The sequence below is a fragment of the Sorangium sp. So ce185 genome (assembly GCF_051526825.1).
GTDB lineage: Bacteria > Myxococcota_A > Polyangia > Polyangiales > Polyangiaceae > Sorangium > Sorangium cellulosum_D.
Genome location: NZ_CP150316.1, coordinates 7,351,478 through 7,407,209, shown reverse-complemented (window position 1 = coordinate 7,407,209; position 55,732 = coordinate 7,351,478). Strand labels below are relative to the sequence as shown.

At 72.5% G+C, this 55,732-nt stretch carries 52 protein-coding genes (2 of these 52 cut by a window edge); 28 read left to right on the top strand and 24 right to left on the bottom strand.

What is annotated here, in order from left to right:
- The 5 genes from WMF26_RS26930 to WMF26_RS26910 form a co-directional block, all read left to right on the top strand.
- Positions 1–373, top strand: the 3' portion of a protein-coding gene (locus WMF26_RS26930) for an RNA methyltransferase (RefSeq protein ID WP_437995011.1). 203 nt of this gene lie to the left of the window's left edge; the window shows 373 of its 576 coding nt (coding positions 204–576); its start codon lies off the left edge, out of view; the stop codon is at positions 371–373.
- Between the two features lie 70 nt (positions 374–443).
- Positions 444–1,625, top strand: coding sequence for a tRNA epoxyqueuosine(34) reductase QueG (gene queG, locus WMF26_RS26925; protein WP_437995010.1), 1,182 nt, complete (start codon positions 444–446; stop codon positions 1,623–1,625).
- A 136-nt stretch (positions 1,626–1,761) separates the two neighbouring features.
- Positions 1,762–2,658, top strand: coding sequence for a lysophospholipid acyltransferase family protein (locus WMF26_RS26920; RefSeq protein ID WP_061621384.1), 897 nt, complete (start codon positions 1,762–1,764; stop codon positions 2,656–2,658).
- A gap of 89 nt (positions 2,659–2,747) precedes the next feature.
- Positions 2,748–3,473 (top strand): DUF72 domain-containing protein, encoded by a 726-nt coding sequence (locus WMF26_RS26915; protein WP_437331304.1) that lies wholly within the window; start codon positions 2,748–2,750, stop codon positions 3,471–3,473.
- On the top strand, positions 3,470–4,519 hold the full coding sequence (locus WMF26_RS26910; protein WP_437995009.1) for a hypothetical protein: 1,050 nt from the start codon (positions 3,470–3,472) through the stop codon (positions 4,517–4,519). Before WMF26_RS26915 ends, WMF26_RS26910 begins: the two co-directional genes overlap by 4 nt.
- Before the next feature lie 296 nt (positions 4,520–4,815).
- Here WMF26_RS26910 and rpmB read toward each other — a convergent pair whose 3' ends face one another.
- The 3 genes from rpmB to WMF26_RS26895 all read right to left on the bottom strand — a co-directional run bounded on the left by rpmB (position 4,816) and on the right by WMF26_RS26895 (position 7,229).
- The gene (rpmB, locus tag WMF26_RS26905) at positions 4,816–5,040 is read right to left on the bottom strand and encodes a 50S ribosomal protein L28 (RefSeq protein ID WP_061623235.1); all 225 of its coding nucleotides are present in this window, start codon (positions 5,038–5,040) and stop codon (positions 4,816–4,818) included.
- A 214-nt stretch (positions 5,041–5,254) separates the two neighbouring features.
- Entirely contained in the window at positions 5,255–6,358 is a 1,104-nt protein-coding gene (locus tag WMF26_RS26900) for a hypothetical protein (protein ID WP_437995008.1), read from the bottom strand.
- A gap of 13 nt (positions 6,359–6,371) precedes the next feature.
- On the bottom strand, positions 6,372–7,229 hold the full coding sequence (locus tag WMF26_RS26895; protein ID WP_438002449.1) for an N-formylglutamate amidohydrolase: 858 nt from the start codon (positions 7,227–7,229) through the stop codon (positions 6,372–6,374).
- A gap of 183 nt (positions 7,230–7,412) precedes the next feature.
- On the opposite strand from WMF26_RS26895, the gene xerD reads away from it, so the two are divergent.
- A complete protein-coding gene (gene xerD / locus WMF26_RS26890) occupies positions 7,413–8,303 on the top strand; it encodes a site-specific tyrosine recombinase XerD (RefSeq protein ID WP_063823690.1) in 891 nt (296 codons plus the stop codon).
- A 15-nt stretch (positions 8,304–8,318) separates the two neighbouring features.
- Here the strand turns inward: xerD and WMF26_RS26885 are convergent, their stop codons facing one another.
- The 7 genes from WMF26_RS26885 to WMF26_RS26855 form a co-directional block, all read right to left on the bottom strand.
- Positions 8,319–10,121 (bottom strand): serine/threonine-protein kinase, encoded by a 1,803-nt coding sequence (locus tag WMF26_RS26885; protein ID WP_437995007.1) that lies wholly within the window; start codon positions 10,119–10,121, stop codon positions 8,319–8,321.
- Positions 10,122–10,125: 4 nt separating this feature from the next.
- Positions 10,126–10,770: a hypothetical protein gene (locus WMF26_RS26880; protein ID WP_437995006.1), complete on the bottom strand. Its 645-nt coding sequence runs from the start codon at positions 10,768–10,770 to the stop codon at positions 10,126–10,128.
- Positions 10,771–10,916: 146 nt separating this feature from the next.
- Positions 10,917–11,960, bottom strand: coding sequence for a DUF4340 domain-containing protein (locus WMF26_RS26875; protein ID WP_437995005.1), 1,044 nt, complete (start codon positions 11,958–11,960; stop codon positions 10,917–10,919).
- Entirely contained in the window at positions 11,957–13,924 is a 1,968-nt protein-coding gene (locus tag WMF26_RS26870; RefSeq protein WP_437995004.1) for a Gldg family protein, read from the bottom strand. The genes WMF26_RS26875 and WMF26_RS26870 overlap by 4 nt, the downstream gene beginning before the upstream one ends.
- Entirely contained in the window at positions 13,921–14,646 is a 726-nt protein-coding gene (locus tag WMF26_RS26865) for an ABC transporter permease (RefSeq protein WP_020737327.1), read from the bottom strand. The genes WMF26_RS26870 and WMF26_RS26865 overlap by 4 nt, the downstream gene beginning before the upstream one ends.
- Positions 14,643–15,731 (bottom strand): ABC transporter ATP-binding protein, encoded by a 1,089-nt coding sequence (locus WMF26_RS26860; protein WP_437995003.1) that lies wholly within the window; start codon positions 15,729–15,731, stop codon positions 14,643–14,645. The genes WMF26_RS26865 and WMF26_RS26860 overlap by 4 nt, the downstream gene beginning before the upstream one ends.
- Positions 15,732–16,037: 306 nt before the next feature.
- Positions 16,038–16,928 carry a hypothetical protein gene (locus WMF26_RS26855; RefSeq protein WP_437331296.1) on the bottom strand — a complete coding sequence of 297 codons (891 nt, stop codon included), beginning with the start codon at positions 16,926–16,928 and terminating at the stop codon, positions 16,038–16,040.
- A gap of 346 nt (positions 16,929–17,274) precedes the next feature.
- Between WMF26_RS26855 and WMF26_RS26850 the strand changes: the two genes are divergently transcribed.
- Positions 17,275–19,158: a type VI secretion system Vgr family protein gene (locus WMF26_RS26850; RefSeq protein ID WP_437995002.1), complete on the top strand. Its 1,884-nt coding sequence runs from the start codon at positions 17,275–17,277 to the stop codon at positions 19,156–19,158.
- Positions 19,159–19,167: 9 nt separating this feature from the next.
- On the opposite strand, the gene WMF26_RS26845 is transcribed toward WMF26_RS26850, so the two are convergent.
- Positions 19,168–21,024 carry a DUF2169 family type VI secretion system accessory protein gene (locus WMF26_RS26845; protein ID WP_437995001.1) on the bottom strand — a complete coding sequence of 619 codons (1,857 nt, stop codon included), beginning with the start codon at positions 21,022–21,024 and terminating at the stop codon, positions 19,168–19,170.
- Positions 21,025–21,266: 242 nt separating this feature from the next.
- Here WMF26_RS26845 and WMF26_RS26840 point away from each other — a divergent pair, with 242 nt between their 5' ends.
- The 4 genes from WMF26_RS26840 to WMF26_RS26825 are packed head-to-tail and all read left to right on the top strand — an operon-like array spanning position 21,267 to position 25,139.
- Complete coding sequence (locus tag WMF26_RS26840; protein ID WP_437995000.1) at positions 21,267–22,505, top strand: DUF2169 family type VI secretion system accessory protein; 1,239 nt, start codon at positions 21,267–21,269, stop codon at positions 22,503–22,505.
- Positions 22,498–23,727, top strand: coding sequence for a DUF4150 domain-containing protein (locus WMF26_RS26835; RefSeq protein ID WP_437994999.1), 1,230 nt, complete (start codon positions 22,498–22,500; stop codon positions 23,725–23,727). The genes WMF26_RS26840 and WMF26_RS26835 overlap by 8 nt, the downstream gene beginning before the upstream one ends.
- On the top strand, positions 23,721–24,488 hold the full coding sequence (locus WMF26_RS26830) for an ankyrin repeat domain-containing protein (RefSeq protein ID WP_437994998.1): 768 nt from the start codon (positions 23,721–23,723) through the stop codon (positions 24,486–24,488). The genes WMF26_RS26835 and WMF26_RS26830 overlap by 7 nt, the downstream gene beginning before the upstream one ends.
- Positions 24,489–24,497: 9 nt before the next feature.
- Positions 24,498–25,139, top strand: coding sequence for a hypothetical protein (locus WMF26_RS26825; RefSeq protein ID WP_437994997.1), 642 nt, complete (start codon positions 24,498–24,500; stop codon positions 25,137–25,139).
- 161 nt (positions 25,140–25,300) lie between these two features.
- Here the strand turns inward: WMF26_RS26825 and WMF26_RS26820 are convergent, their stop codons facing one another.
- A complete protein-coding gene (locus tag WMF26_RS26820; RefSeq protein ID WP_437331289.1) occupies positions 25,301–25,690 on the bottom strand; it encodes a cupin domain-containing protein in 390 nt (129 codons plus the stop codon).
- 103 nt (positions 25,691–25,793) lie between these two features.
- On the opposite strand from WMF26_RS26820, the gene WMF26_RS26815 reads away from it, so the two are divergent.
- On the top strand, positions 25,794–26,987 hold the full coding sequence (locus WMF26_RS26815; protein WP_437994996.1) for a BMP family ABC transporter substrate-binding protein: 1,194 nt from the start codon (positions 25,794–25,796) through the stop codon (positions 26,985–26,987).
- Positions 26,988–27,008: 21 nt separating this feature from the next.
- On the opposite strand, the gene WMF26_RS26810 is transcribed toward WMF26_RS26815, so the two are convergent.
- The 5 genes from WMF26_RS26810 to WMF26_RS26790 all read right to left on the bottom strand — a co-directional run bounded on the left by WMF26_RS26810 (position 27,009) and on the right by WMF26_RS26790 (position 32,090).
- The gene (locus WMF26_RS26810; protein WP_437994995.1) at positions 27,009–27,683 is read right to left on the bottom strand and encodes a cysteine hydrolase family protein; all 675 of its coding nucleotides are present in this window, start codon (positions 27,681–27,683) and stop codon (positions 27,009–27,011) included.
- Positions 27,680–29,281, bottom strand: coding sequence for an ABC transporter ATP-binding protein (locus tag WMF26_RS26805; protein WP_438002448.1), 1,602 nt, complete (start codon positions 29,279–29,281; stop codon positions 27,680–27,682). The genes WMF26_RS26810 and WMF26_RS26805 overlap by 4 nt, the downstream gene beginning before the upstream one ends.
- Positions 29,281–29,979: a biuret amidohydrolase gene (gene biuH, locus WMF26_RS26800; RefSeq protein ID WP_437994994.1), complete on the bottom strand. Its 699-nt coding sequence runs from the start codon at positions 29,977–29,979 to the stop codon at positions 29,281–29,283. Before biuH ends, WMF26_RS26805 begins: the two co-directional genes overlap by 1 nt.
- 81 nt (positions 29,980–30,060) lie before the next feature.
- Positions 30,061–30,990: an ABC transporter permease gene (locus tag WMF26_RS26795; RefSeq protein WP_437994993.1), complete on the bottom strand. Its 930-nt coding sequence runs from the start codon at positions 30,988–30,990 to the stop codon at positions 30,061–30,063.
- Positions 30,990–32,090: an ABC transporter permease gene (locus WMF26_RS26790; protein WP_437994992.1), complete on the bottom strand. Its 1,101-nt coding sequence runs from the start codon at positions 32,088–32,090 to the stop codon at positions 30,990–30,992. Before WMF26_RS26790 ends, WMF26_RS26795 begins: the two co-directional genes overlap by 1 nt.
- Before the next feature lie 467 nt (positions 32,091–32,557).
- On the opposite strand from WMF26_RS26790, the gene WMF26_RS26785 reads away from it, so the two are divergent.
- The 3 genes from WMF26_RS26785 to WMF26_RS26775 all read left to right on the top strand — a co-directional run bounded on the left by WMF26_RS26785 (position 32,558) and on the right by WMF26_RS26775 (position 35,767).
- Positions 32,558–33,544 carry a hypothetical protein gene (locus tag WMF26_RS26785; RefSeq protein ID WP_437994991.1) on the top strand — a complete coding sequence of 329 codons (987 nt, stop codon included), beginning with the start codon at positions 32,558–32,560 and terminating at the stop codon, positions 33,542–33,544.
- Positions 33,545–33,808: 264 nt separating this feature from the next.
- Positions 33,809–35,104 (top strand): Kelch repeat-containing protein, encoded by a 1,296-nt coding sequence (locus tag WMF26_RS26780; protein ID WP_437994990.1) that lies wholly within the window; start codon positions 33,809–33,811, stop codon positions 35,102–35,104.
- A 348-nt stretch (positions 35,105–35,452) separates the two neighbouring features.
- Positions 35,453–35,767, top strand: a complete 315-nt coding sequence (locus tag WMF26_RS26775; RefSeq protein ID WP_437994989.1) for a hypothetical protein — start codon at positions 35,453–35,455, stop codon at positions 35,765–35,767.
- A 413-nt stretch (positions 35,768–36,180) separates the two neighbouring features.
- Here WMF26_RS26775 and WMF26_RS26770 read toward each other — a convergent pair whose 3' ends face one another.
- From WMF26_RS26770 to WMF26_RS26740, 7 genes are all read right to left on the bottom strand, one after another.
- Positions 36,181–37,602, bottom strand: a complete 1,422-nt coding sequence (locus WMF26_RS26770) for a PEGA domain-containing protein (protein ID WP_437994988.1) — start codon at positions 37,600–37,602, stop codon at positions 36,181–36,183.
- An 11-nt stretch (positions 37,603–37,613) separates the two neighbouring features.
- On the bottom strand, positions 37,614–38,363 hold the full coding sequence (locus WMF26_RS26765; RefSeq protein ID WP_437994987.1) for a hypothetical protein: 750 nt from the start codon (positions 38,361–38,363) through the stop codon (positions 37,614–37,616).
- Positions 38,360–41,908, bottom strand: a complete 3,549-nt coding sequence (locus WMF26_RS26760) for an nSTAND1 domain-containing NTPase (protein ID WP_437994986.1) — start codon at positions 41,906–41,908, stop codon at positions 38,360–38,362. Before WMF26_RS26760 ends, WMF26_RS26765 begins: the two co-directional genes overlap by 4 nt.
- 76 nt (positions 41,909–41,984) lie before the next feature.
- Positions 41,985–43,004 carry a hypothetical protein gene (locus tag WMF26_RS26755; RefSeq protein WP_437994985.1) on the bottom strand — a complete coding sequence of 340 codons (1,020 nt, stop codon included), beginning with the start codon at positions 43,002–43,004 and terminating at the stop codon, positions 41,985–41,987.
- A gap of 33 nt (positions 43,005–43,037) precedes the next feature.
- Positions 43,038–43,466, bottom strand: a complete 429-nt coding sequence (locus WMF26_RS26750) for a hypothetical protein (RefSeq protein WP_437994984.1) — start codon at positions 43,464–43,466, stop codon at positions 43,038–43,040.
- A 175-nt stretch (positions 43,467–43,641) separates the two neighbouring features.
- On the bottom strand, positions 43,642–44,364 hold the full coding sequence (locus tag WMF26_RS26745) for a tectonin domain-containing protein (protein ID WP_437994983.1): 723 nt from the start codon (positions 44,362–44,364) through the stop codon (positions 43,642–43,644).
- Positions 44,365–44,578: 214 nt separating this feature from the next.
- Positions 44,579–45,937 carry an ATP-binding protein gene (locus WMF26_RS26740; RefSeq protein WP_437994982.1) on the bottom strand — a complete coding sequence of 453 codons (1,359 nt, stop codon included), beginning with the start codon at positions 45,935–45,937 and terminating at the stop codon, positions 44,579–44,581.
- Positions 45,938–46,258: 321 nt separating this feature from the next.
- Between WMF26_RS26740 and WMF26_RS26735 the strand changes: the two genes are divergently transcribed.
- From WMF26_RS26735 to WMF26_RS26675, 13 genes are all read left to right on the top strand, one after another.
- On the top strand, positions 46,259–46,837 hold the full coding sequence (locus WMF26_RS26735) for a DUF4255 domain-containing protein (protein WP_437994981.1): 579 nt from the start codon (positions 46,259–46,261) through the stop codon (positions 46,835–46,837).
- On the top strand, positions 46,834–47,646 hold the full coding sequence (locus WMF26_RS26730) for a hypothetical protein (RefSeq protein WP_437994980.1): 813 nt from the start codon (positions 46,834–46,836) through the stop codon (positions 47,644–47,646). Before WMF26_RS26735 ends, WMF26_RS26730 begins: the two co-directional genes overlap by 4 nt.
- 24 nt (positions 47,647–47,670) lie before the next feature.
- Positions 47,671–48,987 carry a phage tail sheath family protein gene (locus tag WMF26_RS26725; RefSeq protein ID WP_437994979.1) on the top strand — a complete coding sequence of 439 codons (1,317 nt, stop codon included), beginning with the start codon at positions 47,671–47,673 and terminating at the stop codon, positions 48,985–48,987.
- Between the two features lie 3 nt (positions 48,988–48,990).
- The gene (locus WMF26_RS26720) at positions 48,991–49,464 is read left to right on the top strand and encodes a phage tail protein (RefSeq protein WP_437994978.1); all 474 of its coding nucleotides are present in this window, start codon (positions 48,991–48,993) and stop codon (positions 49,462–49,464) included.
- A 9-nt stretch (positions 49,465–49,473) separates the two neighbouring features.
- Positions 49,474–49,923 (top strand): phage tail protein, encoded by a 450-nt coding sequence (locus WMF26_RS26715; protein WP_020737294.1) that lies wholly within the window; start codon positions 49,474–49,476, stop codon positions 49,921–49,923.
- A gap of 102 nt (positions 49,924–50,025) precedes the next feature.
- Complete coding sequence (locus tag WMF26_RS26710; protein ID WP_437994977.1) at positions 50,026–50,502, top strand: phage tail protein; 477 nt, start codon at positions 50,026–50,028, stop codon at positions 50,500–50,502.
- Between the two features lie 2 nt (positions 50,503–50,504).
- On the top strand, positions 50,505–50,669 hold the full coding sequence (locus tag WMF26_RS26705; RefSeq protein ID WP_437994976.1) for a DUF5908 family protein: 165 nt from the start codon (positions 50,505–50,507) through the stop codon (positions 50,667–50,669).
- Positions 50,666–51,388 (top strand): CIS tube protein, encoded by a 723-nt coding sequence (locus tag WMF26_RS26700; RefSeq protein WP_437994975.1) that lies wholly within the window; start codon positions 50,666–50,668, stop codon positions 51,386–51,388. Before WMF26_RS26705 ends, WMF26_RS26700 begins: the two co-directional genes overlap by 4 nt.
- 5 nt (positions 51,389–51,393) lie before the next feature.
- Positions 51,394–53,019: a type VI secretion system tip protein VgrG gene (vgrG, locus tag WMF26_RS26695; RefSeq protein WP_437994974.1), complete on the top strand. Its 1,626-nt coding sequence runs from the start codon at positions 51,394–51,396 to the stop codon at positions 53,017–53,019.
- Positions 53,016–53,204 carry a hypothetical protein gene (locus WMF26_RS26690; protein ID WP_437994973.1) on the top strand — a complete coding sequence of 63 codons (189 nt, stop codon included), beginning with the start codon at positions 53,016–53,018 and terminating at the stop codon, positions 53,202–53,204. The genes vgrG and WMF26_RS26690 overlap by 4 nt, the downstream gene beginning before the upstream one ends.
- Positions 53,194–53,610 (top strand): GPW/gp25 family protein, encoded by a 417-nt coding sequence (locus WMF26_RS26685; protein WP_437949010.1) that lies wholly within the window; start codon positions 53,194–53,196, stop codon positions 53,608–53,610. The genes WMF26_RS26690 and WMF26_RS26685 overlap by 11 nt, the downstream gene beginning before the upstream one ends.
- A 7-nt stretch (positions 53,611–53,617) precedes the next feature.
- On the top strand, positions 53,618–54,052 hold the full coding sequence (locus WMF26_RS26680) for a hypothetical protein (RefSeq protein WP_437994972.1): 435 nt from the start codon (positions 53,618–53,620) through the stop codon (positions 54,050–54,052).
- Positions 54,053–54,067: 15 nt separating this feature from the next.
- Positions 54,068–55,732 carry the beginning of a baseplate J/gp47 family protein gene (locus WMF26_RS26675; RefSeq protein WP_437994971.1) on the top strand. Its footprint extends 2,550 nt past the window's final position, so the window shows 1,665 of its 4,215 coding nt (coding positions 1–1,665); the start codon lies at positions 54,068–54,070; its stop codon lies off the right edge, out of view.

Genomic DNA, 55,732 nt, shown 5'->3' with positions numbered 1-55,732 from the left:
CGGCAAGCGTCGGATCCCGGATCGCGCCGTCGCCCTCGACGTGCTGGCCGTGGTCCCCAGCCTGGAGGACGTGTACGGCGCGCTGAGCGGCGAAGGGCGCGCGGGCGTCGAGGTCTGGACGACCGCGGCGGCGTCGCGAGGGCTCCCGGTGACGAGCTACGCGGAGACCCGCGCGCGCCTCGCGCAGGCGAGCCGCCCCGTGCTGATCCTGTTCGGTACGGGCTGGGGCCTCACGCCCGAGATCATCGCCGACGCCGACGTCCGGATCGAGCCCATCCGGGCGGCCGCGAGCACCGGCTACAACCACCTGAGCGTGCGCGCGGCGTGCGCGATCACGCTCGACCGGCTGCTCGGCGACCGGCACGCCGGGTGAGCGCTCGCGGCGCGCGCGCGGCGAGCGCGATGCCAGCGCCGCCGCCGGCGCCGCGGTCCATGCTACGGCCATGAGCGAGCGCGAGGCCCATCGCCCCGAGGGAGAGGCGAGCTCGGAACGACGGACGCACGATCGGCTGGTGCGCGAGCAGGCGTTCGCGCTCGGGTTCGACGTCGTCGGCGTCGCGCGCGCGGACGAGCCGCTCGGGGTGGAGCACGCGCGGTACCTCAATTTCATCGAGCGCGGCATGCACGGCGAGATGCGCTACCTCGCGGAGTACGCGGAGCAGCGGCGCCGGCTGGACACCGACGCGATCCTCGAGGGGGCGCGCTCGGTCGTGTGCGTCGGCCGCAGGTACGCCCGGCCCAAGGACAGCGAGGGGCGCGACCCTCCGCTCGCGCAGGCGGTCGCGCGGTACGCGCGCGGGCAGGACTACCACAACCACCTGAAGCGCCGGCTGCGGCGGCTCGCGGCGTTCATCCGATCGCTCGCGCCGTCCGTCCTCGCGCGGCCGCTCTGCGACGTCGAGCCGGTGATGGAGCGCGTCTGGGCCGCGCGCGCCGGCATCGGCTTCGTCGGCAAGAACGGGCTGCTCATCACGCCGGGGCAGGGGAGCTACCAGCTGCTCGGCGAGGTGGTGACCACGCTGCCGCTCGTCCCCGACGTGCCCATCGCGGAGCGCTGCGGCTCGTGCACGCGCTGCCTCGACGCGTGCCCGACGCAGGCCTTCGACGCGCCCTTCGTGCTCGATCCGCGGCGCTGCGTCGCGTATCTGACCATCGAGCAGCGGAGCGCGCCCGCCGAGGAGCTGCGGCCGGGCATGGGCGAGCACGTCTTCGGCTGCGACGTTTGCCAGGAGGTCTGCCCGTTCAACAGGACCGCGCCGCCGCCCCTCGAGCGCACCGCGCCGTTCCATCCGCTGTCGCGATGGGAGGGGCGGGACGTCGACGACCTCGCGTCGCTGGACGAGCGAGGGTTCGAGGCGCTGACCGTCGGGACGCCGGTGAAGCGCGCGCGGCGCGGCGGGCTCGCCAGGAACGCGGCCATCGTCGCCGCGAACCGGCTCGCGCAGGGCGCGGAAGGCGAGGTCGCGGAGCGCGCGACGCGCGCGCTCGCCGCGGCGCTCGCCCACGACGACCCCGAGGTGCGCGCCGTCGCCGCGTGGGGCATGCGCCGCGCGGGCCGCGGCGAGCCGGCGAGCCCGGCCGCGCCGGAGCCTGCCGGTTCGCTCGACGAGCCCGGCGCCGGTTGAAGCGCAGCGGGCGCCGGGCTCGGCTTCGATCGCGGCGCGCGGCGTTTGGGCGCGGCGGTGCTCGGGCGCTCTTCGCGGGCGGCCGAGGATCCGCTACGGTGTCCGCCGGCAAGACGCCGCGCGCACGAGCACGAACGTGGATCTCCCTCCCAGGCTCCGAGCGCTCCTCGACGATCTGCGCCAGCACGATTCCGTGCTCTGGCGGCGTGCGGTGGACGCCGGGGTGACCTACGGCCCAGACCTCCTCGTCCGCCACAGCCCTGCGCTGTTCGGGCTCGTCTTCGGGGCCGTGCTGCCGGAGCAGCGGAGGGCCGTGCGCAGGAACCTGCGGCTGGCGCTCGGCGAGCGCGGGGCGCTCGACGAGTACCGGGACGTCGCGCGGGTGTTCATCAACTTCGCCAGCTGCCTCACCGACGCGTTCATCGCGGGCAGCAACCGGCCCGACCGGCTCACCGGCCTGTGCGTGAACGACGAGCACTTCACGAACGCGTACCGGCGCGGCCTCGGCGTGATCGTCGTCACGGCGCACACCGGCGGGTGGCAAGCCGCCGCGCCGCTCCTCCGCTCCGTGCACGCGGCCGACGTGCTCGTCGTGATGCAACGCGAGCGCGACAGCCGGGCGCAGGCCATCCAGGACGGCACGCGCGATCGGGTCGGCGTGCGGATGCAGCACGTCGACGACGATCCGCTCGCGGTGCTCCCGCTGCTCGCGCACCTGCGGCGGCAGGGCGTCGTGGCCATCCAGATCGATCGGCTCCCGTCCGGGATGCGCGGGCGCGACGTCGAGCTCTTCGGGATGCCCTGGCGCGTCCCGGAGGGGCCGCTCCAGCTCGCCGCGGCGAGCGGCGCGCCGATCGTGCCGGTGTTCACCCGGCGGACCGGCTTCATGGAGTACGAGATCTGCATCGCGCCCCCCGTCTCGCTGCCCAGGCGGCCAGGACCGTCCGAGCTCGACGTCGCGGCGCGGCAGATCACGGCGGAGATGGAGCGCTTCCTGCGGGAGAACCCGACGCAGTGGTTCCACTTCGAATAAATCAAGGATTTTGAGCCTTAAATGAGAAATCGCGCCGCGGTCGGCCATGCGCTGCATCGGCGCGCAAGCTGGGTTAAGAGTGCGCGCTGATGGCCCGCCTCCTCGTCGGACTGCCCTCGCTCAAGGGGGATATCCAGAAGTACAAAGATCGCTTCGATCTGGTCGAGCTCCGTCCGGTCGATACGTCGTTGCCCCGCGCGACCACGCTGCGCAAATGGCGCAAGGCGGTGCCGCCGGGCTTCGTCTTCAGCGTCGTGCTGCCGCGCGTGGTCGGCGAGCTCGCGGCCGGGAAAGAGCTCGACGAAGCGCTGTCGACCTCGCTCGAGGTGGCGGCCGTGCTGGAGGCCCGCTGCGTCGTGCTCCAGACGCCGGCGTCGCTCCGCCCGACGGCGAGCAACCGCAAGAAGCTCGCGGCGCTCTTCGAGCGCCTGCCCGCCGAAGGGGTCGTGCGCTGCTGGGAGCCCGCGGGGATCTGGGAGCGCGACGACATCGTCGCGACCGCGCGCGCCGCGAAGGTGATCCCGGTGCTCGACGTCGCCCGCGACGCCGCGCCGCCCGGGCCCATCGTCTACACACGGCTGCGCGCGCTCGGAAAGTCCTCGTCGATCGGGGCGGCCGCGCTCGAGCGCGTCGCCGATCGCCTGCGCGGGCGGCGTGAGGTGTTCCTGGTCGTCGAGGGGGACCGCGCGTCCCAGATCAAGTCCCAGCTCGCGGCGTCGCTCGCGCGCAAGCCCGATCGCTCGACGGCTTCGGCCGTGGTAAGGCCTACCATGCCTATGCCGAACACCCTCGTCGCCGAGGACGAGGAGCAGTGATCCGCGGCGCGGCGGCCACGGCGAGCGACGCCTCCGCGGCTTCGGCCGCGCGGGCCGCGCTCGAGTCGTCCGGCAGCGCGATCGACGCGATCGTCGCCGGCTTCTTCGCGGCGGCTGGCGCGCAGCCCGACGTGCTGCTCGCGCCCGCCGTGGCGCTCGCGGCCGGCGTCGGCGTGGGCGCGCGGGCCTTCGATGGCCGGGCGATCCAGCCCGGGCGCGGCGCGCCGCGGCCGCGCGGGTTCGTCGACGGGCAGAGCGTGCCGGAGGCCGCGCGCGTCGCGGTTCCGCGCTCGCTCGGGATGCTGGTGCTGCTGCACGGCTACCTCGGCCGCGCGCGGCTCCGCGAGCTGGTCCGCACGGGCGTCGCCGCGGCCGAGCGCGCGGGCGCGAGCGGGCGCGCCGCGCTGCTCCGCGAGGTCGGCTCGCTGGGCGCGCTGGCGCTGCGTGCGCGCGACGTGGAGCGGGCGCTGCTCGCCGTGGGCGGGCCGGTCGCCGGCGGGACGCTGACCGCCGAGGACCTCGCCGAGGCGGTCCCGGCCGAGGTGGAGGCCGCGTCGACCACGATCGCGGAGGGCGCGACGGCGCTCCAGGCGCCGTGGCCGGTCGGGGAGGAGGCGCGGCCCGCCGACGCCATCGTCGCCTGCGACGGCTGGGGCACGGTCGCAGCGCTGGCCTACGCGCGCACCGACGACGGGATCGCCGTGCCCGAGCTCGACATCGTGCTCGGCCGCGACGCCGTCCCGGTGCGCCGCGGGATCACGCGCCTCGCGCCCGGCACGCCCCTGCCGGCGGCGGCGCCGATCGCGATCCTCCAGCGCAGCGCCTTCGCGGCCGCGGTCGCGCTGACCGGCAGGCCCAAGCTCGAGGTGAGCGCCCTCGGCGCGCTCCTCCGTGGCACCGCGCTCGAGGCGGCCCTCCACGACGTCCGCACGCAGCTGAGCGCCGACGGCGCCCTCGCCGTCCTGCGCGACGACCGCGACGCGCGCGCTGTCCACCTCGCGCCCGGATTCTCGGCAGGAGCAGGGACGCCGCCGGCAGAGGGCTGAGGCGGCGTCGTCGCCGGCAGAAGGCGGAGGCGCCGTCGTCGCCGGCAGAACGCTGACGCGGCGTCGTCGCCGGGGGGCGCGGCTCGTCCAGGGCTAGCGCCCGGTGGGCCGACGGAGCCGAGCGTGTCGACGCGGGGCCGTGCGGCGTCGGCGAGGACAAAGGAAAAACCGCCAGAGCGCCAAGGACGCCAAGAGGAGAACGCTCGGCTCTCCTGGCGTGCTTGGCGTCCCGGCGGTTTCCGGCTCAGGTCGCTGTCGTCGGCGTGCTGCCCAGACGCGACCGGGCTCCGCGTGAGCTAGAGCGTGACGCCGTGGCGCTTCGCGTAGGCGACGACGCCGATCTTGTCGATCGTGCGGATGTCGCGCGTCGTGAGGTTGAGCTTCACGAAGCGGTTGAGCTCGGGGACCCAGATGCGCCGGGTCTGGATGTTCACGAGCTGCCAGCGCTTCGTCTTGATGTTGGAGTGGGAGACATTCTGCGCCAGAAGCTTCCGCTTCCCAGTGATGTCGCTCTTCGCCATGACGTCCTCGGTTGGAAGGGGACCGACCTCGGTGCCCCGACCCTAGTTCGATCAAGCTGGCCGAGCGCACGACCTGCGCGGGGGAGCAGGGGGGCTCGGGAGCGCGGCAAAGTGAAGGAAGCCGGGGGACATGTCAAGCGTCCACCGGCGGGTATCTCGCCGCAGCGCACCGGAGATCGCCCGCGGAGGGGTCGAGAGATCGCTGGCGGCAGGCCTAGGTGAGCCACTCGCCGCCCGAGGGAGGCCGGCGATCCGGGCCGTCCTTGTCGTTCTCGGGGCGGTGCAGGTCGATGCGCCGGGCGTCGGCGGCGAGGCGCCAGGCCAGGATCTGGAAGAGGCCGAGGCTCGTGATCGCGGACGTCGCGGCGAACGCCAGGCCCGCGGAGAGCACGCCGACGAGGTCGCGCGGCGTGAAGGCGCTGAGCTGGGCGAGCCTGCCGACGACCAGGTCGGCCGTGAAGGCGAGCACCACCGCGACCGCGAGCGACGAGCCGGCGCCCGTCGTCTCCGCCCCCATGAAGCCGGTGAGGCTGGACAGCACCGCCAGGATCACCATCAGAGCGCCGAGCTGGGCCAGGTGAGGATCGAGCAAGGTGAGCTGCGCGGCGGCGTGCCCGAACGCGGGGAGCGCGACGAGGAACGCGGCGACGAGCAGCCAGCGCGCGCCGGCGTACGCCCGGTAGCGAGACCGGAAGACGAGCGCCGCCGGGAGCGCTATCGCCGCCACGGCCCGGGCGGCGCCCCAGCCGACCGCAGGGCCAGAGCTTTGAAGGCCGATGACGGTCGCGATCGTCCCCAGCACCACCATCGCGAGGGCGCGCTGCCGGTAGCTCACCGACGTGAGCGCGGTGAACAGCGTGACGATGCCCAGCACGAACGCAGGCGGCCCCGCGACGACGCCGTCCGGGCGGAGCCCCGCGACCGACAGGCCGCCGAACAGGAGGAAGCCCACGCCCACCACGGCGCACCAGACCCGGGCCGCGTCCTGCGCCGGACGCATCGGCGCCAGGTCCTCCATGAGCGCCTCGGACGCGAGCAGCGGCTTGGTGACATGCTCGCGGGCGCTCGGGGGCGGCTCCTCGATCGTGATGGCCGGGCTCGACCCCGAGAGCCGCTCGACCTGCGCGACGCCGATCGACGCCTCGGAGGGCCGCTCGACCTGAGCGGCGCCGAGCGGCGCCGCGGAGGGCCGCTCGGCCGGGCTGTCGCCGGCCGCGGCGCCCTCCGGCTGGGCTGGTGCTGCCTTGTCCCGTTCGGCGATCGCGCGACGGCTCGCTGGCGGGCGGTCGCGGTTCGCCTCTCCGTAAGGCTTTTCCATTGATGGAGCTGGATCAGATCTCACGGGCGTCGAAGGGGTTCTGGCGGAGCTGCCCGAGCAGCTCCGCCGAGGTGAGCCGCGCGACCAGGGTGCGCCCGAAGTCTCGCACGGCAGTGAATCCTTGCCCATCCATGGCGAGGGATTGCTCGTCCATGTACAGCCGGCGCGCAATCTCGATCTGCACCGCGTGGACGGCACGGTGCGGTTGGCCGTAGTGCGAGGTGCTGAACCCGCCCTTGTAGGGGTCGTCGTGGCGCACCGAGAAGCGGCAGGCGCGCGCGTGCTGATCGACCGCGTCGATCACCGCGCTCGCGGCGGTCGTCCGCCCGCGCGTGCCGGGGACGATGTCGGCCCGGCCGACCGCGCCCTCGGCGTGGCCGCGGCGGCTCTGGCTCGGCATCGAGTGCGCGCAGAGCAGGATCGCGAAGCCGAAGCGCTCGCGCTTGCGGGCGAGGATCGCGCTGAGGGTGCGGTGGTACGGCCGGTAGAAGCGGTCGAGCCGGCGCTCCACCTCGCGCCGCGGGAGCCGGGCGACCAGGACCGGCTCGCCGTCCGTGGTCACGCGCCAGATGAGCCCCCGCGGGAACGGCGCGCGGCCGCCGCCCTCGACCGCCTCGCCGTCGCAGTCGGCCTCGCTGCGGTTGAGATCGACGACCAGCCGGCTCATCCGCGCGAACAGGAGCGTCGCCCCCTCGGCCGGGGCGTCCTGGAACAGCGCGTCGACGTACAGATCGGCGTCGCGCCCGATGCTGCGCGCAGGCGCGACGGTCCAGGACAGCGACTCGGGATCCATGTGGACACCCGCGTGCGGTACTTCGACGAGGACCGGGCTTTCCGCTCCGCGGGGCTCGACGACCTCGAAGGGTGACACCACGGGGCTCACTGTGACGCATTCCGCGTCCGGCTGGAATCAGGACGGGGTAGGACGGGGCAAGACGGGGAGGTTCCAAGCCGGAAGGAAGGAAGAAGTGTTGCCGTCCAGGGTGCATCTGCTCCGCCCCGGCTTTCTGGCGGCTTTCTGGCGCACTTGGCCGCTTTCGCTGTAGCGTTGGCCGTGGATCTCGCGACCTGGGTGGACGCCTACCTGGACCACCTCCGCGTCGAGCGGGCTCTGGCGCCCCTGACGCTCGAGGCGTACGGCCACGATCTGGCCAAGCTGGTCGCCCATGCGGAGGCGGCGGGGGTCACGTCCGTCGACGGGCTCGACCAGGCGCTGATCGGCACCTACCTGGTCGCGCTCGGCCAGGCGGGCATCAGCGCGAGCTCGGCGGCTCGCCACCTCTCCGCGGTCCGCGGGTTCATCCGCTTCCTGCTCCGCGAGCGGCGGATCGAGCGGGATCCGTGCGCGCTGATCGAGCGACCCAGGGTCGGGCGGCGGCTGCCCAAGGTGCTCTCGTTCGACGAGATCGCGCTCCTCATCGAGGCGCCCGAGCAGGGGACGTTCAAGGGGCTGCGCGATCGCGCGATGCTCCACGTGATGTACGCGGCCGGCCTGCGCGTCAGCGAGGTGGTGCGCCTCAAGCTGTCCGACATCGAGCGGCGCAAGGGGATCGTGACGGCGCTCGGCAAGGGCGGGAAGCGGCGCCTCGTGCCGCTCGGCGAGCCGGCGCTCGCGGCCATCGACGCCTACCTGGAGGTGCGCGCCACGCACCCGCGCAGCGCGGCGACGCAGGTGCTGTTCCTGTCGCCGCGCGGCGGGCCGCTCACCCGGCAGGCGGTGTGGAAGCTCCTCGGCGGCTACGCGCGCGCCGTGGGCATCGCCAAGCCGAGCTCGCCGCACAAGCTCCGCCACTCCTTCGCGACGCACCTGCTCGAAGGGGGCGCGGATCTCCGGAGCGTCCAGGCGCTCCTCGGCCACGCGAACGTGGTGACGACCGAGATCTACACGCACCTCGCCGACGACCACGTGCGCGCCGCCTACCGGCGGGCGCACCCTCGCGCGTGAGCGGGCCGATCGCGGCTACTTGCAGCGCTTGAGGAACTTACCGCACGGCTTGTTCGTGGCCTGCCCCGCTGGCTGCGCCGGCGCCGGGGGGATCTCGGTGAGCTGGAACTCCTGCACGAGCGGCGTGCCGGCCTTGACGACGAGGCTCGTGCTGCGCGCGATGTAGCCGGTGCGCCTGACGCTCACCTTGTGCACGCCCGGCTTGAGCCCGAGCTCGACCTCCGGGGCCAGGGTCGTCTTGCCGTCGATGGTGATCTCCTCGCACGCGACGGGCTTGCAGGAGATCTTCACGAGCGGGTCGGCCGGGGCGCCGGCGTCGGCCGGGGCGCCGGCGTCGGCTGGAGGCGCGGTGGCCGGCGCTCCGGCGTCGGCCGGAGGCGCGGTCGCGGCCGGCGCGGGCTGCGTGGGCTCGGCCGCCGGCGCGGGGACCACGGCGGACGCCGTGGCCGACGCGCTCGGGCTCGGCTGCGGCTCTTCCCGGCGATCCAAGACGTACCACGCGGCGGCGGTGCCCCCGACGAGCAGCACCGCGACGACGCCCACCGTCAGCGACGCCGCCTTGCCCCAGGGCGACCGCGGCGCGGTGACCGCGGTCATCATCGCGATGGGGCTCTTCGGAGACGCGGCGGGGACGCCCTGGGCCGGAGGCGGCGGCGCCTGCGCGAGGCCCGCGTCGACCGGAGGCTGCGGCGACGGCGACGCGGCCGGCGAGGGCGCCGGCGCGGGCGAGAGCGGGTGCGGCGGCGGCGCGGGAGAAAACGGCGTGGGGGGCGGCGCGGCCGCGAACGGCGAGGCGGCCAGCTGCGTCGCGTCGGGCGCCGGCATCGGCGCGGGCGCGCTCGCCGCGGCGGCGGCGTGGGCCGGCGGGACGGGCGCCGGCGCGTTCGCGGCGCGGGCCGGCGGCGCGGGCGCCTCGTTCGCCGAGGGGGACAGGGCGAGCGTCGAGCCGACCTCGATCGCCGCCGCCGAGAAGCCGCTGAGCATGGCCGCGAGCTCGCTCGCGGAGCGGAAACGCTCGCGTGGATCGTGCGCCAGCGCGCGCGCGAAGGCGGCGTCCAGCACGGGGCTCACCGGAACGCCGAGCTCCGCCGCGCGCGCCGACGCGGAGGGGCGCGGCGCCATGATCTCGCGCTGCCAGGCCGGCACGTCGACCTGACCCTGGCAGGAACGCCAGTACGAGCGGCCGGTGAGCGCGAAGAAGGCGACCAGCGCCGCGGAGAAGATGTCCGCGGCGGGGCCCGCCGGGGCGCCCGGCTGCAGCTGCTCGGGCGCGAGCCACGGGGCGGCGAGCACGTAGCCCTCCGGCGTCGGCAGCATGCTCCGCGCGAGGGACGGCCCGAAGTCGGCGACCCTCACGCTGCCCGGAGCGCTCGGGTCGAGGAACAGGTTCGTCGGCTTGAGGCCGTGGTGGGGCACCTCCCGCGCGTGCGCCGCGTCGAGCACCGCCGCGAGCGAGCGGAGCATCGAGCCGACCTCCTCGAAGCTCAGGGGCCGGCGCAGCGCGAGCTCCGAGAGCGACGGGACGTGGATCATGTCCGTCACCGTGAAGGGCGCGGCGGTCGCCGGGTCGTAGCCGGCCTCGAGGATGTGCGCGACGAGCTCGTGCGGCAGCCGATTCGTCTCGGCGACGTACCGCTGCAGGTGCTGCATCGCGTCCGGCCGCTGGCCGACGATCGGCGAGTACAGCTTGAGGGCGACGTCGCGCGCCTGCGCCGTCACCGCGCGGTAGGTGGCCGTCGCGCCCCCGTAGCCGAGGAGCGAGCGGACGGAGAACCTCCCCGCGACGACGCTTCCCGGCGCGACGTTCGGTGCCGTCACGAGATCACTCCCCCGCGACCGCGATCGACTCGATCGACTGCAGGATGGTCGCGTCGGCGCCGGAGCTGTCGTCGTCCGGCACGAACCCGAGCCCGATCACGATCTCGCCGTCCTTGCCGGTGTCGGCGAAGATCAGCAGCGGGCCCTTCTTGGTCCCGCGCGCGGCGCCCTCCTTCTGCCACAGGCCGATCTTCCTTCCGGAGATCTCCTTGACGTCGTCGGGCTTCTTCCAGTTCACCTTCTTCTTGGGCAAGGTGACGTTGATCTCGCGCGCCAGCGCGTCGAGCGCGGCGTCGCGCTTCTCGGTCGCCTGCTTGCCCTCGCCCGTGTCGACCTGCGCCGTCGCCAGGGCAGGGCCCTCGTCCGCGGCCTGCGCGAGCGTGGCGCTCTCTCCCTGGGCGTAGGTCCAGCCCTTCACGGGCGTGAGCACGAGCGAGCTCCCGGCGATCTTCGCCCGGGTCGACTCCTCTGCCTGGCACTGCTCGTCGAGCGCCTTGCAGGGCTTCGGGGCAGGAGGGGGCGGAGGCGGAGGCGCCTCGGTCACGGGCGGCTCCGGCGTTACGGGTTGCGGTGGAGGCGGCGAGCTGCACGCCGCGGCGAGCGCCGCCGCAGCGCTCAGCGCCAGGGTGGGCCATCGTCGGAAGAACATTGCGGACGAGCGTTGCAGGACCGGCCCCGGGACGGCAAGTAAAGAGCGATCCCCGGGGGCGGCTTGCGCCGCGGGGCGCGGCCGGGGCCGCATGGAACGGCGAGCGCGCCGGGCGGCTGCTCCGGCGCGCTCGAGGGGTGCAGGGGCTACTTGACGACGGCGCCGACGTCCTGCTCGACCTGCTCGGCGACGCCCACCGGCACCTTGCCGTAGAGGCGGGTGCGCTCCGTGACCAGGAAGTAGTCGGGCTTGCCGCTCGCCCCGGGAGGCCCCTTCACGAGCTCCGCGAAGCCGATGTCGCCCGCGCGGCCGGTGTACTCGACCCGCACCACGACCTCCTTCTGCTCGGGGGGCGCGGCCACGTACTCGGTGGGGCGCAGGCGGTCGAGCTTGCTCATCCAGTTGCCGACGGTCTCGTCCTTCTGCTCGGGGCTGGCCGGATCGGCCCAGAACTTCTTGCCCTCATCGCCGCTGCGCGTGAGCTCGCGGCGCTTGTCGCCGACGATCACGCGCGCCTGGGTGAGATCGACGTCCTTCCACTCGTGCAGCTCCCGCTCCATGAGCCGCGACTCCGCGGTGTCGAGATCGCGGTAGATGTCGCCCTTGATGGCGTACACCTCGCCGGTCGCCTCGTCGCGCGCGTAGCGGTCCGCGCCGCCGGGCGTCGGGCCGCCGACGACCAGCTTGCGCTCGCCGCCGCGCAGCTTGACGGTGAGCGTGCCCTCCGGCTCGGCGAGGCCGAACTCGCTGGCGCGGTCGTCGCCGATGCGGCCGACGGAGCGCAGCGCCTTCAGCGGCGCGATCGCCTCGGCGAGCTTGTTGCCGGCGGCCACCGACACGAACGTCGTCGTCTTGACCGTCGGCTCCTGCGCCGCGGGCGGCTCGTCCTGCGCCTCGTCGTCGTGGCCGTGGACGTCGTCCTTCGGCTTCTCGGCCGGGGGCGTCGCCTTGCGCTCGGCCGTGCCGACGAAGTAGCGGCCGTCCTTGTCCTTCTTCGCCTCGAGGACGACCGTCTTCGACTTGGCCTCGAAGGTGATCCGCTCGACGTCCTCGGCGCGGCCGGCCCAGATGGTCACGTCCCCGGCCGAGAGCGCGGCCGCCGTCTTGTCGCGCGTCCAGACGAGGACCGCGAACAACGCCGCGACCACGACAAGGCCGAGGTGCACGAAAAAGCTGCGATCCAACCTCATGCGCGCCTCCCGCTCGCGCGCCGCCCGCGGCGCGTGATGAAGAGCCCGAGCCCCAGCACCATCGCCGGCGCCACGAGGATCGTGGCCCAGAACCAGACCTGGTCCTTCTCCTTCGTGTGCTCGATCCGGACGTCCTCGTTCGTCGTGATCTCCCCGGCGAAGCTCTCCTCGCCGCCGAGCCACCGGAACGCGTCGAGCGCGAGCACGATGTTGGGCTCGTTCCTGAACGCTGCGTCGCTGAACACGTCGGCGTCGGCGACGACGAACGCGCGCAGCTCCTTTTTGTCCTTGCCGTCGCCGCCGCCGGGCGCGAGCTCCTTCGAGACCGCCGCGGCGAGGTTGTAGGCGCTCCGCTTCTCGCCCTCGTCGAACTTGAAGTTGCCGTTCGCGTCGGCGAACGTCTCGCCCATCGAGCGGACGACGAAGTCGATCTTCAGGTCGCCGCCGTCGGCCTTGTCGAGCGACGCCGCGCCCGGGAAGATCGTCGGCGCCTGCTGCGCGTGGCGGCTCAAGGTCGAGACCGAGGCGTGCGAGGAGTACCGCGTCGTGACCAGCATCGCCTGGTCCGACTCGTTGAAGCGCCGCCGCACGTAGACCCGATCGTTCGCCAGGACCTCGGGCTTCCACGTGAGGCCCACGGCGCCGGCGAGCGGCGAGAGGTCGACCTTGGCCTCCGGATCGAGCGCGAGCAGGAGGTGCCCGCCCTCGTCGGCGTACCGCTTCAGGGCCGCGACCTCCTCCGGCAGGAACTCCTTCTGCGGGCCGAGCACGACGACGACGCCCGCGTCCTTCGGGAGCTCGCTGCCGAGCCCCTGCGCGAGCCCGAGATCCTTGACGACGTAGTTCTGGGACTCGAGGAGCTTGCGGAGGTTCTTCGCCGTCCGCCCCTCGGCCGCGTTCGTCGACTCGTTCATCTCGCCGTGGCCGACGGTGAAATACGCGGTGCGCTGCGCGCGGATCACCTTGAGCAGCGCCTTCTGGAAGTCGGCGTCGAGGCTCTTCAGCTTGGCGCCGGCGGCCTTGATGTCGGCGCCGATGTTGAGCGTCTCGCGCGAGGTGTCGCGCGAGAGCACGATCACGCCGTCCTGCGTGACCTTCGCCTCCTTGGCGAGCGCGGGGACGAGCAGCCGGTCCTGCATCTCCACGGTGATCTGCGGCGACGCCGCCTTCACCTCGCGCAGGTAGCCCTCGACCTCGGCGCCCACCTCGTTCAGCTGCGGGAAGAAGGCGGTGATCTTGAGCGGCTCGGTCAGGCTCTCGGCGACGCGCTTCGTCGAGTCGCCGGGGCGGGCCGTGCGGTAGTACGAGAAGTCCGCCTTGAGCTCGAGCTGGCTCGCGGCGTAGACGAAGAGCGCCGAGTAGACCGCGGCGAAGGCGAGCGTCACGCCCGAGAGCGTCGCGGCGCGCACGCGCCGGCCCTCGATCCGCTCGGCGCGCCGCATCGGCGCGAGCGCCGCCTCGCCGAAGAACAGCGGCACCGTCGCGATCACGAGCAGCGCGATCCAGCCGACCGTCGTGGCCGCCTCGACGCGCGCGCGCAGCTCGGGCGCCGCCCGCGAGACGCCGAGCAGGTTGCGCCCCGCGTCGGTCGTCGTGAAGTACGCCGCCACCGCGACGAGCCCGAGCGCCGACAGGATCGCGAGCGCGCGCTCGACGGCGCGGCGCTCGCCCGCCTCGCGCACGGCGGTCGCGAAGCGCAGCGCGGTGACGAGCGCGAGCGTCAAGAGCCCGAGCCCCGACAGCGCGTAGCGGAGCCCGTCGACCGTGGGCACGACGCGCTCGCCCAGGAAGATGGCGAGGAGCGCGCCCGCGTACGCCGGCACCATCCAGCCCCCGGCGCGCAGCGCGGGCGCCGCGGGCGCCGGCCGCTCGGCCTGGGGCGCCTCGTGCTGCGCGCCCGGCGCGGCGCTCGCGTCGTTGCCGCTGTTCTCGGCCTCGGCGGCCTGAGCGTTCTGGTCCTTCACCGCCACCTCCGTGCCCTCAGGGTGTGGGTCGCGGCGAGCAGGAAGAAGTACGCGACCGCGACGTAGTACAGGACGTTCTCCAGCCGGAGCACGCCGTTCAGGAACGGCTTCTGGTTGAGCGGGTAGAGGTTCAGCGCGCTCACGAAGTCGTTGAGCGGCGGCTCCGTCACGCGGGCGACGAGGAACAGGAAGCCGAGCGTCCCGATGATCGCCGCCCCGAGGATGACCGCGATGACCTGGCTCGCCGCCAGCGTCGACGCGAAGAGCCCGATCGCGAGCGACGCGGCGCCGAGCAGCAGCACCCCGGAGTAGCCGACCAGGATGTGCCCGACCGACACCCGGCCGTTCACGAAGATGAGCATCGGCATGTAGATCGTGATCGCGGTCATCAGCCCGACCAGCGCCAGCGCGGCGAGGAACTTGCCGGCGATGATCTCGCCGTCGCGCACGGGCGCCGTCTTGAGCAGGATGAGCGTCCCGCTCTCGCGCTCGCCGGCGATGAGCCGCATCGAGAGGATGAGCGCCGCGACCATGATGATGAACGCCGTGCCGTCGAAGAACTTGAGCAGCACCTCGGCCGACAGCCGCGCGCCCGAGCCGAGCGCCGCGACCTGGAAGTAGATGCCGTCGATGAGCAACGCCGCGGCGGCGACGACGTACCCGAGCGGTGACTTCAGGTACGCGGACAGCTCCCGCCGCGCGACGAGCAATGTCCCTCTCATGCCTCGCCCTCGCCTTCCTCCGCCTGCTCGCTCGCAGGGGCCTCGTTCGCCTGGCCGTCGGTCTTCGCCGCGTGGGCCGCGTCGGCCGCGGCGGGCTTCGCCTTCGCTCGCGGCGCGCGCGTGGCGAGCCGCAGGAACACCGACTCGAGCTCGCGCTCGCTCCGCTTCACCTCGAGGATGCCGATCCCCGCCTGCACGAGCTCGGCGCACAGCGCCGCCCGCACGTCGCGATCGGCCTCGACCGCGAAGCTCACGACGTCGCTCCCCGGCTCGGCCGTGGGGAGCTGCTCGACGGACGTGACCCCCGCGACCTCGCGCGCGAGCTCCAGCGCCTTCGCCGCCTCGCCGCGCGTCACGCGGTAGCCGGCGCCCTCGGCCGCCGGGCCGCGCACCGTGAGCTCGACCCGGACGCCGTGGAGGAGCTTCGCCGAGAGCTCCTGCTCGGTCCCCTGCGCGCCGATCTCGCCGTCCCGGATGACGAGGATGCGATCGCAGGTCTCGCTGATCTCGGAGAGGATGTGGCTGGAGAGCAGGATGGTGTGCTCGCCGCGCAGGCTCCGGAGCAGGGCGCGCATCTCGACGATCTGCACCGGATCGAGCCCGCTGATCGGCTCGTCGAGGACGAGCAGCCGCGGCTTGTGCACGATCGCCTGGGCGATGCCGACGCGCTGCTTGTAGCCGTGCGACAGCGCGCTGATCGGGTCGGCGGCGACGTCCTCGAGCTGCGTCACCGCGAGCGCCTCGGCCACGCGCCTGTCGGCCGAGCCGGCGTCGACGCCGCGCAGGCGCGCCGCGAAGTGGAGGAAGGCGCGCACGCTCATCTCGTCGTAGAGCGGCGGCCGGTCGGGGAGGTATCCGATGCGGGACCGCACCTCGTGCGGGTGGTCGACGACATCCAGCCCGTCCACGAGGACCCGGCCCGCGGATGGCAGGAGATCGCAGGCGAGGATCCGGAGCGTCGTCGTCTTGCCGGCGCCGTTCAGGCCGAGCAGGCCGACGATCTCTCCCGCTTCGATCGAGAACGACAGGGGCCCGATGGCCTTCCGGTCGCCGTAGTACTTGTATAGGTCGCTGATTTCGATCACGGCCGTGCACCCCTCCGCACAGGGAAGAAGCTCTCCGCGCCGGCGAATCGGACGCCGCGAAGCGCGGCGGTCCAGGCGCCAGCGGCCCCTTACAACAGCGGGTGACGGAAATCATTCCCGACGCGGCGCGCGCGGGCCGCCCTCCGGCGCGCGATCCCCCGCGCGGGAAGGAGAACGACCTGGACACGCCGCGGGCGCGGTGAGCGGAGCGACCAGGACGTGACGGATCTCAGCGTCCGGCGAGGATGCCCCGGTCCGGCCATGAGGGGGGCCGGGCGGCGAGCCGCCGGCGCGCTCGCCCCGGCGTCAGCAATGCTCGGCGATGATCGCCCAGCAGGCGTCCGCGAACTCCCGGTAGGTGGAGCGGTCGAGCGTCGCCTGCTTCACCGGCATCACGTCCTGGTGCTCGGCGAGCATCGGGCGCAGCGCGCCCTCGATGTCCGCGCTCGTCTCGATCCACAGGAACTCCTCGATGCCGTCGGTGATCTGGCCGCGGATGAGCTTCGGCACCTCGCTCAGCCGGACCTTCTTCGGGCTCCGCCGCGCGATCGACGACGCGATCTGCTCGGCGTGCGCGGGCCAGCGCCTGAGCGCCCGGTGGAACGTCGAGCCGACGAGCCGCAGGATCTGCTGGGCGAGCTTCGCCACGCGCGGGCGCTGCACGCGCTCCTCGTTCTCCGCGATCATCGCCAGGTAGTCGTCGCTGAGGAGCTTGCGCAGGTCGCTCGTGAGGATCTGCTGCGACTCGGGCGTCATCCGCAGATCCGCGACCTGCGCGAGGAAGATGTCGCGCAGGACGGTCAGGCGCGCCGTCACCGAGCCGGTCGGGGTCGTGTCGAGGATCTCGGCGAGCGGGTCGATCAGCCGGCGGCCGAACGTGGTGAGGATGTGATCGAGGATCCGCTTCTGGTGCTGCTCGTTGCCGAGCACCGACAGCGCGCGGGCGATGTGCGCCTTGCTCGGGGCGTCGACGAGGATCTCCAGGGGCTGATCCTGCGCCTTCCCCTCGTACATGCGCAGCGACGCGAACATCTCGCGGAAGGCGTCCGCCGCGGCCGCCCCCTCGCCCGGCTCGCCGTAGACCCGGATGACGAGCCCCGAGTCGGGGCCGGCGTCGAACAGCCGCCGGAGCTCTGCCCGGATGTCCTCGTCCGTGACGAGCGGCGCCGGGGGGAGCGACTTCCCGCGTGGATCCATGGAGCTCCAGCCTACGGCAAAGTGCGGTGCACCTGAACCTCTGTGCCGCGAGTGAAGAAGAATGCGAGCGCCGGGCGCGCTCTCGTCCGGTGAGTCCGGCGAAGCTGCGCGTGCGGCGATGTCGCACCCCGGCGCCGCGGCGTCGTGCTGCCGTGGCGGCGGGGTGCGGTCGTCGTTCTCCGGTGTCACCGGATCGACACCGCGGGGCGCAGTGCCGGCCTTGTGGCGCGCGCGCTTCGCCGGGTACCATCCGCGGGTCGGTCCCGTCGCGTCCCGTGCGGGAGGAGCGGGCATGGGAGCATGTATGGACGGTGCGAACCCGGCTCATCAGGGGAAGGGAAGCGGCATGGCGGGCGCGCTGAGCGCGCGCGGCGAGGCCCGGGCAGAGGTGCACGTCGCCTCCGGAGACGCGCTCGACGTGCGCCAGTTCACGGCCACCGATCGCATGTCGGGGCTCTTCGAGGTGCGCATCGTCGCCGTGTCGGACAACCCGGACATCGACTTCGAGGCCGTCATCGGCCGGCCGATGCGGTTCGCCGCGCAGCGCGAGCAGGCCCGCGCGTGGTCCGGCGTCTGCAGCCAGCTCCAGCAGATCGCCGTCGAGGAGCGCCACCTCTCGACCTACGAGCTCACGCTCGTCCCCGCGCTGTGGCTCGCCACGCAGCGGCGCAACCACCGCGTCTTCCAGCACCTGTCGGAGATCGACATCGCGCTGAAGATCCTCGACGAGTGGGGGATCTCCCCGGCGCTGCGCCTCGCCGGGACCTACCGGAAGCGCAAGTTCCGCGTCCAGTACGGCGAGAGCGACTACACGTTCCTCTGCCGCATGCTCGAGGACGCGGGGGTGAGCTTCTATTTCGAGAACGGCGGCGAGAGCCGGCTCGTCCTCGACGACGGGCCCCACGGCAACCCCCGGCGCAGCCCGATCGCGTTCCGCGATCACCCGACCGACGCCGACCTCGAGCACGTCACCGAGGTGCGCATCGGCCGCCGGCTGCGGCCGGGCAAGTACACGGTCCGCGACCACGACTACCGGAGGCCGGCGTCGTACGAGCTCGCGGCGAGCGCCGCCGGCCCCGGCGGCGTCGAGGAGCGGCTCGAGCGCTTCCACTACGTGCCCGGGGCGTTCCTCTACGAGAGCGACAAGGGCGACAGCACGCCGGCCGCCGACGACAAGGGCAAGTACCGCGCGGACGAGGCCGAGGGGGCCGCGCTCGCGCAGCGGCGCCTCGAGGCGAAGCGCGCCTCGGCCCGAGAGATCGCGTTCGAGACCAACACGATCGATCTCGCGCCGGGCACCGTCCTCTCGCTCCTCGACCACCCGAAGGCCGAGCTCGCGCCGGACAAGCCGCTGCTCGTCCTCGAGTCGACGCTCGCGGGCGAGGTCCCGGGCGCCTTCCGGCACGCGTGCCGCGCCGTGACCGCGGACGCCCCGTACCGGCCGCCGCTCCGCACGCGGAAGCCGCGCGTCCAGGGGGTCGAGTCCGCCACCGTGGTCGGCCCGCCCGGCCAGGAGATCCACGTCGACGAGTTCGGCCGCGTGCGCGTGCAGTTCCACTGGGATCGCGAGGGCCGCATGAACGACGCGTCGTCGTGCTGGATCCACGTGAGCCAGCCCTGGGGCGGCGCCGGCTTCGGCGGCACCAACCTGCCGCGCATCGGCCAGGAGGTGATCGTCGACTTCCTCGGCGCCGATCCCGACCGGCCGATCATCACGGGCCGGGTGTACACGAACCTCCAGAAGACGCCGTACAAGCTCCCCGAGAACAAGACGCAGAGCGGCTGGAAGACCAGCTCGTCGCCCGAGACCGGCGGCTACAACGAGATCATGTTCGAGGACGCGGCGGGCAAGGAGCTCGTCCGGGTGCAGGCCGAGCGCGATATGAACAAGCTCGTCAAGCGCGACGAGCAGGTCACCATCGGCAACGATCGCGTGAGCGCGATCGGCAACAACGAGGATCAGACCGTCGGCAACGACTTCACCAAGCTGGTGATGAACAGCGCGCGCGAGGTGGTCGGGATGAACCGATCGCGCGTGGTGGGCATCAGCGAGACGGTGGAGATCGGCAGCGTGCAGGCGACCCGGGTCGGGGACAGGGTCGAGATCGTCTGCGGCAAGTCGAGCATCGTGATGGAGAAGTCGGGCAAGATCGTGATCTCGGGGACCGACATCACGATCCACTCGAGCGGCCACACGCAGGTCTTCGGCGACCCGATCGATCTCAACTAGCCGTCGAGGTCACGGGGCCTCGGCCGCCGCCCGCATCGCCGCGCGCACCTGCTGGGCCGCCGCGGGATCCTTGACGACCCGCTCCAGCCACACGCGGCGGAGCCGGATCGGCGCGCCCTCGGGCAAGCGGAGCTCCCTGAGCGCCTGCGCTTCGTTCCCGCGCTCGGACGCGATCGCGAGCCGCGCGTAGTCGACCGCCGTGATCGGGCCTCGCTCGGCCTCAAGCGCCGCGATGTACGCCGCGTCGTACGACGAGAGCAGCCGCCGCTTCCCGCGCCCCACCTCGGCGCGGATCGCGTCGAGCCAGTGCGCGTGCAGCGCCTCCCACGCGTCCGGCGAGAGCGACTCCGCCGCGAGGACCGCGGCCTCCGCGTCGGGGCGCGCCGCGAGCCGCGCCGCGATCGCCGCGCAGCGGGCGAGGGGATACGCGTCGAGGGGCAAGGCCGGCTCCGCGGGCTCCTCCGCCAGCTCCGGAGCCGCCGCGGGGCGCGGCTCGATGACCTCCGCGGCGGGCGCGATCGCCGCCGCCGGCGCGGGCTCCGCGGCGCTCGCCGCGGCGAGGCGCGCCGGCGGGGGGAGCGGCGCCAGGAGCGCGAGCGACGCGGGGGGCGCGGGGGGCGCGGGCGGCGTGGGCGGCCCGTCGTCCGGCTCGAGCTCGTGCGGCGCGCCGCGGGAGGGCTCCGGCGCGGACGCGTGGAACGGGAGCGCGGGCCTCGGGAGCACCACGGCGGGCACGAGCGTCTGCGACGTGTCCTCGTCGTCGATCGGCGGCGACGACGGCGGCGCCGGCGAGAAGCGCGGATCGGCCGCGTCCGGCGCGGCTCCGGCCGGCGGCGCCGGGGCGAGCTGCGCGGCGCCTTGCAGGAACGGGAGCACCGCGGAGGGCCTCGACGAGAGCGGGGCCGTCATCGTGCCCGTGAGGCTCGGCGCGGGCTCGCCCTCGGTGATGAGCACGGCGCCCTCGCGCGGCGGGCGATCGAGCATGAGCTGCCCGCGCCACACGAGCGCCGCCACGCCGTGATCGGCGTCGATGACGAGCGTGTCGCAGCGGAGGGGCACGCGCAGCTCGACGCCGTTCGTCACCGCGATCGCGCTCGGCGCCGGCGCGCGGAGGCGCGTCGCGAGCCGCGGGAAGCGCGGGTGCAGGTGCTCGAGCACGATCGGCTCCGCGCCCGTCAGCTCGTTCGTCACCTGATCGAGCGGCGCGGCGTTGAAGTACCCGGTGTCGATGCCCTCGGGCAGCGGCCGCTCGGCCCAGCGCGCGTGATCCCAGCCCGCCGCGTGCCGGCGCAGGCGCTGCGCGCGGTCGGGCCACTCCGGCCGGAGCGGGCCGAAGCCGGCGGGCCAGAGGTGGCCTTGCCGGATCGCCGTCGACGAGGCCGCGGTCAGGAGGTTCGGCGCGCGCGATCGCCCCCATCGATCGGCGGGCGCTCCGTGGCCCGTCGGCACGCCGACCGGGTTCGAGGTGTGCGGACCGCCCGCGGCGCGCTCCCAGCGGAGCGGCATGCGCGTGAAGGGCGCGGGCTCGCCGAGCGAGCCGTCGCGCGTGAAGCACGCGTCGCCGCGGACCTCGATCGCCTTGTCGATGTCGCCCACCGCGAGCCGCGCGATGAGCGACGTCACCGCGCTGCCCTCGGGCGCGTGCGCGTGGCCGACGACGAGCACCTCGCTCCACCGCTTGAACGGCGCGACCGGGCCCCACGGCTCGACGAGGCGCCGCTCGTCCGCTTCGCCATCCATCGGGGCCGCGGGGCCGCTCGTCATCGGCGACTCGAACGGCGCGAGCTCGAACAGCGCGTGGCACGCGACGGTGAGCACCCACGCGTCGGGTCTGGGTCGCCACTCCAGCGAGCTGGCGCGTATCAAGCCTTGGCAAACGAGGTGCATCGGCGATGGATCGGGCGCGCTCCTGGGCGACGTGCATCCCAGCGATGTCCCTCAGGATATCCGAGCCGCGGGACGGCGTCCGGGCGAACCTCCGCCGTCACGCCGCGGCCACGCGCGGGACGCCGCTCCGCCGCCTGCGCGACGCCGCGCGGCACCGCGGCGTCCCGCGCGGGTCGGCCATTGAAGGCGGTGGTGCCCTCCGATAGCGTCGGGGGGCGACGATGGAGTGCCAGAACCTCACCCCATTCGACGCCCTGGCCTACAGCGCCCTCGACGCGCACGACGAGGAGCACCATGTGCTCGCGCTCAAGGCCGCCTACCGGCTCGTCCCCGGGGACGGCGGGGAGGCGACCCACCGCTGCGAGCTCCTCCTGGACGACGGCGCCGGGCGGCTGCTCCTGCGCGACGCGTTCGAGGGGGAGGCGAACGCGTCGAGCGTCCGCGCCGAGAGCGACCTCGCGCCGTTCAAGCCGCGCTGCGACGTGCTCGTGCGCGCGACCGCGTGGGCGCCCGGGGAGGAGCCCGCGGAGCGCTGGACGGCCCGGCTGCGCGTGACGGGGCGCGGCGCGCCGCCGCCCGGAGGCGACGCCGGCGGCCGCGAGCCGCCGCGGCGCGCGCTCGTCGACAAGACGCTGGAGGTGTGCGGGCCGCGGTGGTTCGAGCGCGCGGCGGAGGGCTGGCAGCTCACCCGCCCGGAGCCGGCGGCGAGCGTCCCGGTGCGCTGGGAGCGCGCCTTCGGCGGCCGCAGCCTGGTGCGCGCCGCGCCCGGGAGCGCGCCGCTCCTCGACGAGGTGTGCTTCACCAACCCGGTCGGCTGCGGGTGGATGGAGGCGCGCACCCTGGACGCGCTGCGCGACGCCGGCGCGCCGGCGCCCGACCGCGTCGCCGCGCCGCAGATCGAGCGGCCCGACAGCCGGGTGACGCGCCTCGCCGTGGCGTCGCACCCGCCGCACGCGGTGGACGCCCCGCGGATGGCGGAGATCGCGGCGGACTACCCGTTCGCGCCGGCGGGCCTCGGGTGCGTGGGGCGCGCGTGGACGCCGCGGCTCCAGCGCGCGGGCACCTACGGCGAGGCGTGGGTGGCGGGCCGGCACCCGTTCCTCCCGGACGACTTCTCCTTCGCGTACTGGAACGCGGCGCCCGACGATCAGCAGATCCCGCACCCCGACGTCGGCCTGCGCGTCGAGCTCTGGAACCTCGCGCGCCCCGGGCTCGCGTGCGACGGGCGCGTCGCGTTCGAGCTGCCGCCGCACCGAGCGTTCGCGATGGTCTGGATCGCGGGGCTGCCGGTGCCGGTGCCCGCGGCGCTCGACACGCTCTCGGTGGACGCCGAGTCCATGGTCGTGACGTGCGTGTGGCGGGCGCTCGTGGCCCGCGCGCTCGGGGTGCAGCGGATGGAGGCGCGCTTCGAGGTCGACCCGCGCGCCCCGCTCCTGAAGATGGCGGTGGGCCGTGGCTGAGAACGTCCTCTCGCGCAAGCAGGAGCCGTGGATGGCGGTGTCGTGCGCGCCCGACGTGTGCAAGACGCCGATGGGGTCGAGCACGCCGCCCGTGCCGTACAACGTGGTCTCCAGGCTGGAGCCCGCGCGGGGCGCGAGCGAGGACGTGCACGCCAACGACGGCCGCGTGCAGAAGCACGCCGCGACCGTGATGCCCACGACCGAGGGCGACGAGCCGGGCAGCGCGAAGGGCGTCGTGAGCGGCACCGTGGGCCAGCAGAGCTGGTCGCAGACGCACAGCCCGAGCGTCCTGGTCAACGCGCACCCGGTCGTGCGCCACGACGACCTGGCGCAGATGAACGGCGACAAGGCGGCGCAGGACAAGGCCGACAAGAGGGCGCGCTACCAGTGCCGCAAGGAGCAGATCGAGGCGGGCAAGAACAGCGACGACCCGGCGACGCGCGAGGCCGCCGCGCGCTTCGAGCGCAACACGATCGCCGCGGAGAAGGCCGCGCTCTCGGGCCACACCTACGACCCCTCGAAGCCCGCGCCGACCGGGTGGCGCGACGTCAGCGACGACCCCGAGGCGCTCGCGCGCTACGGGCTCACGCCCGGCGATCTCGACGGAAGCCGCCCCGGCGCCACGCGGCTCTACGAGCCCGACCCGGACGTCTTCGGCGGCGACATGCGGCCGACGGTGGCCTTCCGGGGGACGGAGAACGGCGCGGACTGGCAGAACAACTTCGCGCAGGGGCTCAACATGGACTCGCCGTACTACCGCGACGCCGTGCGCGTGGGGAACACGCTCGGGAACAGCGTGGACTACACGGGCCATTCGCTCGGCGGGGGCCTTGCGTCGGCGGCGGCGACGGCGGGCGGCTCGCGCGGCTGGACGTTCAACGCGGCGGGCCTCAACCCGGGCACGGTCACGGGCTACGGCGGCACGGAGCGCCCGGCCGACATCGCCGCGTACCGCGTCCAGGACGAGGTGCTCACGGGCGTCCAGGAGCAGGGGTGGAAGGGCACCCTGGCCGCGTGGGCCGCCGGCGGCCTGTGGGGCGCCCTGGCCAAGGTGGGCCTGAGCGCGGTCATGCCGGACGCCGTCGGCACGAAGTACGAGCTGCCCGCGTCGAGCCTCGACCCCTACAACCGCCACCTGATGCCCGACGTCATCAACGGCATCGAGAAGCAAAAGCAGGCGGACCAGCGGAAGATCGCCGAGAAGACCGGCAAGCGATGCTGAGCGGAGCCACGATGCGCGCGCCCGACCCCGACCGCTTCTTCCTCGGCCCGCAGCGCGAGCTCGCGCGGGCCATCGCGGCCGGCGATCCCGCGGCCGTCCGCGCGCTCGCGCCGTCGACCGATCTCGACGCGCCCGGCGCCGAGCACATGACGCTGCTCATGTTCGCGATGCACTGGGCGTCGGGGCAAGAGCCCGCGCGTTTGCAGATCGTGACCGAGCTCGTGCGCGCGGGCGCCGACGTGCACCACGTGGTGCCGCCCCTCTCGAGCGCGCTCGATCTGGCGATCCTGGCGGAGAGCCCGGCGTTCTTGCGGGCGATGCTCGACGGCGGCGTGTCGCCCGACGCGCGGGTCGGCCGCGGCCACACGCCGGCGCTCTTCCGCGCGGCCTCGGAGGCCACGGTCGAGAGCATGCGCCTCCTGCTCGACCGCGGCGCGGACGTGGACGCCCGCGACTCGCTCGGGACGCCGGCGATCACCTACGCGCTGCGGGCGCTGCAGCTCGACCAGGTGGAGGAGCTGCTCGACCGCGGCGCCGATCCGCGCGCGGTGAACCGCCTCGGTCAGTCGTTCGCGCGCGTGCTGGAGGAGCTCATGGCGCGGCAGCTCCCGGGCTCGGCCGCGCTCCGGAAGATGGCGGCGCTCCGCGACCGGATCGTGCGGGCGGGGGTGCGGTGGCCGCCCGACCCCCCCGAGGTGGAGCGCGAGCGGATGCGGCAGCGCGGCGAGGAGCCGATCGTCCCCGTCGGCCAGCCGAGGTGAGGTGACACCATGGGATCCGGCAACACCATCGGGCGCATCGTCGGTCAGACCCCCGCGCGCGCGGTCCCCGTGGAGGAGGCCAACCCCGCCGTGCAGCTCGTTCAGGGCGTCGAGCGGCTCGCGCCGATGTGGCGGCAGCTCGAGGGGCTCGTGCAGCAGCTCGGGGGCGGCGGGCGCGGCGGCGCGCCGGCGGCGCGCGTCGGCGCGAGCGGCGAGGGGGCGGGCGCGCCGGGGCCCGGGGACGTCGCGTCGCCGGAGGAGCTCGCCGCGCGGCTCACGGCGCTCGGGCGCCTCGTGCGGACGCCGCCGGAGGCGATGGACGGGCCCGCGCGGCCCGATCAGGTCCGGACGCGGCAGATCACCGAGGAGATCCTGCGGCAGGCGATGGAGGTGTCGGGGCCCCGCGGCCAGCCGGTGCACGCGCTCGCGCTCGGCGCGGCGCGCGAGCGGATCGAGGCGCTCGCGGGGACGGCTCCGTCGCCGGCGCAGGCGGCGCAGGCCGTGGAGAACGCCGCGACGATGGCCCTGATGCGCGGCGCCAACGGGCCGGTGCTGGAGATGCTCCGGTCGGTGCTCGCGGGGCTCCAGCGGGCGCTGCGCCTGGTTCAGGGCATCACGGGCAGGAACGACGGCGCGCAGATCCGGAGGTGAGGGGATCCGGGTGTCCGGGTGGGCGGCCGGATGTCCAGATGGGCGGCCGGATGTCCAGATGGGCGGCCCCGGTGTCCAGATGGGCGGCCCCGGTGTCCAGATGGGCGGCCCCGGTGTCCAGATGGCCGGCCGGGTGTCCAGATGGCCGGCCCGGCGGGGAGTCAGATGAAGACGACGGGCTGCTCCCAGATCGCGAGGACGATGCAGCCCTCGGCGCTCGACACGCTGTGACGGGTGCCCGGCGTGTTCACCACCAGCGTGCCGGCGCGGTGGTGCCCGCGCTCGTCCGACTGCGAGCCCGCGAGCACGAAGATGTGCTCATGGCCGCGATGGACGTGCTGCGGAACGGACGCGCCCGGCGCATACCGCAGGAGCGCCGCCGATGCGCCCGCATCGCCGCTCCCGTAAAGCTGATGGATCTCGACGCCTTCCCGGAATCGACGCCACGGGATCAGATCCGGATTGGCAGTGAGCGCCGCCACATCCGAGACGATGAACGGCAACTGCACAGGTGCTGCATCCCGCGTTGCTGCTGGATTCGTGGACATCATCGCGAATCTCCCGTGTTGGTGGGACCTTGCCACATCGCGCCGCGCACGCTCAATGGCAATCGCGTGGGACGCGAACAATTCGCGGGCGGGAAAACTTTCAGAAATGAAGACGCGCGTACAGATCCAGGGTGTGAAGAGCACCCTGAGAAATCCGCGCCTCGCCGGTGGGGCCGACGCGCCACGCCGCCGGAGCTCCCTCGCCCTCCTTGGCCCGCTGCTCGTCTCGCTCTCGCTGCTGCCGGCGGTCGGCTGCAGCAAGGAGGCGCCTGGCGATCAGCCGCTCACGGTGGGCTTCATCTACGTCGGCGCCCGGGATGATTACGGCTACAACCAGGCGCACGCGGAGGGCGCCGCCGCGGTCGCCAAGCTGGCCGGCGTGAAGACCCGCGAGGAGGAGAACGTCGCCGAGACGGTCGCCGTGCAAAAGACGATCGAGAGCATGATCAACCTCGACGGCGCGGCGGTGATCTTCCCGACGTCCTTCGGCTACTTCGATCCGCACATCCTCAAGGTGGCGGAGAAGTACCCGGACAAGGTCTTTCTCCATTGCGGCGGCCTCTACGACGCGTCGAAGCACCCGAGCAACGTCGGCAGCTATTTCGGGTACATCGACGAGGCAGAGTACGTGTCCGGCGTCGTCGCCGGGATGACGACGAAGAGCGGCAAGCTCGGCTTCATCGCGGCCAAGCCGATCCCGCAGGTGCTCCGCAACATCAACGCCTTCACGCTGGGCGTCCGGAGCGTGAACCCGAGCGCGACGACGGCCGTGATCTTCACGGGCGACTGGTCGATGCCCGTCAAGGAGGCGGAGGCGGCGAACAGCCTCATCGACCAGGGCGTCGACGTCCTGACCGCCCACGTGGACTCGCCCAAGGTGATCATCGAGCTCGCCGAGCGCCGCGGCGCCTTCAGCACCGGCTATCACACGAACCAGGCGACGCTCGCCCCCAAGGGGTACCTGACCGGGGCCGAGTGGAACTGGTCCAAGGTGTACACCGACTACATGGCGTGGATCCGCGAGGGGAAGCCGTATCAGCACCTCCTGCGCGGCGGCTTCAAGGAGGGGTTCGTCAAGCTCTCGCCGTATGGCCCCGCCGTCTCCGAGGAGGCGAAGAAGAAGGCCGAGGAGGCGAAGGCCGGGCTCACGGACGGGACGCTCGTCATCTTCAAGGGGCCGATCAAGGACAACGAGGGCAAGGTGGTCATCGACGCGTCCGCCGAGCAGAAGCAGACCGACATCGTGCTGGAGAGCATGAACTACTTGGTGGAGGGCGCCGTCGGCTCCGTTCGACACTAGAGCGATGTGGCCCTCCGGCGCTCAGAGCGCCTTGAGGACCGCGGCGGCCGGCGCGGTCCAGCCGACGATGGCGCCCTGTGCGCGGACCATCTCCAGGGTGGCCGCCTTGAACTCGGGGAAATAGCTCTCGGTGGCGTCCTCGATCAACAGGCACTCGTAGCCGCGATCGTTCGCCTCGCGCATCGTGGTCTGGACGCACACCTCGGTGGTCACGCCGGCGATGAGCAGCTGCGAGACGCCGAGCGCCGCGAGCCGGGCGTCGAGCCCCGTCCGGTAGAAGGCGCCTTTGCCCGGCTTGGGGATGACGAGCTCCCCGGGCGCCGGCGCGAGCTCCGGGACGAAGTCGTTGCCCGGCTCGCCCAGCACGAGGATGCGCCCCATCGGCCCGACATCGCCGATCCGCATGCCCGGCGCGCCGCGGCTCCGCTTGGCGGGCGGGCAGTCCGAGAGATCCGGCCGGTGGCCCTCCTTGGTGTGGAGGATGGTCAGGCCGCGCTCGCGGAACGCGTCGAGCAGCGACCGGACCGTCGGCACGATGCGCTGGAGCCTGCGGACGTCGTTGCCGAGCGCCGCGCCGAAGCCGCCCGGGTCCAGGAAATCGCGCTGCATGTCGATGACGAGCAGCGCCACGGCGTCCGGCTCGGCGAGGCGGAACGGGTACGGACGCGCCGCGATCTCGGGGGCGCGCGCGGTCATCCGTGCCCCGCCATCGCGCGGCCGATCTCCGCGACGTCCGCCGCGGCGACCGTCGCCTCGTGGACGACGCGGCCCTCGCTCATCACGAGGATCCGGTCGGCCATCGCGAAGATCTCGTCGAGGTCCGCGCTCACGAGGAGCACCGCCGTCCCGCGGTCGCGCGCCCCGAGGATGCGGGCGCGGATCTCGGCCACGGCCGCGAAATCGAGCCCGAAGCACGGGTTCGCGGCGATGAGCAGCTCGATCCCCTCGTCCGAGCCCGTGCCGAGCTCGCGCGCGAGCACCGCGCGCTGCACGTTCCCGCCCGAGAGGCTGCCGATCGGCGCGTCGACCGAGGGCGCCTTGATGGCGTACTCCCGGGCGAGGCGCTCGGCCGACCGCCGCAGCGCCGCGCGGCTCACGCCGAAGCGGAGCGCGGTGAACGGCGGCGTGTCGAAGACGCGGAACCCGATGTTCTCCGCGACCGACATCGCCGGCACGCACGCGTTGCGCAGCGGCTCCTCGGGCAGGCACCGCACCCGGTGCCGCCGGGTCTCGTCGCGCCCCGCGCCGTACGGCTCGCCGTGGACCAGCACGCTCCCCGCCCGCGCGGAGCGCTGCCCGGCGAGCACCTCGACGAGCTCCTCCTGCCCGTTGCCCGAGACGCCGGCGATCCCGACGATCTCGCCGCGGCGGACCGTGAGCGTCACGCCGTCGAGCGCCGGCCGCCCGCGATCGTCGGCCGCGGCGAGCCCCTCGACGCGCAGGACCGCATCGCCGGCGGGCGCGCCGCCACGCGTCGCCGAGACCTGCGGCGGCTGCGCGCCGACCATCATCTCGGCCATGGCCGCGGGCGTGAGGTCCTCGATCTTCCCCCGGCCCGCCACGCGGCCGCGCCGCAGCACCGTGACCTCGTCGGCGAACGCCATCACCTCGCGGAACTTGTGCGAGATCATGAGCACGCTGATCCGCTGCTCCTCGGCCATGCCGCGGAGCGTCCCGAGCACCTCGTCGGCCTCCGCGGGCGTGAGCACCGACGTCGGCTCGTCGAGGAGGATGATCCGGCTCCCGACGTAGAGCTGCTTCAGGATCTCGAGCTTCTGCTTCTCGCCCGCGGACAGCTCGCGCACGGCCGCGTCGGGGTCGAGCCGGAAGGGCATGCGCGCCATGAACGCGCGGATCGCCTCGCGCTCCTTGCGCCAGTCGATCACGAGCGGGAGCGACGGGCGCGCGAGCACGAGGTTCTCGGCGACCGTCATGTTCATGACCAGGGTGAAGTGCTGGTAGACCATGCCGATCCCCAGCGACCGCGCGTCGCGCGGGCTCCGGATCGACAGGGCGGCGCCCTCGACCCGCACCTCGCCCGCGTCGGCCTGGTGGTCGCCCATGATGCACTTGACCAGCGTGCTCTTGCCGGCGCCGTTCTCGCCGAGGAGCGCGTGGAAGCTCCCGGGCGCGACGCGCAGCGACACGTCGTCGAGCGCGAGCAGCGGCCCGAACCGCTTGGTGATGCCCGCGGCGGAGAGCGCCGGCGGGGGCGCGGGCGGGCCGGGCTCGCGGGGCGTCGCGGCGGCGCGGAGCGGCCGCGCCGCCGGGCTCGAGAGGGCGCGCGGGTCCATCACGACGCGATCGCCTCCAGGAGCGCGGCGGAGGTCGAGACCGCGCCGAACACCCCGTTCTGCATCGTGATCATCTTGAGGGCCGCGGCGTGGTTGCCGGGATCGGTGGCCGCGCAGCAGTCGGAGAGCAGCAGGCACTCGTAGCCGCGATCGTTCGCCTCGCGCATGGTCGTGTGCACGCAGACGTCCGTCGTGATCCCCGTGAGGATCAGGTTGTCGATACGGCGCTGGCGGAGGATGAGATCGAGGTCGGTCGCGCAGAACGAGCCCTTGCCGGGCTTGTCGATGATCGGCTCGCCGGGCAGCGGCGCGAGCTCCGGGATGATCTCCCAGCCGGGCTCGCCGCGGACGAGCACCCGCCCGCGCGGCCCCGGATCGCCGATGCCGACGCCCGTGCCGCGCCCGCCGTCGGTCCGGCGCGAGCGCCACCGCTTGTTCGCCGGCAGATCCGAGAGGTCCGGCCGGTGCCCCTCGCGCGTGTGCAGGACGTGGTAGCCGCGGCGGCGCGCCGCCGCGAGCACGCGCTGGATCGGCGCGACGCAGGCCCGCGTGAGCGAGATGTCGTAGCCGAGCAGGTCGATGTACCCGCCCTCGCCGCAGAAGTCGGTCTGCATGTCGATGACGATCAGGGCCGTCGTCTCGGGGCGGAGCGCCCCGTCGTACGGCCAGGCGTAGGGGTCAGCGGCCACGTAGGTCATGCGTCGGGTCCTCCTGTCCTTCTGCGGTTCGCTCGGGTCTTCGTCGTTCGGGTCGTTCGGGTCGTTCGGGTTTCTCGGGGCTCATCGGGCGAGCGTGAGCTCGGCGGGCTGGTCGCGCAGGGTGCGGGTCGCGGAGCTCGCGGCGACCATGATGGCCAGCGTGACGATGTAGGGCGCGGCGTTGAAGAGGTGGTAGCCCCAGGTGATGCCCACCGACTGGAGCGCCGGGCCGAGCGCGCTCGCGCCGCCGAAGAGGAGCGAGGCGGCGAGGCAGCGGACCGGGTTCCAGCGCGCGAAGATGACGAGGGCCACCGCCATGAGCCCCTGTCCGCTCGACAGGCCCTCGTTCCAGCTGCCGGGGTAGAAGAGCGAGAGGTACGAGCCGCCGACGCCGGCGAGGAAGCCGCCGGCCATCGTCGCGCGCCGCCGGACGAGGTTCACGTCGACGCCCATCGCGCGGGCGGCGTCGGCGCTCTCGCCGACGGTGCGGAGCACGAGGCCGGGGCGGGTGCGGCGCAGCATCCAGAGGAGGAGCGGGGCGAGCGCGGCGCCGACGAGGAAGAGCGCGTTCACCTGGAGCGCGGCGCGCACTTGCGGCAGATCGCTGAAGGAGCCGAGCGAGATCGCGGGCAGGCGGGGCGCCGTCGGCTTGATGAGCGGCTTGCCGAGGAAGAAGGCGAGGCCGACGCCGAAGAGCATGAGCGCGATGCCGACCGCGATGTCGTTGACCCGCGGCTTCGCGCACAGCCACGCGTGGAGCGCGCCGAGCGCCGCGCCGAGGAGGCCGGCGGCGAGGACGCCGAGCCAGGCGGAGCCGGTGAGGTGCGAGACGCCGTAGCCGCCCATCGCGCCCATGACGAGCGTGCCCTCCAGGCCGAGGTTCACGCGTCCGCTCTTCTCGGTGAGGCACTCGCCGAGGCTCACGAAGAGGAACGGCGTGCTGATGCGGATGGCCCCGGCGGCGACCGCGAGGGGGATGCCCCAGAGGCCCAGCGCGGCTGCGTCGCTCATCACGCCACCGACGGCGCGGGCGCCGCCTGCCGGATCGTGGGCTCGCGGGCGACGCGGGCGCGCCCGTGGAGCGTCTCGCTCGCGAGGATCGCGATGAACAGGAGCCCCTGGAGCACGCTCACCGCCGCGTCGGGGAGATGCGCCGTGCGCTGGAGCAGGCCGCCGCTCGCGCCGATGCCGCCGAGCAGGAGGGCGACCGGCACGATCGCGAGCGGGTTGTGGCGCGCGATGAAGGCGACGAGGACGCCGGTGTAGCCGTAGCCGCTGACGAGCGACGCGTTCGCCCGGCCGTGGACGGCCGCGACCTCGACCATCCCGGCGAGCCCCGCGCACGCGCCGGCGAGCATGCAGGCGATCACGACGAGGCGCCGGACCGGCAGGCCAGCGAGGAGCGCCGCGCGGACGTTGCCGCCGCTCATCGCCGCGGCGAAGCCGAAGGTCGTCCGGTGCATGAGCGCGTAGCAGAGCGCGCAAGCGAGGACGCCGCAGGCGAGGCCCCCGTGGACCTCGACGCCGGGCAGGTTCCCGAGCGCGTAGTCGGCGCCGATCGGGGCCGTCGACGGCTTGTTCAGGCTCGCCGGGTCGCGCAGGGCGCCCTCGACGAGGTGGTTCAGGAGCGCGATCCCGATGTAGTTGAGGAGCAGGCTGCTGATCGTCTCGCTGACCCCGCGGTAGACGCGGAGCGCGCCGGCGAGGCCGATCCAGAGCGCGCCCGCGGCGAGCCCCGAGAGGGCCATCGCGGCGAGCGCCGCGGCGGGCGGCGCGCCCCACGCCCGCGAGGCCAGCGCGGCCGACGCGGCCGAGAGCCCGCCGACGACCACCGCGCCCTCGCCGCCGATGACGATGAGGCCGAGGCGCGCCGGCAGCGCCGTGCAGAGCGCCGTCAGCATGAGCGGGGCGGCGCGCAGGAGGGTGTTCTGGAACGAGAACCACGTGCCGAAGGCGCCGCGGAACATCTCGTAATAGACGCTCAGCGGGTTCGCCCCCTGGGCGGCCACGAAGGCGCCGAACGCGAGCAGCGAGGCCGCGAGGGCCCCGACGGGGATGACGATCGCCTCGGCTGTCTCGCGACCGAGCAGCCCTTGCGGGAGGAGCTTCACGCCGCCGAGGATAAGGGGTCCACTATTTCCGCCCTTTTTCGGGGATCTTGCGGCTCCGCGACGGCGCCGATGGGGCGCCTCGCGCCTGGACGACGCTCGCCAGCCCGGGGGCGGCGCGCCGCCGTCATGACGTGCGGCGCCACGGTGGCCCGCCGGGTCGAGCGATGCTGCGATGTGGTGGCCGCAGCGACCGCGAACGGATCGCACAGCGCGGCGGCCTCGGCGGCGGTCTCTGCCTTGCAGTCGCGCTCGCCGACCGGTGATGTTGCTTGGCGATCATCGCGCAGGCGGCGAAGAAAGCGGCGAGCGCTCGCGCACCTGAAAGATCGGTGAATGCCGGGGACCGCGGCGCGCGACGCGGCGTGGACCGCGGCGAGCCTCGTTCATGTGTGCACGTGCACGGCGCGCCTCCCACGCGATCGCCGGACGATCCCACCCGTACACCCCCGACTGGAGGTATTGCTGCGATGCGGTTCGAACGATCGATTTTGCTCCTGCTCACCGCCGGCGCCCTGATGGCGTCTCGCACGGCGGTCGCCGCCGACCTGACCTGCTCGTCGACCACGACGCTGGAGGCGCTCGCGGCGTGCGTTCGCGATCAGATGCCCGACAGGGACTCGGGGATCTTCGTCGCCCCGAGCTCGACGCAGATGAGCGCGTGGCGGACCGTCGTCCGCGCCATGATGGGCGGCAGATGCGACAGCGTGCTTCCGTCCAGCCTCTCGTCGTTCGCGCGGATCCGGCTCGTCCGCGACGCCTCCAACGGCCGCAGGTACTGTGTGCTGATGGAGGTCGCCGACCGAAACGGCGACGGGATCGTCGATCGCGGGTTGGGCACCTTCATCGTGGACGCGGCTGCGCAGCGAGAGCTCTTCCACGCGGCGGCGCACCCCATCGCGGACACGGGCACGGAGATCCAGGCCGTCACGATCTTCAAGGAGACGAGATCCCGCAGCTTCATGATCGCCGGCGCTCACCGCGACGCGAGCTTGGTCGAGAGCGATTGCCAGAGCTCGTCCGCGATCTCCGACGCGGCCCACAACGTGGCGAACATGTTCCACGCCACCTATCTGGAGCTGGCCGCTTATTATGGATCGAGGCCGTGGTGGGCCATTCAGTGGCATGGAATGGCGCAGAGCACCTGCGCGGCGGTGGACGTGCACCTCTCCCACGGGGTGGACGTCACCCCCGTGGAGGGCGACAAGATACTCCGGCTGAAGAACAAGTTGCTCGCGTACGAGCCTGCGTGGCGGGTCGGCGTCCCCGGCGGCGGGGTCTGCTCCCTCAACGCGACGACCAACGTTCAAGGCAGGCTCCTCAACGGCGTGCCGTCGTCCCGGGTCTGCGGCAGCCCCGCCGCGAGCTACAGCGGAAGGTTCATCCACATCGAGCAGGATCCCGCCTTTCGCGATGCGGACAGCTGGATCCCCGCGGTCATGGACACCTGGCCGTGAGGCGGGCTGGAACGCCCTCCTCCTCACGGGGCCGGAGCCACGAATGACGCCGTGAGCGGGGCCGGCCCTCCGCGAGGACGCTTGACGGCACGCGCACAAAACGGAGCATTTCACCATACCTCGCCCTCGCTCCGCAATACGACGAACGTGCACCTATCGCCGGTGTGTGCCCCGTCGTAGCGTCCCCGTCGCGTCCCGTCGCGTCCCGTCGCGTCCCGTCGCGGCCGCGGGCGCGGGCGCCCCCACTGGACCCGGAGAACACCCATGACCCGTAAAGGTACGCTCGTCCCGATCGCCTCCCTCTTCCGCATCCTCGTCCCGATCAGCCTCGCGCTCCTCGCGGGCGGCTGCTCGCAAGCGCCGGCGGAGATCCACGAGCGCCCCGGCGGGGACGAGGCCGCGCTGACCGACGCGCAGCGCCTCGCCGTGCATCGAGGGGGAGGCCGCGTTCACGCGACGAGCTGCGGGGACGGCCCGAGCGAAGACCCGTCGAGCTTACCCTACTGGACCGCGATCGCGCAGAACGGAGCCGTCCCCGACGCCCTCTGGGACGGTTCGAGCGCGTATCAGGACGGCCGCTTCTACATCTTCGGCGGGTTGAACGGGACCTACCCGAACGACGAGCCCGTCGCCGATTTCAGCGTCTTCGACGTCGGCACGCGGACCTGGCACGATCTCGGCCACTACACGGGCGGGCCCTCCGCCCGGGCCGAGGCGATGATGTGGAGCGTCGCCGAGGACGACGCCCTGATCGTCTCCGGCGGGAGAGGTCCTTTCCGGCGCGGGCTCGATCTCACGCACCAGGACACGTTCCGGTTCCATCGGGTGCACGGGTGGACGCAGATCGCGCAGAAGCCGGCCGAGGTCGGGCTCGCGAATCGCTCCACGGAGGCTGTCGCCGTGCGAGGGAAGGGGAAGCACAAGACCGTCGCGTACGCCTTCTCGGGCTCGTCGTCGACGTTATCGGCCTTCATCAACCGCCCGGACGGCCTCCAGCACGACCTGGTCCGCTACAAGAACGGCTGGAAGCAGGCCGCGACCGGCGCGCCTGCCCCGCGCGCTCGAGCCCATCATCCGCTCGTGTACTCCGAGGGCTGGAACGCCCTCTTGCTCTATGGCGGCTACACGAACGACGCCGTGAACGGGACCGGCCTGTTCACGCCGGAGAACTTCCTCGGCGATCTCTGGATGCTCGACGTCGACACGGAGACCTGGGAGCAGATCGCCTTCGACGAGGACAGCGGACCGGGCCACCGCGACAACGCGAAGCTGATCGCCGACGAGCGCGGCCATCGAATCTGGCTCTTCGGGGGCAGCCAGTTCGACGGTACCACCCTGTCCGATGTCTGGTACTTCGATCTCGACACCGGGGGTTGGACGCGCGTGGACACCGCGATGTCGGGGCCGGCGCCGGCGCCGAGGTTCGGCCAGTTCTCCTTCTCTCGCAGGACCGCCACCGCCTACGAGCTCTACATCTTCGGGGGAGCGACCGCGGAGTTCGCGCCGGTGCTGCTCAACGACATGTGGAGATTGACGATCCCCCTCGCCGGCGACGACTGAACGGAGGGGAGCTCGGCCACGGCGAGGAGGCGCCTCGAAGAACTCCTCGATGCACCATCCATGAACGGCGTGAAGCGCGGTCGTTCACGCGTCTCCTCCGGACACCTCATGACCAGCACCTCTTGCTCCAGGCCGGTTGCAGTCGCTCGTCTCGACCATCCCGAGGGGCTGCGGCGCGATGCCCACCCGCACGATGTCCTTAGGAATGATTAAGGCGACATCGGACGAGCTCGGCATTACCAGTCGTGGGGCAGCGACATCATCGAATCGCGTAAGAGGTCACAGGGCCTTGCTGGTCCTGGCCTCCACGGGCGCGCGTGTCGCTGACAGCAAGATAGGAGAAGAGAAATGGCAACGTCCGTAGTGTTTGGTTCGGTGAGGCAGTCTGACGGCGGGATGCTGAACCCCGGCTCCGGGGGCTGGTCTTCCACGAAGGTTTCGACGGGGAGGTACAAAATCACCTTCAATGCCACGTCGTCGCAGGCTCCGATCGTCGTCGTCACGCCGGTCGACGATGCCGGCAGACAGTCCGCCGACAACCAGTTCTCGACGTACAACCACGAGCACAGCCCGCCAGCGGTGTATGTCTGCTCGGTCGACAAGGCTAGCGGTGCGCTGGAAGACGCGAACTTCTCGTTCGTCGCCTACGTCGTTCAGTCGTAGGGCGCATCCTGCCCGGCGGCTCTCCTCGGGTCGCCGGTGGCGACGATCCTCCTCCCTCCGTTGAAGACCACGCCACGCCCTAACACCCCTCCACGGCCGCGACTCCCGCCGTGATGCGCGGACCGCGCTCTCCCCACCCGGGGTGGATCGCCGCTGCCAGCCCGCGCCTGCCGCGACGACCGCTCCTCCGGCGGCCGGAGGTGGAGGTCTGTCCCCAAAAAACCTTCCGGCGAGGCGCGCAGGATCCTCAGCGACCGGAAAATCCGGCATCTCGGCACAGCCACCCACGACGGCGAGGTCGTCTTCTTCGGCACCGCCGCCGACGGGGCCATGCCGTCGTACGGCACGAACCTCGACCATGCTCGCTCAACCGAAACGCCCGCTCGCGGCAGCGCGCGGGAGGCACATCGGCGTCAGTAGAAGTCGTACCTGGCGCTCAGGGTAGGCAGGAAGAGCGGGAAGAGCGGGGCCGTGAGGGGCTCGGAAGGAAACCAGGCCGACGAGGCGTGGTCGACCCCAGCCGCGGGGTCGACGAACACCCGCTGGCTGGACGCCGGCCTCGGCACGGCGATGAGCAGGGGCACCCCGAGCCCCAGGGTGAGCTCGACCCGCCTGGCCAGCCTGACGCCGGCGCGCACCTCGGGCGCGACGTACACGAAGCGCGCCGCCGCGCTCCGCTCGAGCGGGCCGAACGACGGCGCGCCGCCCGTCGACGCCTGCGCGCTCGTGCGCGACCCCGCGACCGCGCCGATGATCCCGCCGGCGCCCAGCCGCGCGTGGAGCAGGAGGCGCTCGCCCGACGAGTACCCGACCCAGGCGCCGAAGAGCGCGCCGCGGAGCGCCGTCGTGTCGTCGACGCGCACCGCGTACGACGCCCCGCCGGCGGCCTCGAGCGTCGCGACGCGCCCGCGGACGGCTTGCTGCACGCCCAGATAGCCCGCGGAGGCGCCGAACGAGAGGTGGTCGATGCCGTACCCTCCGTGGACGAGCAAGCTGACGCCAGACCCGAGGGGCTCGCTGCAGGACCCCGGGCACACCGCCGGCGTGCCTCCGCCGAACGACGCCACGAGCGGCGCCGCGGCGCTCACCTCGGCGAGCAAGCGGGGCGTAGGGCGCGGGCCGCGCGCCTCGCGGTCGTCGATGGCCGCGGCGTCTCGTGCCAGCCGGATCCGGCGTGCGTCCGGCCCCTCCCTCGGCGGCTCGGCGATCTCGCGCGCGCCCGTGTCCTGGAGCCGGATCAGCCGTGCCGTCACCTGGACCGTCTCCCCGCCGTCCACGTCGAGGCGCTGCTCGAACGGCTGGTACCCCGCCTTGACCACGCGGACGGTGTGGGGGCCGCGAGTCACGCGCAGGGGGGCGCCGAGCGGCAGCTCGCCGCGCGGCACGCCGTCGAGCAGGACCGTCGCGCCCGGCTCGGCGCCCACGATCCCGATGGCCCCGACGGCATTGGAAAGGAGCTTTACCACCAGCAGGAGATCGCGCTCGTCCTCGCCCTTGAGCCTGTCGGAGAAGTCGCGCAGCGCGCTCTCGTACAGCTCGATGGCCTCCACGTAGCGCTCGAGCTGGATGAGACACGCGGCGGCGTTGGTCGTCCCGTTCAGCGTCATGAACAACGCGCGCGACGTCTGGAACTCGGCGAGCGCCTCGGCCCAGCGCTCCTGATCGCGCAGCGCGATCCCGCGCTGGAAGTGCGCGCGCGCGTCCTCGCGACGCCGGACTTCGACGGGCCCGCCCGGCTGCGCGGCGGCGAGCGAGCCGAAGGGCAGGGGCGCCAGGAGCGCCGCCGCGAGGAGGAGGCCGCCGTGCGCGGAGCGTCGGCGCGCCGTGCCCGGCATCGCTCGCGCCCTCATTCGAAGGCGTCTCCGGCCAGCACGCCGCTGCGCGGCTTGCCGTGCGCCTCCGCGGCCGCGCCGGTCGGGCACCTGGGGGGGACCTGCGCCGCCGGGGGGCAGACGCACGCCGGACCCTCGCCCGGCCGCGCGGCGCCGAGCGCAGCGCCAAGCGCGGATCCGGGCGGCGACTCCATCGCCATGGGACCCGCCAGCACGTCGTGCTCGGCGGCGACACCGGGCACCATGGACTCGAGCGCCAGCTCCGGCGGCTCGGCGAGCTCCGGCGCGGCGGCGTCGACGGCTTCCGCGGTCGGCGGCTCGGCGGGCGCGGCCGGGAGGTGCCCGCGCCCGGAGCGGCGCGCCGCCCGCGCCAGCGCGGCGAGATCGAGCGAGGGCGGCGAGGCGCCGGCGTCCGTGAGGGTCACGGTCGTCTCGCCGTGCCGTGCCCCCCTGGAGACACGCACCCGGTGCGTCTGCCCGACCTTGCCCGAGAGCTCGATGACGCCGTCCCGCCGCCGCACCGGGACGCCGTCGACCTCGACCACGGCGTCGGCGGGCAGGACGAGCAGCTTCACCCGCCGCTCGCCGGCGCCGAGCCTGCGCGCCGACGGCCGCGGCGCCGCGGGCGCGCGGGCCTCGACGGCGGTCTCGTCGGCGGACGTCGCCGGCTCGGCGCCGCCCTCCTCGACGCCGGGCTGCCCGCACGCGCCCAGGGCCGACAGGAGCGCCAGCGCCGCCGCCGCGGCCGTGTCGCGCGCCATCATCGCCCCCGGCCCTCCGCGAGGAGCGGCGCGCGCTGGTACGAGCGCTCGCACGCCGCGTGCCGATCCCGGGCGGAGGACGCCGTCTCCCCGAGGTAGGTGACGCGCATGTGCGGCGGCAGGCAATCGGTGTGCGCGGTCAGCAGGCGCTTCTTCAGGGTGTCCACGTCGATGCTCCAGGTGTGAATGCCGTTGTCCATGGCGACGGTCATCAGCCGTTGCCCTCCGTCGAGGAAGGCCAGCGCGATGACCGGCGCCGACGCGCCGAGCACGATGGGCGCGCCCTCGCCGGCAGCGCTCCAGAGGCGGACGGTGGCGTCGGCCGACGAGGTGACCACGCGCGCGCCGTCGGGGCTGAAGAGGGCGCGCAGGACCGCGCCGTCGTGCCCGCGCAGCACGACGGGCTCTCCCTCGCCGCGCGCGCTCCACACGCGCGCGGTCCCGTCGTCGGACGCCGTGACGACGCGCTCGCCGTCAGGGCTCCACGCGCCGGCGTGGACGCCGCCGTCGTGCCCGCGCAGCACGACGGGCTCTCCCTCGCCGTCGGCGCGCCACACGCGCGCCGTGTGGTCGAGCGACGTGGTGAGCACGCGGGCGCCGTCAGGGCTCCACGCGGCCGAGGTGAGCCAGTCCTCGTGCCCGCGCAGCACGACGGGCTCGCCCTCGCCGTCGGCGCGCCACACGCGCGCGGTCCCGTCGTCGGACGCCGTGACGACGCGCTCGCCGTCAGGGCTCAACACGGCGGCGCGCACCTCGGCCTCGTGGCCCCTCAGCACGACGGGCTCGCCCTTGCCGTCGGCGCTCCATACGCGCGCCGTGCGATCGAACGAGGCCGTGACGACGCGCGCGCCGTCGGCGCTCGGCGCCGCGCTCGCCACCCACCCCTCGTGACCCCTGAGCACGACAGGCTCGCCGTCGACCCGGAAGACGCGCGCCGTCCGGTCCTCGTGCGCGGCGACGACGCGCTCGCCGCCTTCCACGATGGACGCCGCGTGGAAGAAGCCGAGGTCGCGACGCCGGTGCGGCATCGCCCGGAGCGGCTCGGCGCTCCACACCCTCGCGGTGCGGTCGGACGAGCGCTCCCACGGATCGGACGCCGCGGTGACGACGCGCGCGCCGTCGGGGCTCCACGCCGCGGAGCGGAGCGGCGCGCGGTGCCCGACCAGGACGAGCGGCGGGCCGCTGCCGTCCGCCGGCCAGAGGCGCGCCGTCCGGTCCGCGGAGGCGCTGGCGATGTACTCGCCGTCGGGGCGCCACGAGACGAAGGTCACGGCGAGCGCGTGGCCGGAGAGCACGACCGGCTCGGCGTCGCCGTCGGCGCGGAAGACGCGCACGGTCCGATCGGCCGAGGCGGTGGCCACGCGCAGGCCGTCGGGGCTCACGGCCGCGTGGAGGACGCTGTCCTCGTGCCCGGCGAGCACCACGGGCGCGCCGGCGCCGGCGAGCGTGAAGACGCGCGCCGTCCGGTCGCGCGAGCCGGTGACGACGCGCGCGCCGTCGGGGCTCACGGCCACGGAGATCACCTCGCCGGTGTGCCCGCGGAGGACGCGGCTCGTGCCGTTCGCGATCCGCCAGACGCGCGCCGTCCGGTCGTCGGAGGCGGTGACGACGCGCGCGCCGTCGGGGCTCCACGCGGCCGCGTTGATGCGGCCGCGGTGGCCTGTGAGGACGACGGGATCGCCCTCGCCGTCGGCGCGCCACACGCGCGCGGTGCCGTCGGCCGAGGCCGTGAGCACGCGCGCGCCGTCCGGGCTCGCGGCCATCGCGGTGACGGCGCCGCGGTGGCCGCTCAGCACCACGGGCTCTCCCTCGCCGTCGGCGCGCCACACGCGCGCGGTGCCGTCCTCCGAGCCCGCGAGCGCGCGCTCGCCGTCGGGGCTCCACGCGGCCGCGAGGATGGCCCCGCCGCCGCCCTCCAGCACCACGGGCTGGCCGGTGCCGTCGGCGCGCCACACGCGCGCGGTGCCGTCGGCCGAGGCCGTGAGCACGCGCGTGCCGTCGGGGCTCCACACGGCCGCGGCGAGGGCGCCCGCGTGCCCGCGGAGGGTCGCGCGGAGCGCGTTCGCGTTGAGGGCGTCGCTCGCCAGCTCGATCCAGCCGCGGCGCGCGCCTGGCAGCTCCGCCTCGGGCAGGAGCTTCATCGCCAGCGGGAGCTGCGCGCGCACCGCGAGCTCGCGGAAGCCCGCGAGGATCCTGGCGTCGTGCGCCTCGGAGCGCCGCTCCTCCGCGGCGTCCCGCTGCCGGTCGGCCTCGCGTCGCGCCCGGGCCTCCTCGACGCGCAGGCGATCGGCGCGGAGCTTCTGGGTGTACGCCACCGCGCCGAGCGCCGCCGCGCCGGCCGCGACCACGAGCGCCGCCGCGGCGACGGCGGCGGAGCGGCGCCGCCGCGCGCGCTCCTCGGCGAGCCTCGCCTCCGCCTCGGCCCGCTCGCGCCGCCGCGCCTCCAGGTGCTGGCGCTGCTGCCGCTGCTCGAAGACCTCGCGCGCCAGCCAGTCGTGGCCGATCTCGAAGTACCGGCTCCCCTGGTGCTCCGCCGCGTGGAGGATGGCCGCCCCCTCCAGCGCCTCGAGCGCCGGCCCGAGCTCGTCCGCGGGTAGCACCCGGAGCAGCTCCTTCTCGGTGCGCAACGTGCGGCTGCCGTCCGCGGTCACCAGGTGATCCTCGAGCAGCCGCTCGGCCCCGCCGCGCAGCGCTCCGAGGCCGGCGAGCGTCGCCTCCAGGTACCGGCGCAGGATGGCCTCGGCCTCGACCGCGTCTACCGCCGCTCCCTTCGCGCGCTGCTCGAAGAGCGCGCGGCACACGATCTGCGCGTACGCGGCCTGCGCCTCGGCCTCGTCGCCCGCGGCCTGGCCGGGCACGCGCACCTGGAGCAGGAGCGGGCGCATGTCCGCCGGCGCCCACGCCTGCGGCGGCTCGCCGGCGGCGGCCGCCTGGCAGACGGCCTCGCAGAGCTCGGCGACCGTGAGCGGGCCGACGCGGAAGCCGTGATCGAGGAGCCGGCGGTGCTCGCGCAGCCGATCGCGGAAGCGGCCGAGGTAGTCCTCGCGGAGCGACAGCACGAGGCGCAGGTTGCGGGTGGGCAGGCCGGCGAGGCGGTCCACGCAGTCGAAGAGCGCCTCGGCCTCGGCCGCGCCGCGCGTCGCGTAGAGCAGCTGCTCGATCTGATCGAGGTAGACGACGGCGAGCCGCGGCGACCCGCGCGCCGCGCGCTGCGCCGCCGTGAGCAGCGCGTCCGCGGGCGAGGCGCCGGCCGGCCGCTCGCCGAGGCCGAGGGCGCCGTACACCGCGTCCGCGAGCCAGCGCGTCGGGTCCCGATCCTCGGGCCAGGCGTCGACCCGCGCCACGCGGACCTCCTGGCGCTCGATGAGCGACGGGAGGACCGCCGCCTGCACCAGGGAGGACTTGCCCGCGCCGGACGGCCCGAAGACGGTGACGCAGCGGTTGGCGAGGATGGATGCCTCGAGCCGGTAGGCCAGGTCGCCTCGCCCGTAAAAGCGATCACGGTCGGAGGCGCGGTAAGGTTGCGGACCTGGAAAGGGGTTCTGCATTGCGGGGCAGCGAGCGCGAGGAAGAGCGATGAAGAGCGAGTAACAGATGGAGTCGGGGCAAACACCTTATTGCTTCTTAAGGAGCCAGAGGGCGCTCCGGGGCTCGCGACCGCCCCGGGGGTGGCGCGCTCCCGGGGGGCGCGCACTTGTCGGGCGACTCCGAGCGGGTCACCCAGCGACGGAGGTCGATGTTCACCGTCCCCAGGAAGGCTCCCTTGAGCACGCGGACGTTGTAGGTGACGCCGGGCGCCGTCCTCTGCGCCTTTCCCCACGCGCCAAGGGTGCCGCCGAGATCGATCGACGCGCCGCCCTCGCACGAGAGCTTCCCCCTCCAGGCCGCGCCGGCGGTGTCGAGCGCCGCGACGTTGAACGAGCACGCGTCGAGATCGCAGACGTTGCCCGGACCCACGGCCGCGCCGGCGCAATCCCGCTTCTGGTAAACCACGCTGAAGCACTCGGGGTAGTCCGCGAAGAAGAGAGAGGTCCCCTGGAGCCTCCGGCCCGACGTGCTCGACGCGCTCACGGAGGTCCCTCCGAGCGAGGAGGCGTCGATCGCCAGGGTCGCGGCGACCGCCTCCTCGGCCGCCACCTCGAGCGTCCCCGCCTTGATCGCGCGCGTCAGCACCCTGACGTAGCTCGTCCCGGTCTCGGCGAACAGGCTCGTGCACGCGCCGCTCGCGTCGAGGTACACCGCCGATAGGCTGCTCTCCACGAGATCCGTCAGCGTGATGCTCGCGCTCCGCTTCGACGACACGCCGGCCGAGGGGGCGACCTTGACGGCAGCGCCGAAGTCGCCGGAGAGCTTCCCGTCGAGCACGTCCCCGTAGTGGAGCGTCACCTTCGACCAGCTCGGCGCCGCGGTGCCCTGGTCGCCGTCGAAGCAGGCGTTGGTCTCGGGCTGGTCCCCGAGCAGCCGGCGTCCGAGGCTCGCGGCGCCGCTCGCCGGCGTCCGCGCGCGGTAGTCCGGCGCGAGGTCCTTGATCGCCTTGTCGAGCGTGACCGTCGCGGTGCTGGCGCAGGCCGCGACCGGGAGCGCGGCCAGCGCCGCGATCGCGAGGCGGATCGGTGAGCGGCTTCTGTCATCGTCGATCTTCACGGTAGATCTCCTTCGACCGCGCCGTGGCCGCGGTCAGGGCGAGACGGCCGAGAGGACGTCCTCGATCTCGGCGGCGAGCTGGTCGACGTCCGCCGACGCGTCGCTGGCGAGCCAGTCGACATCGTCCTTCCGGCGGTAAACCTCGGCGCGGATCCGTGGGACGACCACGAGCTCTTCGTCCTCGGTGAGCTCGTCGGCGAGCAGGGTGACCGAGAGCTCGCACATCTTGATGCTGCCCTCCGGCTCGGGGATCCGCAGGGTCACCGTGGCCGTGGCGCGCTCGGCGTCGAGGCGCGCGGCCGCGCGGCCCTCGAAATGAGCGGACAGGGCCTTGCCCACCGACCGCAGCAAGGCCTGTACCGCGCGCCTCGGTGGCTCGCCGGGGCCGAGCCGCGTACGAAGAGAGACGCCGACCGTCACCCACGACGAGCCGCCGAACGCGATGGGCTCATTCCGATTCATGTGTTCTTCCGCTGGCACGGGCATACCTGCCATGAAACGGACGACGCCGCGTTTTGTCAGCTTAAGAGAAATTAAGGAGCAACGCGTTCACGAGAGGCCGCGCCGGACGTCGTGAGCTTCGGAGCAGCGCCGTCCCGTCGCGGGATCGGTCGCTCTCTCGAGGAGGGCTGCGGTGTCAGTCACCGTTCGGATTATAAACGATGGTTTTTCCGGTGGTGTCGATGAGCGCATAGGAGTAGTCGGGAGGGAAGCTGATGGACTTCGCCTTCGGGAGCAAGTCCAGCGGGTACCACCAGTCGGGGGCGCCAGCATACATCCACGTGTTGCCGGCTGAATCGAGGCCATAGAATGTCATGGCGCCTGCGGACATCACCTGGACCAGGGTTCCGCTGGTGTTGTTGTTGGGGATGGGGTCAGTCCAGCTGTTGGTTGCGAAGGTGTACTGGCGCATGTTGCCAGAAGTGGTGAGCCCCATCAGATACCAATTCCTCCCCCCTGAGTTCCAGAAGGCGCTCACCTGCTTCATCCCGCCACCATTGAGCGTGCTCCAGGAATTCGTGCTTGCATTGTACTGCAAGACGTTGCCTGCCGCATTGACCCCCCAGACCCCAGACCCGTTGTTGACCCCAACGGCCACGTGAACCAGCGAGCCGGGCATCTGGACCCAGGGGCTTGTCCCGTTGTACTTGTACACGTTGCCCGCCGCATTGACTCCCCACACCGTCCCGTCCGTCGAGGCGCTCACCTGGACGAGCGCGCCAGGGATCTGCGTCCAGCTGCTTCCGGCATAACGGAAGATGTTCTGGGCGCCATCAACCCCCCAGATGGTGGGGCGGCCTCCAACAGGGTAAGAGACGGCGGAAATCTGAGTCATGGTCGTGCTGAGCGTGAGGGGCATTGTTTCTATCTCCTTCGTCCATTCGGCGCCAGGCTCCGTCGAGCAGATCGCCCCGATGGAACGGCGCTTCGAGGCCCACGGACAACGCCATCGTCATTCCGTCGGTGCCATCGCGATACCGGTCGTACCCGTCGTCGGTCGCGCTGACAACTTAAGCTATTTTAATGCGCGTCGGATCCGGCGGCGTGGCCGGGCGTGTCGCGCGAGCGTCCGCTCAACCCGCCTTCCCCTGCTTGGCATACTCCATCCGGATGCCCTGCAGGAGGTCGTCTGCCGTGAGGGGGCGGCCGCCCTCTCTCAAGGCCTGAAGCGAGGCGTAGCGGATCACGTTCATGATCGCGCCCCCCGCGAGCGCGTGCTCGCGCGCGATCTTCTCGAGGTCCACGGAGCCGTCGAGCCTCGCCTTGGGCGAGAGCCCCTGCCGCCACAGCCGCGCGCGCTCCTCGGCGCGCGGCATCGGAAAGTAGATGATCGACTCGAACCGCCGCGCGAAGGCGTCGTCGAGGTTGTCGCGCAGGTTGGACGCCAGGACCGCGAGCCCGTCGAAGGTCTCGATGCGCTGGAGGAGGAAGGAGACCTGCTGGTTGGCGTAACGGTCGTGCGCGTCCCGCGTCTCGCTGCGCTTGCCGAAGAGCGCGTCGGCCTCGTCGAAGAACAGGACCCAGCCCCTGCGCTCGGCCTGGTCGAAGACCCGGCCGAGGTTCTTCTCCGTCTCCCCGAGGTACTTCGACACCACCAGGGAGATATCCACCTTGTAGACCTCACGGCCGGCGGACTTGCCGAGCAGGCAGGCGGTCATCGTCTTGCCCGTGCCCGGCGGACCATAGAAGAGGCTGCGGTGGCCGGGGCGCAGCTTCCCGGCCATGCCCCAGTCCGCCATCAACGTCTCTCCGTGCTCGATCCAGGTCTCGATCTCCTCGAGGTGCTTGCGGGTGCTGGGCTGCAGCACCAGGTCCTCCCAGCCGAGGCGCGTCTCGATCCGCTGGGCGGGGAAGCCGGGCCCGCAGCCGCGCCGCCGCGGCTCGCCGGTGGTGAAGAGGCAGAGCAGCTCCTCCGAGATCTGGAGGGGCGCCTTCATCGGCGTCACCTCGTCGCCGCCGCCGAGCCCGAGGACGTCGTGCCTGGCGAAGAGGTGCTCTGGATCCAGGAGGAGCTGCGCCGAGAACCGGAGCGCGAGGTCGTCGCCGCCGAGGAGGAACGCCAGCGTCTCGGCCGTGGGCAGGAGCTCGCCGCCGGCGCTGAGCTGGGCGCCGCCGAACTCGGTGAGCCTCCGATCCACGGCGGCGTCGCGGCCGAAGCAGACGTCGAGGAGCTGGGGCCGCAGGTGCGGGACCAGGGCGAGCACCAGGGCGAGGCGCTCGACGAAGGAGAGCTGATGGCGCCGCACGAAGCCGGCGTACTCCGAGCTCGACCCGCCGAGGTCGGGCGGCGCGATGTCGAGCACGCTCCCGTCGGTCGCACCGTTGCCGAAATGGATCTTGATCCGCGCCTCGAGGACGCTGCGAAACCAGAGCAGCTCCCGCTCGAGATCGGCGGCGTTCTCCACGATCTTGGTCATCCTTGCCATACCCATCGAGCCGCGGCGCTCCTCCTCGCTCCAGAACCGCTGCGCGAAGGTGGCACGACGCGCACCGGTCGCGCCGCTAAATAAGAGGCTCCTTAAAATGGCTTAAGTTGTCGATGCGGCCGGCCGCGGGTACTACCGATGTCGAGCTCGGCGCCGGCGGGGGACCCATGACCTCGCCCGCGGGCGTCGAGGCGCCGTTCCATCGTGGGGATCCGCTCGACGCCGCCTGACGCTCAGGCGTCGCGCCGCGGATGCGCTGACCCAAGATCTTCAAGGATGAGAGCCAATGAGCGCGGGACAAGCTCAGGGCTCCAGGAGCCGCCAGCCGTGATCAACGACATCCTCGTCCTGCTCAGGAACACGGTGAACGAGCACCTGACCGCGAGCGCAGGCTGGCGCGGCCCGGTGCCCGACCAGGGGCCAGTCGCCTTCCTCGACAGCGAGGCGGCGGACAGCCTCGAGCTCAAGCTCGGCGCCGTCACGCTCCTCCTGGTCAACCTCGAGGAGGATCACACGCTGAGGCCGGCCGACCCGTTCCGGGTGACGCTGCCGGACGGCACCACGCAGCGCGTCCAGCCGGCGATCCAGATGAACGCTTATGTCCTCTTCGCCGCCCGCTTCAAAGAGTACGAGCAAGGCCTGCGGTGCATCTCGCTGATCCTGCAGTTCTTCCAGGGCCGCCGGGTCCTCGACCACGAGAACACGCCTGCGCTGACCGACAGGATCGACAGGCTCACCATGGAGCTCTTGACGCTCCCGCTCTCCGAGCTGAACCAGCTCTGGGGCGTGCTCCGGAGCGCTTATCAGCCTTCGCTCCTCTACAAGGTCCGGATGGTCGTCTTCCAGGACGAGGACGGCCTCAACGCGCCGCAGATCACCGAGCCGGTGCTGAGGATCCACCCGTGAAGCACGCCGCGATCATCGAGGTGCTCTTGCAGCACGCGTTCTACACCGACCTCCGGTGTCCGGACCTCTCGATCGAGCCGAGCGACGCCACGGCGCGCCTGCTCCGCGATCATCGCTGTCTCTGGCGAACGAGCTCCCAGGGCGTCCGGGTCCTCTCTCCGCTCGACCCCACGGGACGACCGTTCCTCCCGCTCCCGGGGGACGCCGCGCTGCTCTTCTACCTGGCGGTCCGGGGCGGCGACTTCGCCGCCATCACGGATCTCGCCAGCCTCCGCGGGCGCTCGGCGCCGGTCTTCACGGACGCCGGCGCGGGGACCGACGGCGAGCTGCGATTAGCCCCCGCCGACCCCGCGCGGCCGCGGCTCCCGCCGGGCGTCCTCGCCGCCGTCGAGATCCGCCCCGGGAGCGCGCCGCGGCCCGTACGCTTCCAGGTGAGCTTCCCGGCCAGGCAGGCGCGCTGGGCCTACTACTGCGTCACCGACCTGGCGCCTGCCGCGGGCGAGCTCGCGGTGGTGGACGCCTCGCCCGCCGGGGCCGCCGGCGCGCTGCGCTTCAGCGCGGTGACGCTCGAGCCGACGGACCCCGTCGCGGCGCAGATCGAGCGCCGGTATCCCGGGATGCGCTGCGCGTGCTTCGTCTCCGACCAGCCCGTCGCCGCTCGCGCGGAGCCGAGGAGGAGCCTCGAGCTCCGGCTCGGCCCCGACCGCGTGGCGGGCCCGCTGCTCAATCCGTCGCTGCAGAGCGCTGCAAAGGAGGATCTGCTGTTTCAGATCATCATGTATCGAGCGCAACCGTTTCAAACCCCCTGAGATCGAGGAACAATGCCTGCTTATATGACGCCCGGTGTCTACGTGGAAGAGGTGTCGACCCTGCCGCCCTCCGTGGCGGAGGTCTCCACCGCGGTCCCCGCCTTCATAGGATATACCGAGAAGGGCCCGTCGCTCGCCCAGGTGAGCACGATGCTCGAGTACGAGCAGCTCTTCGGCGGACCCAAGCTCGCGAGCTTCACGGTCACGGTGGACGCCTCGTCCCAGGTGACCGGCGTGACGCGGGGGCCCGGTCCCGGGTTCCTGCTGTACTACGCCGTGAGCCACTACTTCAAGAACGGGGGCGGGAAGTGCTATATCGTGTCCGCCGGAGACTACTCGTCGCCGCCCGCCAAGGACAAGCTCGCCGCCGGCCTCTCGATGCTCGAGAAGGAGGACGAGCCGACGCTGGTCGTCTTGACCGACGCCGTGAGCCTCGAAGCCGCGGACTACCACGAGCTGTGCCAGGCGGCCCTCGCCCAGTGCGCAAGGCTCGGTGATCGCTTCGCGATCTTCGACGTCAAGAAGGACGCGGCGTCGGGCAAGAAGGACATCGACGTGTTCCGCGACGGGATCGGGACGAGCCATCTGGCCTATGGCGCCGCCTACTACCCGTACCTCCAGACCTCCCTGAGCTACGCGTACGCGGACCCGGACGTCACCATCCAGGACGGGGCGGCGGCCGGGGTCGCCCTCGACACCCTCAAGGCGAGTCGGACGGCGATCTACCAGCAGGTCAAGGCGAGGCTTTCGGCCGAGCGGGTCGTCCTCCCGCCGAGCGCGGCGGTCGCCGGGATCTACGCCAGCGTCGACCGGGATCGCGGCGTGTGGAAGGCGCCCGCCAACGTCAGCGTCGCGGCCGTGATCGGGCCGGTGCTGAAGATCACGAGCGAGGCCCAGGACGCCCTCAACGTCGATCCGACGGCGGGTAAATCGATCAACGCGGTGCGCGCGTTCACCGGCAAGGGGACGATCGTGTGGGGGGCGAGGACCCTGGCCGGCAACGACAACGAGTGGCGGTACATCTCGGTCCGGCGGCTCTTCATCATGATCGAGGAGTCGGCCCGGAAGGCGACGTCCTTCGCGGTCTTCGAGCCCAACGACATGACGACCTGGCTGAAGGTCAAGGGGATGATCGAGAGCTTCCTCTACGGCCTCTGGGAGCGCGGCGCCCTGGCCGGGGCGTCCCCGGCCGCGGCCTACTTCGTCAACGTGGGCCTGGGCAAGACGATGACCAACCAGGACGTCCTCGAGGGGCGGATGATCGTCGAGATCGGGATCGCGGCGGTGCGACCGGCCGAGTTCGTCGTCCTTCGCTTCTCTCACAAGATGCAGGAGGCATAGGCCATGGCACTGACCAAGAGCGAGATCGTGACCGCGTATCCTCTCCCGTCGTACAACTACCGAGTCGAGATCGCGGGCGCCGCGGTCGGCTTCTCGGAGGTCTCCGGGCTCAGCATCAAGCGCGAGACGACGACCTACAAGGAGAGCCCCGTCGGCGGGGCGGCGCCCGGTCCGGTGGTGATGAACATGCCGGCGCAGCGCACCGCGCCGACGCTCACGCTGAAGAAGGGCATCGTCAAGAAGGCCAGCGTCTCCGCGCTCTACGCCTGGATCAGCGCGATCCAGGTGAACCAGGTCGAGAAGAAGGACATCTACGTCCGCCTCTGCGACGAGAAGGGCGAGGCGGTGATCAGCTGGAAGGTGCAGAACGCCTTCCCCACGAGGCTCGACGCGCCCACCTTCACGGCCACGTCCAACGAGGCCGCGATCGAGAGCATGGAGCTGATGGCGGACGCGATCCTGATCGAAGAGGCGTAGAGCGGCGCGATGGCCCAGTCGACGGACAACCAGCGGACGAGCTACCCGCTCGCCGCGTACAACTTCCGCGTGAAGGTGGGCGAGGCCTCGATGAGCTTCACCGAGGTCTCCGGTCTCGCGGTGGAGCGCGAGCACGTGACGTACGAGCACGGCCTGAGCTTCCGGGAGGGCCCCGTGAGCATGAGGTTCAACTCCAGGCGCTTCACGCCTGTCACCTGCAAGCGCGGCGCCGTCCTCGGGGCAGATCCGCTGTTCCTGTTCGACTGGCTGGAGGCGGGGGACGGCCGGACCATGGAGGTCAGCCTCTGCGACGCGACGGGCGCGGCGGTGCTCGCCTGGAAGGTCGCCGTCGCGATCCCCGTCAGCCTCAAGGCGCCCGCCTTCAACGCCGCCACGAACGAGGTCGTCGTGGACACGCTCGATCTGCAGGTCAGGGAGGTCTCCGTTGTCAGGCTCTGACGTTCGCGAGAGCGGTGGTCCCTCCGGCCGCGATCCGGGGCGCTGCGCGGATGCGCCGCGCGGCGCCCCGGGCCTCGGGCCGAAGGGGTGGAGGTCAGGATCATGAGCGCTGCCATCCCGGAGCTCGTCCCGCTGGGCGAGCTGTTCACGAGCTTCCGCTTCGGCGTCTTCTTCTTCGCCGGCGGCGTGGCGCCGAACCCGCTCGACATCCGCTTCAAGAAGGTGAGTGGGCTCTCGGCGACCGTGAGGACGACGCCGCTCGAGGAGGGCGGACAGAACCTCTACACCCACGCGCTGCCCTCGAGGGTCGAGCACGGCAACCTGGTGCTCGAGCGCGGCGTGGTCGCAGCTTCGCCGCTGCACCTCGACTTCCACGCCGCCATGTCCCTCTTCAAATTCGCCCCCTCGAACGTCATCGTGACCCTCTTCAACGAGGCCTACACCCCGGTGTCGGCGTGGTTCTTCACCAGGGCATTTCCGGTCAAGTGGTCGACCGCCGACCTCGACGCGGAGCCGAAGAAGCCGCTCATCGAGTCGCTCGAGCTCGCCTACGCCCGCATGCAAACCATCAAGGTGTGATCATGCCTGTGGAGATCAAAGAGCTGGTGATCCGCGCCGTCGTCGCGCCCCCGGAGGGGGCGCCGCGCGCGCGCGCGGCCGCGCCCGACGCCGCCGGGCAGGAGGCCGTGGTCGAGGCGGCGGTCAAGGAGGTCCTCCGGGTCCTCAAGGCGTCGAAGGAGAGATGATCGTGGGACTGAACCTCTTCAAGCTCGAGAAGCTCAAGATCAAGGCGTTCAAGGACGTCGGGCGCCGGCAGCCGATCGGGGCGCCGTTCGAGGCGATGTTCAACCCGGCGTCGTTCTCGCAGCGCTACGCGATCGCCTGGGGGGCCAAGCAGGGGGTGGGCTCCAGCGGGCCGCAGCTCTCGTACAGCCGGAGCAAGCCGAGCGAGCTCACGCTCACCCTGGTGGTCGACGGCACCGGCGTGGAGTCGATGGGGATCGCCGCGCCGGTGCGGAAGAGCGTGAAGGATCGCGTCAAGACGTTCCTCGACGTCACCTTCCGTTACAACGGGGTCATCCACGAGCCCAATTATCTTCTCGTGGAGTGGGGATCGCTGATCTTCTCCTGTCGCCTCTCCGCGGTCGACATCAAGTACACCGCGTTCGAGCGCGACGGCACCCCGCTCCGGGCAGAGATCGAGGTGACGCTGATCTCCGACAAGGCCGCGAAGGCGCGCGCCAGGGAGGAGGGCAAGACGTCGCCGGATCTGACCCACAGCCGGATCGTGCGCAGCGGGGACACGCTGCCGCTGCTGACCAGGGACATTTACGGCTCGTCCGCCCGCTACCTGGACGTCGCGCGGTGGAACCGGCTGGACGACTTCAGGCGGCTGATCCCCGGCCAGGAGATCTTCTTTCCGCCGCTCGCCAACCTGGGCGCCGGCACCTCCGGGGAAGGGTAGACGCCATGCCCGCGGTGACTCCCACCATCCTCAGCGACGGCAAGCCGATGGACCCGGCCTACGAGCTCCTCTCCATCGACATCCGGAGAGAGGTCGACCGGATCCCCCGAGCGGAGCTGCGCGTGCTCGACGGCGACGCCGCGCAGCAGGCGTTCGCCATCAGCGATACCGGCTTCTTCGCGCCGGGGGCGAAGATCGAGATCAAGCTCAGATACGAGGGGGAAGAGGACCGGTGCGTCTTCAAGGGGGTGGTGGTGCGGCACGGGGTGGAGGCGGGCGGCGACGGCTCCGTCCTGGTGATCGGGCTCAAGGACGCCGCGGTCAAGCTGACCGGCGCGCGGCGGAGCGCCGTCTTCCGGAAGATGACCGACGGCGCGATCGTGAAGCAGCTGATCGAGGCGGCGGAGCTCGAGGTCGGCACCATCGCCGAGACCAGGCCCGAGCACGCGGAGATGGTGCAATACCACGCCACGCCGTGGGACTTCATCCTCGCACGGGCAGGCGCGCTCGGCCTCCTCGTGGTCGTCGAGGACGGCAAGATCTCGCTCCGGAAGATGGCCATCGAGGGCGCGCCCAGGCACCGCTTCGCTTATGGCATCACCGAGATCTTCGACCTCGAGATCGAGGCCGACGCCGAGCACCAGTACCGCGCCGTCGAGAGCGTCGCGTGGGACGTGAAGGAGCAGAAGCCCACCGCGGCCAGCAAGGCGAAGGGCGTCCGCGCCACCCAGGGGAACCTCGACGGGGGCAAGCTCGGCGACGCGGTCGGCAACGGCACCTGCACGCTCTCCCACCCGGTCCCCGTCGCCGCGGAGGAGCTCCAGGCGTGGGCCGATGCCCGCATGGCGAGGAGCCGGATGGCGCTGCTCCGCGGGCGCATCGCGGTGCCCGGCTTCGCCGGCATCAGGCCGCTCGACGTCATGGAGGTCGCGGGGGTCGGCAAGCGATTCAACGGCACGACGCTGGTGACGGGGTTTCGCCACCGGGTCGACGCGTCGGGCTGGCGCACCGACGTGCAGTTCGGGCTCTCGCCCGAGGAGCTCTCCCGCAAGGAGGAGCTCCGCGAGGCGCCGGCGGCCGGGCTCCTGCCCGCGGTGAGCGGGCTGCAGATCGGCGTCGTCGCGGATTTCGAGGACGATCCCGACGAGGAGCTCCGGGTCAAGGTCATCCTCCCCGGGGTCGACGCGAATCAGGACAAGGCGGTCTGGGCCCGGCTCGCCGCGCCCGGCGCGGGCAAGGCGCGCGGGTACTTCTTCCGGCCGGAGCCCAAGGACGAGGTGGTGGTGGGCTTCTTCAACGACGATCCGCGCCGCCCCGTGATCCTGGGGGCCCTCTTCGGGTCGAAGAACGCGCCCCCGGAGACGATGGGAAAGCCCAGCAAACAGAACGACAAGAGCGGGATCGTCACCAAGTTCGGGACGAAGATACAGCTCCTCGACCCCGACGAGAACAAGGCGTCGGTGTCCATCGAGACGGCCAACGAGAACAAGCTGCTCATCGATGACGGCGCAGGATCGATCGTCCTCTCCGACCAGCACGAGAATTCGATCACCATGGGTAAGGACGGCATCGAGATCAAGAGCGAGAACGGCAAGGTCACGATCAGCGGCAAGGGGGTCGACATCCAATGAGCCGATCAGGACAGGAGGTGAGGGAGCTCCACCTCTCGGTGACGGTGGACGAGGCGAACCTGATCCTGGAGGGGGTGGGGCTGCTCCCGTTCGCCAGGGTCTACGCGCTGGTCGCCAAGGTGCAGCAGCAGGCGAGCCAGCAGCTCGGCGGCAAGCCCGCCCAGGAGGAGCCGGATGCGACCTGAGAGCTCTTTCCTCGGCCGAGGCTGGGCCTTCCCGCCCTCGTTCAGCCGCGGCGGCGCCGACGTGGAGATGGTCTCCGGCCCCGCCGACATCCAGCAGAGCCTGCAGATCCTGGTGGGGACCTCGCCGGGCGAGCGGGTCCTCGCGGAGACGTTCGGCTGCGACCTCGCGGGCCTGGTGTTCGAGGAGCTGGATCAGGGCCTGATCAACACGATCGAGCGGCTCCTGACGGACGCGATCCTCGAGCACGAGCCCCGGATCCAGGTCGATCGGATCGACGTCGCGGCGAGCGACACCCAGCCGGGCTGCGTGCTCATCGCGGTCAATTACACCATCAGGGATACGAACTCGCGCTTCAACATGGTCTTCCCGTTCTATCTCACGGAGGCGACCCTCCCCGGGTGGTGAGAGCGCCATGAGTAGATTGATTCTCATCGAGGGCGACAAGGCGATCTTCCTGCCCAGCTTCACGCCCGCGCTCGTCCTGCCCAGGCCTGGAGAGCTGAAGGGGAGCGGCCCAGCGACGCTGAACGGGAAGAAGCTCTGCGTCGAAGGCGACGAGGGCAAGGTATCGGTCGCCAACTGCTCTTACGTAATTCCTGGGTACTCCATCCCGGGCAAGGGGACGCTGAAGATCACCGCCCTCGGGGACGATCAGAAGGCGAGTAAGACGAAGACCGGCGACAAGGCGGTCCTCCTGAAAGGGACCACGTTCACCGCGACGTTCGAGGTCCAGAACCCGGCGAAGCAGCCGCCGAAGGGGCCAGGGCCGCCGATCCTGGACTCGACCACGACGTACACAGGCAAGGGCATGTTCAAGACGACCAACAAGATCTTCAAGGGAACCTGAAAGGCAGAGCCATCCATGTCGAGCACGTCGAGAGAGCCTGCGGGCGCAGAGCGCGACGGTACGAGCCAGGCGGGGCGCGCGCTCGCCGCGCTCGATCCCGGCCATGTCTCGGTGGACGAGCGGACGTCCGCGGAGCTCCTTTCGTTCGCGCGCGCCTACGGCAAGGAGCTCACGTACTACGGCGCCGGCGGCAAGCCGGAGGGCGACTGGAGCGGGTTCGTCGGCGCGAAGCTCCGGCCCGAGGACGTCGCGGCGTTCCTCCGGGATCCCGGGAAGTTCACCCCCGAGGCCGCGCCCGAGCTCTACCGGCCGCACTTCGTCCTCTTCCTCGCGTTCCTGCAGCTGCTCGAGAAATCGCGGGCCGAGCTCAACACGCTGACAGGACGGCACCTCGACTTCTACTATCGCCAGGTCCTGCGGATGGCCCGGAGGCCGCCCGTCCCGGATCGGGTGAGCCTGATCGTCGATCTCGCCTCCCGCGGCCGGCAGGTCCTGCTCCCCGCTGGGACGCGCCTCGACGCGGGCCCGGACAGCCTTGGACGGGCCCGGATCTATGCGACCGATCGGGATCTCGTCGTCAACCGGACGCAGATCGAAGCGATCAGCTCCCTCTTCATCGATCGACGGCGCGTCGGGCTCCGCGAGATCTCGGGCCGCCACGCGAACGACAAGCAGCGGGCGTGCGAGGCGATGTTCGCGCTCGCGATCGGAGACCCGCTCCCGCCCTATCCCGGCTTGGCTCGGCCGGTCGACTTCGCCCAGCTGACGAGCCTCCGCGACCTCGTGAGGCGCTCGGACAGCGACTTCTTCATGTCGCCCCCCACGCTGCGCGACCTGATGAACCGGCGGAAGCTGCGCGCGGAGACGCCCTCCGAGTGGGGCGAGATCTACGCCGCGCTGGAGCTCGCGGGCGCGAAGAAGCGGGGCGCGCCGTTCACGCTCGCGCGGAGCTCGCGGGACCTGGAGGCGAACCTCCAGGAGGCCGTGGGGCCTTTCACCTACGGCACGCTCGCCCAGGTGACCACCGTCGACGATCTCTACGAGCACCGGGCGCGCGGCGACGTCCAGGCGTTCATCCAGGGGACGCTGTACTTCGCGCTCGCCGACTTCGAACGGATGATGCAGCTCAAGAGGCGGTTCGACGCCGCGTGGGGCGAGATCAACCGCATCCTCGAGAGCGCCGGGCAGAAGAGGCGGAACGACCCGGACTACCGGCTGTCGCCCGCCGACGTCACGGCCTTCGCCGACAACGCGAAGGCGGCTGTCGGCACGGACGGCATCGAGGCGTACTGGGGACAGGTCCGCGCGCTCGAGGACTACTTCTACATCCCGGCGGAGCGCTTCGGCGTCGCCATGGGCGAGGTCCTCGACACGCCGCAGAACGACTGGAGCCAGGTCTTTTCGATCCTGGAGGAGGCCCACCGGGAGAAGCTCCGCAAGGACCGCAGAGACGAGCTCCGGCGGCTCCACGATGCCACGCCTCCGGCGCGGCTCGTGGACCTGATCCGGTACGCGCTGGGCGAGGCCTCGAGCCCGGACGAGGACCCCGCCGCGATGGACCGCCTCGAGCCCTACCTCGGCAAGCCGGATCTCGCCAAGCTCCGGGCGGCCGAGGCGGCGAGCGACTGGGAGGAGATCTATGTCCTCCTGGAGATCGCCGGGCGCAATCGGCTCGGCGAG

What these genes read in the sequence shown, in the direction of transcription:
- queG (WP_437995010.1), top strand. Translation starts at nt 444, where the DNA reads ATGAGCGAGCGCGAGGCCCATCGCCCCGAGGGAGAGGCGAGCTCGGAA.
- WMF26_RS26915 (WP_437331304.1), top strand. Translation starts at nt 2,748, where the DNA reads ATGGCCCGCCTCCTCGTCGGACTGCCCTCGCTCAAGGGGGATATCCAG.
- rpmB (WP_061623235.1), bottom strand. Translation starts at nt 5,040, where the DNA reads ATGGCGAAGAGCGACATCACTGGGAAGCGGAAGCTTCTGGCGCAGAAT.
- WMF26_RS26900 (WP_437995008.1), bottom strand. Translation starts at nt 6,358, where the DNA reads ATGGAAAAGCCTTACGGAGAGGCGAACCGCGACCGCCCGCCAGCGAGC.
- WMF26_RS26880 (WP_437995006.1), bottom strand. Translation starts at nt 10,770, where the DNA reads ATGTTCTTCCGACGATGGCCCACCCTGGCGCTGAGCGCTGCGGCGGCG.
- WMF26_RS26875 (WP_437995005.1), bottom strand. Translation starts at nt 11,960, where the DNA reads ATGAGGTTGGATCGCAGCTTTTTCGTGCACCTCGGCCTTGTCGTGGTC.
- WMF26_RS26865 (WP_020737327.1), bottom strand. Translation starts at nt 14,646, where the DNA reads ATGAGAGGGACATTGCTCGTCGCGCGGCGGGAGCTGTCCGCGTACCTG.
- WMF26_RS26855 (WP_437331296.1), bottom strand. Translation starts at nt 16,928, where the DNA reads ATGGATCCACGCGGGAAGTCGCTCCCCCCGGCGCCGCTCGTCACGGAC.
- WMF26_RS26850 (WP_437995002.1), top strand. Translation starts at nt 17,275, where the DNA reads ATGGCGGGCGCGCTGAGCGCGCGCGGCGAGGCCCGGGCAGAGGTGCAC.
- WMF26_RS26840 (WP_437995000.1), top strand. Translation starts at nt 21,267, where the DNA reads ATGGAGTGCCAGAACCTCACCCCATTCGACGCCCTGGCCTACAGCGCC.
- WMF26_RS26830 (WP_437994998.1), top strand. Translation starts at nt 23,721, where the DNA reads ATGCTGAGCGGAGCCACGATGCGCGCGCCCGACCCCGACCGCTTCTTC.
- WMF26_RS26825 (WP_437994997.1), top strand. Translation starts at nt 24,498, where the DNA reads ATGGGATCCGGCAACACCATCGGGCGCATCGTCGGTCAGACCCCCGCG.
- WMF26_RS26820 (WP_437331289.1), bottom strand. Translation starts at nt 25,690, where the DNA reads ATGATGTCCACGAATCCAGCAGCAACGCGGGATGCAGCACCTGTGCAG.
- WMF26_RS26815 (WP_437994996.1), top strand. Translation starts at nt 25,794, where the DNA reads ATGAAGACGCGCGTACAGATCCAGGGTGTGAAGAGCACCCTGAGAAAT.
- WMF26_RS26810 (WP_437994995.1), bottom strand. Translation starts at nt 27,683, where the DNA reads ATGACCGCGCGCGCCCCCGAGATCGCGGCGCGTCCGTACCCGTTCCGC.
- WMF26_RS26805 (WP_438002448.1), bottom strand. Translation starts at nt 29,281, where the DNA reads ATGGACCCGCGCGCCCTCTCGAGCCCGGCGGCGCGGCCGCTCCGCGCC.
- biuH (WP_437994994.1), bottom strand. Translation starts at nt 29,979, where the DNA reads ATGACCTACGTGGCCGCTGACCCCTACGCCTGGCCGTACGACGGGGCG.
- WMF26_RS26795 (WP_437994993.1), bottom strand. Translation starts at nt 30,990, where the DNA reads ATGAGCGACGCAGCCGCGCTGGGCCTCTGGGGCATCCCCCTCGCGGTC.
- WMF26_RS26785 (WP_437994991.1), top strand. Translation starts at nt 32,558, where the DNA reads ATGCGGTTCGAACGATCGATTTTGCTCCTGCTCACCGCCGGCGCCCTG.
- WMF26_RS26780 (WP_437994990.1), top strand. Translation starts at nt 33,809, where the DNA reads ATGACCCGTAAAGGTACGCTCGTCCCGATCGCCTCCCTCTTCCGCATC.
- WMF26_RS26775 (WP_437994989.1), top strand. Translation starts at nt 35,453, where the DNA reads ATGGCAACGTCCGTAGTGTTTGGTTCGGTGAGGCAGTCTGACGGCGGG.
- WMF26_RS26770 (WP_437994988.1), bottom strand. Translation starts at nt 37,602, where the DNA reads ATGCCGGGCACGGCGCGCCGACGCTCCGCGCACGGCGGCCTCCTCCTC.
- WMF26_RS26765 (WP_437994987.1), bottom strand. Translation starts at nt 38,363, where the DNA reads ATGATGGCGCGCGACACGGCCGCGGCGGCGGCGCTGGCGCTCCTGTCG.
- WMF26_RS26760 (WP_437994986.1), bottom strand. Translation starts at nt 41,908, where the DNA reads ATGCAGAACCCCTTTCCAGGTCCGCAACCTTACCGCGCCTCCGACCGT.
- WMF26_RS26750 (WP_437994984.1), bottom strand. Translation starts at nt 43,466, where the DNA reads ATGAATCGGAATGAGCCCATCGCGTTCGGCGGCTCGTCGTGGGTGACG.
- WMF26_RS26745 (WP_437994983.1), bottom strand. Translation starts at nt 44,364, where the DNA reads ATGCCCCTCACGCTCAGCACGACCATGACTCAGATTTCCGCCGTCTCT.
- WMF26_RS26740 (WP_437994982.1), bottom strand. Translation starts at nt 45,937, where the DNA reads ATGGGTATGGCAAGGATGACCAAGATCGTGGAGAACGCCGCCGATCTC.
- WMF26_RS26725 (WP_437994979.1), top strand. Translation starts at nt 47,671, where the DNA reads ATGACGCCCGGTGTCTACGTGGAAGAGGTGTCGACCCTGCCGCCCTCC.
- WMF26_RS26720 (WP_437994978.1), top strand. Translation starts at nt 48,991, where the DNA reads ATGGCACTGACCAAGAGCGAGATCGTGACCGCGTATCCTCTCCCGTCG.
- WMF26_RS26715 (WP_020737294.1), top strand. Translation starts at nt 49,474, where the DNA reads ATGGCCCAGTCGACGGACAACCAGCGGACGAGCTACCCGCTCGCCGCG.
- WMF26_RS26710 (WP_437994977.1), top strand. Translation starts at nt 50,026, where the DNA reads ATGAGCGCTGCCATCCCGGAGCTCGTCCCGCTGGGCGAGCTGTTCACG.
- WMF26_RS26705 (WP_437994976.1), top strand. Translation starts at nt 50,505, where the DNA reads ATGCCTGTGGAGATCAAAGAGCTGGTGATCCGCGCCGTCGTCGCGCCC.
- WMF26_RS26700 (WP_437994975.1), top strand. Translation starts at nt 50,666, where the DNA reads ATGATCGTGGGACTGAACCTCTTCAAGCTCGAGAAGCTCAAGATCAAG.
- vgrG (WP_437994974.1), top strand. Translation starts at nt 51,394, where the DNA reads ATGCCCGCGGTGACTCCCACCATCCTCAGCGACGGCAAGCCGATGGAC.
- WMF26_RS26690 (WP_437994973.1), top strand. Translation starts at nt 53,016, where the DNA reads ATGAGCCGATCAGGACAGGAGGTGAGGGAGCTCCACCTCTCGGTGACG.
- WMF26_RS26685 (WP_437949010.1), top strand. Translation starts at nt 53,194, where the DNA reads ATGCGACCTGAGAGCTCTTTCCTCGGCCGAGGCTGGGCCTTCCCGCCC.
- WMF26_RS26680 (WP_437994972.1), top strand. Translation starts at nt 53,618, where the DNA reads ATGAGTAGATTGATTCTCATCGAGGGCGACAAGGCGATCTTCCTGCCC.